The sequence below is a fragment of the Roseovarius sp. CH_XMU1461 genome (assembly GCF_037027165.1).
Lineage (GTDB): Bacteria > Pseudomonadota > Alphaproteobacteria > Rhodobacterales > Rhodobacteraceae > Roseovarius > Roseovarius nubinhibens.
On the sequence record NZ_JAYMDV010000003.1, the window covers coordinates 568,104 to 624,294 of the forward strand.

Below are 56,191 nucleotides of genomic sequence, written 5' to 3' on the forward strand. Positions count from 1 at the left end.
CCATTGAACTGGGTCGCATCATTGCGCTCTTCGCGGACATTGGTTCGGGTCATGCTCCCGGTCCAGGACCAGGTATCCCCGACATTCGCAAAGAGCCCATAATTGGCCGACCCACCGTTCAAGGTGGTCTGGGTGCCGCGAATCGTCTGCGCATAGCTGTAATAGATGGGCATGGTGGCCTGCCTCCGACTGATCGGGGACAGGTCACCATGTTTAGCTTAAAATTCGATTAGCTGAAGCGCAGAACCCGCGCCTCATGCGGTCGCGGCGCCATCCGGGCCAAGGGCCCATAGCGTTCACCACAGAGCGGATCATTGGGGTCGAGATCCTGAAACAAGCGGCGCAGCTCGGCGACGCTCTCCTTGGCCATGCCGGCCATCGCCTGCGGTCCGGGATGCAGGCTCTCCGACGGGGCGCCTTCGGCAAAGACGATCTGATGCGCCTCGAACAGCATGTGACAATAGAGAACCTCGGGCATCGGCTGCCGTGTGATCCCGTTGCGCCCGACGAGCGAGGTCGCGGGCAGGATCACCTCCCTTTCGCCAAAGGCCAGCTCGACCTGCCAATCGGACAAGAGCATGCGGTGCTGCGGCGAGACCCAGAGATCGCGACTGTTGCCCAAAGTGCCTTCGCGGATGCGCACCGGCGCAAAGGCACCGCGCCCCGGCACCCGACGCATCGCCATCATCATCAGCGGCTGATAGCCATTGTCATAGGTCTGGACGAGATCACCGGGCCGCAGCGTTTCAATCGGGCGCGGCCCCTTGGCCGTGTGGATCAAGGTGCCGCTGAGGAAACAGACAACCTTCCCGCCCATATTGCTATGCGCCCGGGTGCTGGTGTTGTCCGTGATCGACTGCGTCACGTTCAGATTGGTATTGGGCGGCGGCGGGGTGCCGATGAAAATGAGGTAATAGCCATCCTCGCCCGCGCTGTCAGATCGGCTATCCCCATCGAGGTCGATGTCGATGACCGCCACCTCATAGCTGGTCGTGCCATCGCTGACGGTGAAGCTGAAATCATAGATAGCGGCGCGGTCGACACCGTTGATGTTCATCGTCTGCTGGCTGTTGCCGCCGATATTATGCTGGGCGCTAAAGCCTTCGTTATCGTTGTCGGCATCGCCGTTGAACTGGGTCGCGTCATTGCGCTCCTCGCGGACATTGGTCTGAAACATGCTGCCGCTATAGGACCATGTCCCGCCGCTTGGCGGAGCGTTGCTATAGTTAAACGACGACCCGTTTACGGTCGATTGGGTTCCCCGGATCACCTGGGAATAGGAAAAAAAGATTGCCATCGTCACTCACACGTTACCTAGCGCCGGAAACAGCAGCGCCTACCAGAGCTGACTAGCCCAAAAAAATGTCGGAAATAAGGTGAAAATGGCGCACTCAGGCACCGCAGATCGCCCGCTCGTTTCCCCACGAACGGTCTGCTCGTTCTTCTACAAACGGCCACAATAGCCGCGTCTTGGCCGTTTGCGCCGCCGCTCAGGCCGCCTGTTGGCCCATCATCTCGGCCAGCGCCCCACGGATCACCGGCCGCGCAGTCTCGCGCTCGCCCTGCCCCATGAGCTCTGGATCAAGCTCGGGAAACAGCGCCAAGAGCTCGGCCCGGCTCTCGTCCGAGAGGCCAAGGATCGCCTGACGCCCCGGGTGCAGGCTCTCCGAGGCACAGCCTTCGGCCATGACGATCTGATGCTTGTCGAAAAGCATGTGACAATAGGTGACCCGTGCCACCGGCTGGCGCAGGATCGTGCGGTCATTGACCAATCGCTTGGCCGCCACCAGAACCTCCGGCTCGCCGGACCAGAGCTCGGCCCGCCAGTCGGCAATGAGCATCCGGTGCTGCGGCGAAACCCAGAGATCGCGGCTGTTGCCCAGCGCCCCTTCGCGGATCAGCACCGGCGCAAAATTGCCGTGGCCGACCACCGTGCGCTGCCCGAGCCAGCGCAGCGGCTGATAGCCCTCGTCGCGGGTAAAGATCAAATCGCCCGGTTGCAGCGTCTCGATGGCCCGTGGCCCGTCGATGGTCTGGATCAGCGTGCCCGCCGCGAAACAGACCGCTTGCCCGCCCATGCTGGCATGGGTGCGGTTGTCGCTGTTGTCGACAATGCCCTGCGAGGTCAGCGGCGTGTTGGCCGGCGGCGGCGTGCCGAGGAACAAGAGGTAATACCCGTCCTCGCCCGTATCGTTCAGATCGCCATCATTGTTGAGGTCGACATCGATCACCGCGACGTCATAGGTGTTGCCGGACGCATCGCGCACCCGGAAGGTATAATCATAGATGACCGCCCGCGCCGTGCCATCGATCTCGACCGATTGCTCGCCGGATTGCCCCACGCGCATCGTGGGCTGGGTCTCTTCGTTGGTGGGGTCGCCGTTGTAATAGCTGGCGTTGGGGTCTTGTTCGTAGACCGTATGGGTAAAGCTCGAGCCCGACCATTGCCATGTCGACCCGTTGGCAGGCGCCACGTTATAGGCAAAGGAATTGCCGTTCACGGTGCTCTGCGTGCCCCGGATCGTGTTGTCGTAGCTAAAATATGCCGGCATCTCTGCCTCTTACCCTTGCAGCACGTCCCCCGCACATCTTCTGCGCACCGGGGCCGGGCATGTTCTTTTGTTTTTGATTTTAACGGGCGGATTTTTCCGCTGCTCGACACTCATAAAATACACAGCCGCGCCTCACCTCGGCTTTGGGGATGTTAGCACTTCTTTAAAGAAATTCAACGGCCCGCCCCGAAAAGGGCGGGCCTGCGTGTCAAAACGGCGTCACTCGACGTGACAGCTCGGCTTGGCCGGTCGGCTTGGCTTACATCCGCGATGCGAAGTCATCGACCTCGCGCTCGGCCTCTTCCTTGGCCATGCCGTATTTCTCCTGCAGCTTGCCGATGAGTTGCTCGCGCTCGCCGGCGGCCTCTTGCAGGTCGTCATCGGTCAGCTTGCCCCATTGCTCACGGGCCTGACCGGTCATCTGCTTCCAGTTGCCTTTGACTTGATCCCAATTCATGGTGCTCTCCTTCACACGTTTCCAAAATCATACTTTGTCGCGAGAGCCGTCATGCTCTCGGGGGATCAACCCGGAGCACCCCGCCAAGTTCCGGGCTTAGCAGGGGATCGGCGAAAAGCTGCACCAGACGGCGGGCCCGCCGCCATGGCCCAGCGGCGCAGTTTCTGGCTGAATTTTCCGCCGATTTGCGCACTGTCGCGTTACCGTCGAAATACCGACGTGGTACCGACAGGCCGTTTTGGGCTGTTTTCGAGGGGGGTCCGCCTCAGACGAACTGCTCGCGCAGCAGCCGCTCTTCGAGCCCATGACCGGGATCAAAGAGAATGCGATGGGCGATTTTCGGCTCTGACGCCACCTCGACCCAGAGCACGTTTTCCACATGCCGGCTGTCGGCATCGGCCATCACCGGGCGCTTGTCGGGCTCCATCACATCGAACCGCACCTTGGCCGCTTTCGGCAGCAAAGCCCCCCGCCACCGCCGCGGCCGAAACGCCGCCACCGCGGTCAGCGCCAGCACATCCGACCCGATAGGCAAAATCGGCCCGTGGGCACTGTAATTATAGGCGGTTGAGCCTGCCGGCGTGGCCAAAAGCGCCCCGTCACAGACCAGCTCATCGAGCCGCGTGTGCCCATCCACGGTGATCCTGAGCTTGGCCGCCTGCGGCCCGCCCCGCAACAGCGACACCTCGTTGATCGCCAAGGCCTCATAGTCGCGCCCATCGGTCGTCCGCGCCCGCATCCGCAACGGGTTGATGACCTCTTCCCCCGCCACCGCGAGCCGCGCCGGAAGGTCCTCGGCGCCATATTCATTCATCAAGAAACCAACGGTGCCCCGGTTCATCCCATAGACCGGCACATCGAGGCTCTGGGTCCGATGCAGCGTCGCCAGCATGAACCCATCGCCCCCCAGCGCCACGATCACATCCGCCTCTGCCTCGGGCACATCGCCATAGCGCTTGGCCAGCACCGTGCGGGCGCGCTTGGCGCTCGTGACATCGCTGGCGACAAAGGCGATCCGATCGGTCATTGGGCCATGGCTCCTGTTTCCCATAGGCACAATCCGGGGCGGATTAGCGCCACTTCCCCTCGACCTGCACCATCAGTGTCGTTGTCGCAAGCACAATTGTCGAAATAAAGGCTTACAGGCCGGGTGGTTTCCGATAGGAAATCGCCTGACTGCACTTGTTAGACGGAGCAATAACAGATGTCCGATTCCGGTTTCTTCACCGAATCCCTGAGCCAGCGCGACCCCGAGCTGCATGACGCCATCACCCAGGAACTGGGCCGTCAGCGCGACGAGATCGAGCTGATCGCGAGCGAGAACATCGTCTCGGCCGCCGTGATGGAGGCCCAGGGCTCTGTCATGACCAACAAATACGCCGAAGGCTATCCGGGCCGCCGCTACTATGGTGGTTGCCAATATGTCGACGTGGCCGAAAACCTCGCCATCAACCGCGCCAAACAGCTCTTCGGCTGTGAATTTGCCAACGTGCAGCCCAACTCGGGCAGCCAGGCCAACCAGGGCGTGTTCCAGGCGCTGCTGCAGCCCGGTGACACGATCCTCGGCATGAACCTCGCCTCGGGCGGTCACCTGACCCATGGCGCGGCCCCCAACCAGTCGGGCAAATGGTTCAACGCCGTGCAATATGGCGTGCGCAAACAGGACAACCTGATCGACTATGATGAGGTCGAAGCGCTGGCCAAAGAACACCAGCCCAAGCTGATCATCGCCGGCGGCTCTGCCATCCCGCGCGTCATCGATTTTGCCAAGATGCGCGAGATTGCCGACAGCGTCGGCGCTCTGCTGCATGTGGACATGGCGCATTTCGCCGGTCTCGTGGCGGCAGGCGAACATCCCTCGCCCTTCCCGCATGCCCATGTGGCCACCACCACCACGCACAAGACGCTGCGCGGCCCCCGTGGCGGCATGATCCTCACCAATGACGAGGCAATCGCCAAAAAGGTCAACTCGGCCATTTTCCCGGGCATTCAGGGCGGCCCCCTGATGCATGTGATCGCGGCCAAGGCCGTGGCCTTTGGCGAGGCGCTGCGCCCCGAGTTCAAGCAATATATGAAACAGGTCCGCGCCAATGCCGACGCGCTCGCCGATCAGCTGATCAAGGGCGGTCTCGACATCGTCACCGGCGGCACCGACACCCATGTCATGCTCGTTGACCTGCGCCCCAAGAAGGTGACCGGCAACATCACCGACGCGGCCCTCGGTCGCGCCCATATCACCACCAACAAGAACGGCATCCCGTTCGACCCGGAAAAGCCCACGGTGACCTCGGGCATCCGTCTCGGCACCCCTGCCGGCACCACCCGCGGCTTCAAAGAGGCCGAGTTCCGCCAGATCGCCGATTGGATCGTCGAAGTGGTGGACGGGCTTGCCGCCAACGGTCCCGATGGCAATGACGAGGTCGAAGCCAAGGTGCGTGCGGAAGTGGCCGAGATGTGCGCCCGCTTCCCGCTCTACCCGAACCACTAAGCCACAGTTAGGCCACGGATCGACCTGATCTTGAGGGCGGCGCTGGACAGACCGGCGCCGCCCTTGTCATATCCGGAACATGAGTACGACACGCCGTATAGAACGCCAGCTCGGCGACTGGATGCGCGCCCGGCTTCCCGGCTGGGCCGCAGAACTTGTGATGTTTGCGCTCAAGATGGGCTGGTCCGCGATCTTCGGGATATGCCTGCTGCTCGCCATCATCGGCACCCGCGCGATCTGGTCCGATGCGATGCCGGTCTATCGCTACGACCTGCTCGTCGTGGTGGCGGTCGGGTTGCAGGCGGCCTTTCTCTGGCTCGGGCTCGAAACCTGGGAAGAGGCACGGGTGATCTTGCTCTTTCACCTCACCGGCACCGCGATGGAAATCTTCAAGGTCCATGCCGGATCCTGGTCCTATCCCGAACCGGGGCTTTTGAAGCTCTATGGCGTGCCGCTCTTCTCGGGCTTCATGTACGCCAGCGTCGGCAGCTTCATGGCCCGGACGATCCGCGTCTTCGACATGCGCTTCGCCCCCTTCCCGCCGTTCTGGACAACGCTCGTCCTCGCGGTGGCGATCTATGTGAATTTCTTCTCGCACCATTTCCTGCCCGACATCCGGATGGGGCTGTTTGCCGCCACTGTGCTGCTCTTTCTGCGAACGCGGATCTGGTACAGGATCGGCGACAATCTCTACTGGATGCCGCTGCCGCTCGCCGCGTTTCTCGCGGCCATCTTTCTCTGGATCGCCGAGAATATCGGCACGATGACCGGCACTTGGGTCTATTCCGGTCAGGCGCGGCTCGAACTGGTGAGCTTGGGCAAGCTCGGCTCGTGGTATCTGCTGCTCTATGTGGCCTTCGTCACGGTGACCTTCGTCGTCCGCCGCCCGCTGAGCCGCCAGCCGCTGCTCAGATCAGATCTTGCCACTTCAGAACAAAGATCAAGAAGCCGAGCACCAGCAACAGGTTGAATACGATCGTCCCGGTGAGCGCGAGGGCCAGCCCCTTGCGCCGCTCGACCGGGTTCACCGTCTCGAGATGGCGGTCGAACGTGTCAAAGGCGCGGTCCGTCTCGTCGCCATCCACCTGCAGCCAGAGCTTGGGGATGCCGCGCCGCGCCTGCGCCTCGGTGAGCATCCGCCCCGCCCTTTGCACCCGTTTCGGCAGCCGCCGACCCGCCCGCCGCAGCTTGGCCCGCAGATCACGCCCGCCCACGCCGCATTTCTTATGCAGCGCGTCTTCGAGGCGCGACACCCTGGCATCAAACACGGCCTGATCGATCATCTTGCATCCCTTCCACGCATATTCCGCGATTTACGCGATTTGCGACACACGGTAAAGCTGGGCCCATGTTGAACCAGATCACACATGGCGCCCCGACCGCCGCCCGCCCCCTCCTAATCGTTCACGGGCTCTACGGTTCCGCCCGCAATTGGGGCGTGATCGCCAAACGGCTGTCGGATGCCCGACAGGTGGTGGCGGTGGATCAGCGCAACCACGGTGCCAGCCCCCGCACTGAGAGCCACAGCTATCCGGACATGGCGGCCGATCTCGCCGAGGTGATCGAGGCCCATGGCGCGCCGATGCATGTGATGGGCCATTCTATGGGCGGCAAGGCGGCGATGGTGCTGGCCCTGACCCGGCCCGAGCTGATCGCGAGCCTCACGGTCGCCGATATCGCGCCGGTGGCCTACGGCCATTCGCAGCTCAAATATGCCGAGGCGATGCGCGGGATTGACCTGTCGGGGATCGAACGCCGCTCGGATGCGCAGGCGCTTCTGGAGCCGGTGATCGACGATCCGGCGCTGGTGCCGTTCTTTCTGCAATCGGTGGATGTGAAAACGAAATCCTGGGTGCTCAACCTCGACACGCTGGCCCGTGAAATGCCCAAGATCATGGAGTTTCCCGAGGTGAGCGGCAGCTTCGCCGGCCCGACGCTTTTCCTCACCGGGGCCGCCTCCGACTATGTCAGCCGCGAAGATCGGCCGCGCATCACCGCGCTCTTTCCGCAGGCGCGTTTCGTGAAAATCCCCGAGGCCGGCCATTGGCTCCACGCCGACAAACCGCGCGAGTTCGAGGCCGCGATGCGCGCCTGGCTCGACCGTCAGGATAAAGCCAGCTAGCTCACACGTCTGGCACCGGCCTAGCTGACCCGCGCCACCACGTAATCCGACAAATCGCCGAGCATATCGCGCACCGGATGCGCCGGCAGCTTGGCCAGCGCCGCCTGCGCCCGCGCCGCCCAGCCCTGCGCATCGGCGAGCGTCTCTTCGAGCGCGCGATGCTTGTGCAACAGCGCAATCGCGTGGTCGAGATCACCCTCGCCCTGCGCGCCCTTCTCGATCGTCCGCCGCCAAAAGGCGCGCTCGGTCTCATCCGCCTTGGCAATCGCCTTGATCAGCGGCAGAGTCAGCTTGCGCTCCCGGAAATCATCGCCGACATTCTTGCCGGTCTTGGCGCTATCGCCCTGGAAATCCAACAGATCATCGGCAATCTGGAACGCAATGCCGAGCGCATCCCCATAATCATAAAGCGCCCCGGTCACCTCGTCCGAGGCCCCGGCAATCACCCCGCCCACTTCGGTCGCCGCCGAAAACAACGCCGCCGTCTTGCCGCGCACCACCTGGAGATAGGTGGCCTCCGTCGTCGCAATATCGCGCGACGCGGTCAGCTGCAGCACCTCGCCCTCCGCGATGGTCGCCGAGGCATTGGCGAGAATATCGAGCACCCGCAGCGAGCCGGTCTCGACCATGAGCTGAAAGGACCGCGAAAAGAGGTAATCGCCGACCAGAACGCTCGATTTATTGTCCCACAGCAGGTTCGCCGTCGGCCGCCCCCGGCGCTGGCCGCTCTCATCCACCACATCATCATGCAAAAGCGTGGCAGTGTGGATGAATTCGACCGTGGCCGCGAGCCGCTCGTCGTGATCGCCCTCATAGCCACAGATCGCCGCCGCCGCGAGGGTGAGCATCGGGCGCAGGCGCTTGCCGCCCGCCTCAACCAGATGCGCCGTGACTTCGGGGATGCGCGGCGCGTGTTCCGATGCCATGCGCGCCCGGATCAGCGCGTTGACCGCCTCCATTTTCGGGGCAAATTGACGTGCCAAACGGTCATGCGGTTTCGTCGCTGCGTCATCGAGGCTCATGCGTAAATCCGTCTCGCCACTCGACATTCGCCGATGGCTCCCTTTATGTCATCCCATGAAACTTCTGCTCCGTAGCACCGATCCCGCGACCATTGCCTTTGCCCAAGCATTGCTTCAGGGCGAGGGTATAGACTGCTTTGAAATGGACGTAAATATGAGCGTCCTCGAGGGCGGAATAGGCATATTCCCGCGCCGGTTGATGGTGCGCGAACGAGATCACGCAAGGGCCGAGCGCGCGCTGCTGGACAACGGGATTGCCACCGATGGCTGAGACCACCCAGAACGCGTTTCTGGGCGGCCGACTGACCATCACACAGCCCGTTCAGGGCTATCGCGCCGGGGTCGATCCGGTGCTGCTCGCGGCCTCTGTTCCGGCTCGGCAAGGTGAAACGGCGCTTGATCTGGGCTGTGGTGTCGGGGTCGCGGGGCTTTGTCTCGCCGCGCGCGTGCCGGGTGTCGCCGTGACCGGGCTCGAGCTACAGCCCGATTATGCCGCGCTGGCCCGCGCCAATGCCACGGCCAACGGGCTGCCCTTCGAGGTGATCGAAGGCGATCTCGCCGCCATGCCCGAGGCGATCAAATCGCGCCGTTTCGATCACGTTTTGGTCAACCCGCCCTATTTCGACCGCAAGGCCAGCCGCCCGGCCCAGCACAAGGGCCGCGAGACCGCCATGGGCGAGGCCACGCCGCTCGCGCTCTGGGTCGAGATGGCCGCGCGCCGCGCCGCGCCGGGGGGCAGCGTGACCTTCATCCACCGTGCCGAACGCCTGCCCGATCTGCTCGGTCACATGGCCGCGCATCTCGGCAGTCTCGAACTTCTCCCCCTCGCGCCACGGCGCGGTCGCGAGGCCCGGCTCTGCCTGTTGCGGGGCCGCAAGGAGGGACGTGCAAATTTTCGCTTGCATGCGCCCTGGATTTTGCACGCTGGGGATGAACATCCCGGCGACCGGGAAAATTACACGGATGCAACGGCTTGCGTGCTGCGCTCTGGCGCATCCCTCGGGTTTGACGGGCAGGCTCGCTAAAATCCTTACCGTTTCATGCGGCAAGATGCTGCTCGCGCAGCGTGACAAATATATGAAACTGTGCTGCACTCATCCCGTTCACGTTGTTCAGATGAGAGGAGACCATGAATGAGCCTGAGTTCGCATGTCGAGGAATTGAAGAAAAAACACCAAAACCTCTCGGTGAAAGTTGAAGAAGCGCAGCGAGCGCCTGGATCGAACGATCTGGAAATCGCCTCTCTCAAAAAACAAAAGCTGAAGCTCAAGGAAGAGATCGAACGTCTGTCCATCTCCGCCTGACGGCCTAGCCTGCCCCGTTAGGACCGGGGCGGTTCGACGATGTCGAAATCGCGATCATGCGCCGAAATCATTGCGGTCTCGGCCATGATCCACTCGCGAAACGCAGCAATCTGGGGCCGGCTCTCGGCCCCTTTTGCGCAGATGAACCGATAATGCGCCCCGGTGGCCAGCGCCATGCGAAACGGCGCAACAAGCCGCCCTTCGCGCAGCATCCGATTGGTCAGGCTGCCCCGGCCAAGCACCGCCCCCGCCCCCGACAGCGCCGCATCAAGCGCATGATCCGCCTGCGAAAACCGCTGCCCGGTCCAGTTCCGCTCGGGCAGGCCGGCCTGTGCGAACCACGCAGGCCAATCGACCGCGGGGCTCAGGAACCGGATATCGTCCTGATGGATGAGCGGCACCTCCGCCATCCCCTCACCTGTGCCAAACTCCGCCGCCAGCGCAGGCGACATCATCGGCGTCGCCCATTCCTGCAGGAACGGCTCTGAAAAGAGCTCCGGCCCATCCGGCCCATAGCCAAAGCGGATCGCCACATCCACATCGCTATGGGTCAGCTCGACCAGCGACAGCCCGGCGCTCAGCCGCAGCTCGATCTCGGGATGCGCCTGCGCAAAGCTATAGAGCCGCGGCGCCAGCAGGATCGCGGTAAAGGCCGGCCCCGCCGTCACTGTCAGCGACATATGATCGGTGATCCGCCGCGCCGCCCGCCACGCCACCTCCAGCATCTCGAACCCGTCCCGCGCCCCGGGGGCCAGCGCCCGCCCCGCCTCGGTCAGCTCTACCGCCCGATTGAGCCGATGAAACAGCGGCGCGCCAAGATGCTCTTCGAGCGATTTGATCTGAAAGGAAAGCGCCGCCGGGGTCACGTGCAACTCCCCTGCCGCGCGCTGAAAGGACATATGCCGGGCGGCGGCCTCAAAGGCACGCAGGGCGGTCAGGGGAGGAAGACGATCAGCCATGTCAGTTAAATACAGCTTAACTGAACAAATAGAAACTCTCGTTTGTCGCTAAGCTTCACAAGGCGCATATTGGCTACAGTTCAAGTTTACCAATCTGAGGAGAATTCAGATGTTTGAAATTGCATCCGATCCCCAAACCCGCTGTGCCTATACCCGCGCCCATGATGCCCGCGGCGATCTCATCCGGGACCTCTGGCAGCGCCTCTTCGGGCGCCGCTGAACACCCGACCCCCTCCGCGACCGTTACAAGCCGCCACAAGGGAAGAGGGCCGGTCGCCTCCACGACCGGCCCTTGCCATTCCTGCCGCTGCGCAGGCTCAGACGAAGAACTGCGCCCCGTTGGCCGAAATCGTCGACCCGTTGATGAATTGCGAATCGTCCGAGGCGAGGAAGGCCACACAGCGTGCAATCTCTTCCGGCTCGCCGAGACGGCCTGCCGGGATCTGTGCGATGATCGACTCGCGCACCTTCTCCGGCACCGCCATGACCATTTCGGTGGCGATATAGCCGGGGCAGATGGCGTTGGCGGTGATCCCCGCGCGCGCCCCTTCCTGCGCCAGCGATTTCACGATGCCCAGATCGCCCGCCTTGGTCGCGGCATAGTTCACCTGCGCGAACTGCCCCTTCTGCCCGTTGATCGAGCTGATGACGATGACTCGCCCGAACTTGCGCTCGCGCATGCCGGGCCAGACCGGGTGCACGGTGTTGAAGACGCCGGTCAGGTTGGTGTCGATCACCTCTTTCCACTGATCGGGGGTCATCTTGTGGAACGGCGCATCGCGGGTGATGCCAGCGTTTGCCACGACGATGTCGATAGGGCCGAGATCGGCTTCGACCTTGGCGATGCCCGCGGCGCTTTCCTCGTAATCCGCGACATTCCATTTGTAGGTCTGGATGCCGGTTTCCTTGGTAAAGGCAGCGGCGGCCTCGTCATTGCCTGCATAGGTGGCGGCCACTGTGTGGCCTTCGGCCCTCAGAGCCTTGGAAATGGCGGCACCAATACCGCGGCTGCCACCGGTGACGAGGGCTGTTCTGGTCATGTTACTCTCCTGTAGACTCAGTTACCATTGTAACTTGGTTATCCTTACCGCTCCGAATGCGCAATATTATTACCGAAATAAAATTGCCGCAGCGCAGCTATTTTTGGCATCTTTTTGTGACAGAATGATAAATGCCTATAAAAAAGGCGCCCTTGCGAGGCGCCTTTCTGTCGTTCAGACCGCGCGGGCTTAGCCCCGCTCGACGCAGAGGGCGACGCCCATGCCGCCACCGATGCAGAGCGTGGCGAGGCCCTTCTTGGCGTCGCGGCGCTGCATTTCAAACAGCAGCGTGTTGAGCACGCGACAGCCCGAGGCCCCGATCGGGTGACCGATGGCGATGGCACCGCCATTGACGTTCACCACCTCAGGGTCCCAGCCCATCTCTTTGTTGACCGCGCAGGCCTGTGCGGCAAAGGCTTCGTTCGCCTCCACCAGATCGAGGTCGCTGGCCTTCCAGCCGGCTTTCTCGAGCGCCTTGCGCGAGGCGTTGACCGGGCCCACGCCCATGATCGCCGGGTCGAGACCGGCGGTCGCATAGGACACGATCCGTGCCAGCGGGGTGATGCCGCGTTTCTCCGCCTCTTCCGCGCTCATCAGCAGGGTCGCCGCCGCCCCATCGTTGAGGCCGCTGGCATTGGCCGCGGTGACCGAGCCGTCCTTGGTAAAGGCGGGGCGCATCTTCTGCATCGCCTCAAGCGTCGCGCCATGGCGGATATATTCATCCTTATCCACCACGATGTCGCCTTTGCGGGTCGACACGGTAAAGGGCACGATCTCATCGTCGAACTTGCCGGCCTTCTGCGCCGCTTCCGCCTTGTTCTGGCTGGCGAGCGCGAATTCATCCTGCTGCTCGCGGCTGATCTGCCATTTCTCGGCGACGTTTTCGGCGGTTTGACCCATGTGATAGCCGTTGAACGCATCCCAGAGACCGTCGCGGATCATCGAGTCGATATATTTCACATCGCCCATCTTATGGCCCGCGCGCAGATGCGCGACATGGGGGCTGAGCGTCATGTTTTCCTGACCACCGGCCGCCACGATCTTGGCATCGCCGAGCATGATATGCTGTGCGCCCAGCGCCACGGCCCGCAGCCCCGAGCCACAGACCTGGTTGATCCCCCAGGCGGCGCTCTCGATGGGCAGGCCCGCGTTCACATGCGCCTGACGCGCCGGGTTCTGGCCTTGGCCTGCGGTCAGCACCTGACCGAGGATCGTTTCCGACACGTCGCCCTTGTCGACGCCCGCACGTTCGCACACGGCACTCAGCACGGCTGCGCCGAGATCATGCGCAGGAGTATTGGCAAAAGATCCGCCGAACGAACCCACGGCCGTCCGCGCAGCCGAAGCGATCACAACATTAGTCATAGAGTATGTCCCCACCTAAAAAGTTCTGGCCGGACAGGATCCGGGCGCAGAGACGCGCCCAGGCATGATTCCCCCCGGTTCTCGGGAAATGTAGCCCAGCCATTGCAACGCAGCAACGTCACGCTGGCGCGGCTCAGGCGCGCACCCGCCTGTCATCCCCGACAAGCCAGGCCGGGCGCACCGACGGCGCCCCATAGAAATACCCCTGAAGACAGTCGATCCCGATGGCCTGAAGATAGGCCGCATCCTCTGCCCGCTCGACGCTTTCGGCGACGGTGAACATGTCGAACTGCTTGGCAATCGTGGCGAGCGCCGAGGTGAGCACCTGATTGTCCGGGTCGCGGGCGATGCCCCGAATGAACTGCCCGTCGATCTTGAGAATGTCGAAATAGAACTGCTTGAGATAGCGAAAGGAGGTATAGCCTGCGCCAAAATCATCAAGCGCAAAGCTCACCCCCTTATGCTGCAGCTTCTCCATGAATCCGGTCACCAGCTCGGGCACCACCATGGCCGAGCTTTCGGTGATCTCGAGGATAAGACGCTCCGCCACCGTCGGATCGCGGCGCATCCCGCGTTCGAGCGCCTGCATCCAGCGGGGATAGCCGATGGACCGCGCCGACATATTGATCGACAGCCGCAGATCCGGGTGTTCGGCCAGAGTCAGCATGCCTTTTTCCAGCGCCAGACAATCGACGATCCGCCCGGTTTCCGTGGTCTCGATCGCATCAATGAACTCGCGCGCGGGGATAATCCGGCCGGTCTCATCCAATATCCGCACCAGCCCTTCGTAAAAGGCCACGTGATCCACATTCTGCGCCGGCACCACCGGCTGATAGGCCAGCATGACCTGCTTGTGGCGCACCGCCGCATCGACCATTTCGATCACCGACCGGTCCCGCGCCGACACCGCATATGACAGAGGCTCTTGATGATCCCGCGGTATATCCGCCCATTTCGCCCTACCCTTCGCAACCATGTCAGTCTCCGCGTTACCCGGCGATCAGGATGACGCGGCCCGCCTAAAGAAGGTTTAAGAATTTCGCTCCAATCCCCGGCGACCGGGGGCTTTCTGAGACTGTGGTTAACGCCCGCTTACCCCGCGACGCCCCGCGCCGATGGCCCAGACCACCCGGCAAATCTCTGCCGACACTTTTTCGCCACATTGGCAGGTGTGGTGAGGGCCCAACGCCAGACCCCCTACATGTAGAAGGAAATGCTCGAAACTCACCATAAAACCGTTGAAAATGAATACTTTAAATGAAGAGCCACCTGTGCTAACGTCATTTCAATAAAACAAGTCAGCCGAAAAATCGGCGGCACGAGGCAGTAGAAGAGCAGAGTCATGAAAACGCGGAAACGGCAGCCGCTCCGCTGGGTATTGCTGGCATTGGCCACGCTATGGATGGTCGTGATCGTCCCCCTGAGCGCCGCAGCGGCCCCCTATGCAGCCATGGTCATCGACGCAAGGTCTGGCGAGGTGCTGCATTCACGAAACGCTGACAGCCGGCTTCACCCGGCCTCCCTGACCAAGATGATGACACTCTATGTCGTCTTCGAGGCGGTGGAAAACGGCGAGATCAGCCTCGACGACACGATCACCATCTCGCGCCACGCGGCGAGCGAACCGCCTTCGAAACTGGGGCTCCGGGCCGGCCAGAAGATCAAGCTGCGCTACCTGATCCGCGCCGCTGCGGTCAAATCCGCCAATGACGCGGCCACCGCGCTGGGCGAGGCGATCGAGGGCTCCGAGGCCCGGTTTGCCCGCCGCATGACCCGCACCGCCAAGGCGCTGGGCATGACGCGCACCACCTTCAAGAACGCCCATGGCCTGACCGAAGACGGCCATCTGTCGACCGCGCGGGACATGACGACGCTCGGACGGCACCTGTTCTATGATTTCCCCGAATATTACAATCTCTTCTCGCGGGTCGAAACCGACGCGGGCGTGCGCAGCGTGTCGAACACCAACCGCCGCCTGCTGAGCGCCTACAAGGGCGCCGATGGCATCAAGACGGGCTACACCCGCGCCGCCGGGTTCAACCTCGTCGCCAGCGCCGAGCGTGGCAATGAACGGATCATCGCCACCGTCTTTGGCGGCCGGTCCTCGCACAGCCGCAACGCCGAAGTGGCCGAGCTTCTCGATCTGGGCTTCTCGCGCGCGCCGCGCCGTGTGGCGGTCAACAAACCCGCACGCCCGCCCTATTATGGCAAGATCGGCGGCTCGGATGATGCGCCGGACGGCACCCCGGGCGGCACTTCGAAAACCGTGCGCCTCGCCGCTGCCGCCGCTGTGAAGAAGAGCCTGCGGCCAAGCGCCCGCCCGATCCCGGAAACCCCCGACACTGCCACCCTTGTGGCCGAGGCCGATGTCGCCGCGACACCGACCCTGCCCACAGTGGTTCAGGACGACATTCAGCAGGCGCTGGCCCAGGCGATCGAGCTCAAGCCCGAAACGCCCGAGGTCGCCCCGCAAGAGGACACCGTCGTCGCCGCCGCCACCCCGGTCACCGATATCGAACTGCCCGACCCCGTGTTGGTGAGCGTGAAACCCGCCGCCCGGCCCAAGGATCTGGTGCTCGCGGCACTGCCCGAAACCGCGCCGGAACCGCAGGTGGTGACCCGCGTCTCGACCTCCGGCGGGCGCAACTGGGGCATCAACGTCGGCCGCTACCCGAGCGAATACAAGGCGCGCAAGGTGCTGTTGAAAACCGCGCTGAGCGAGGTTGGCACGCTGGATGACGCGCTGCGCAAGGTGGTGGAACGGCGCGGCGGCTATGACGCGAATTTCATGGGGCTGACCCGGGAAACCGCCGATCTCGCCTGCCGCCGTCTGCAGGCCAAGCAGGTCACCTGCTTCATGGTCGACCCCGGCAGCTGACCCGGCAGCTAAGGGGCCTCAGGCGGCGGTGCCGCCGGCCTCTTGCCGCATCAGCAACCAACGAATGAAGGTCTTGGTCACCGGGCGCTGCACGCCGGGCCGGGTCACGATGTAATACCCATTGTCGCTCTGATGCTCATAGAGCAGCCGCAGCCGCCCCGCCTCGAGATCCTTCTCGACAAAGGCCCGCGTCACCACGGCCACCCCCTGCCCGTCCCGCGCCGCATCCAAAAGCAGGTTCCCCGGAAGCTGCACCCGCCGCGCCGGTGGCCCCTCCGAGGGGCCAATCACCCCCATCTCTTCCAAGAGCAGATTGGCCTCTGACCGGCCCATATCCTGCAGCACCGGATAGCGCGCCAGTACCGACAGGTTACAGATCGGGTCCTCGCCCACCAGGCTGGGCGCCCCCACCAGCAACATGGGCGAGCGCAGCAAAAGCTGCGTCTCCACCCCCGGCCAATCCCCCGCCCCATAGCGCAGCGCCACGTCAATGCCGCCGGGGTCGAGCGTTTGCAGCTCGGCAGAGGCGCTGAGGATCAGATGGGTGCCGGGATGGGCCTCGTGAAACTGCGGCATCTGCGGCATGAGCCAACCCGCCGCGAACATCGGTGTGGTGGCGATATGCAAGGGCCGCGCCGCATCCGCCCCGGTGAGCGCCTCGACCGAAGCGGCAATCGCGCCAAACCCGGTGCGCAGCGCCGAGGCCAACTGCCGCCCCTCGACGGTGAGCGCCATCGCCCGCCCGCTCCGGTCCACCAGCGCCACGCCCATATGGGTCTCGAGCGCCCGCAATTGCTGGCTGATCGCCGCGTGACTGACGTTGAGCGCGGTGCCCGCAGAGATCACCGACCCGGTCTCCGCAAAGGCCGCAAAGGCACGTAGCGCGGTCAGCGGCGGCAGGGTCAGCCAATCTATCATGTAACTAAACCTTACATATCTGATTTATTGCTGATTAGCAGAATAGCCATGATGGGCGCATATTCCAACCATGGAAACCACAGACAAAGGATCGAAACCATGTTGGGAATTCTTGCACAGAGCTTCAACACCGCCACCCGCACCGGGCCGCAAGGCCACAATCACTGGGGGCGGCGCATCCGCTTTGACGACCGCCGCGACGCCGAACTTATCGCTCATACCGAAGGCCGCCGTCGCGACTGATCAGCCGTCACGCTCCATCGCCGCCTGCAACAGGCTCTTGGCATAGTCGGTCTGGGGACGCTCGAACAGCTCCTCAGCCGACCCCGCCTCAATCACATCGCCCTGCTTCATCACCATGATCTTGTGGCTCATGGCACGCACCACATTAAGGTCGTGACTGATGAACAGATAGGCCAGCCCGTATTTCTGCTGCAACCGGCGCAGCAGATCGACAATCTGCACCTGCACCGTCATATCGAGCGCCGAGGTCGGCTCGTCCAGCACCACCAGCTTGGGCCGCAGGATCATCGCCCGCGCAATCGCAATCCGCTGCCGCTGCCCGCCGGAAAACTCATGCGGAAACCGGTCCATACTGTCCTCGGGCAGTTCGACCTCGCGCAGCACCTCGGCCACCAGCTCGCGCTCGGGGCGGCCATCCGGATTGCCATGCACGCCGAGCCCCTCGGCGATGATCTGGGCACAGGTCATCCGCGGGCTGAGGCTGCCGAACGGGTCCTGAAACACGATCTGCATATCCTTGCGATGCCGCCGCAGCGCCCGCGTCGACCATTTTCGCATATCCTCCCCGAGAAAGCGCAGCCCGCCCTCCGAGCTGATCAACCGCATGATCGCCATGGCGAGCGTGGTCTTGCCCGACCCGCTTTCGCCCACAACGCCCAGTGTCTCGCCCGCCCGCACCGAAAGAGACGCGTCATTGACCGCCTTCACATGGCCCACCGTGCGTTTGAGCAGCCCCTTCTGAATCGGGAACCAGACCCGCAGATTGTCGGCCCGCACGATCTCGGGCGCGTTCTCGGCCACCGGCTCGGGCCGCCCCGCCGCCCGCGCCGCCAAGAGCTTTTGCGTATAGGGATGCTGTGGCGCGTCAAAGACCTCGCGCGTCGGCCCATGCTCGACAATGCGGCCATCCTTCATCACGCAAACCCGGTCGGCGATGCGGCTGACGATGCCCAGATCATGGGTGATGAACAAGAGCCCCATGTTCTCTTCGCGCTTGAGCTCGGCCAGCAGCTCGAGAATCTGCGCCTGAATGGTCACATCGAGCGCCGTGGTCGGCTCGTCCGCGATGAGGATGTCGGGCTTGTTGGCGAGCGCCATGGCGATCATCACCCGCTGCCGCTGCCCGCCCGAGAGTTGATGCGGATAGGCCGAGAGCCGCGTTTCCGGGTCGCGAATGCCGACCCGGGTGAGCAGCTCGACAATCCGCGCCCGCGCCGCCGCGCCCTTGATCCCCTGATGCAGCTCAAGGCTCTCTGCCAATTGCTTTTCCAGCGTGTGCAGCGGGTTGAGCGAGGTCATCGGCTCCTGGAAGATAAAGCTGATGTCGTTGCCGCGCACCTGCCGCAAAAGCTTCTCGCTCGCGCCGATCATCTCCTGCCCATCATAGGTGACCGAGCCGTCGACATGGGCCGACCCGCCGAGCAGCGACACGGTGCTCAGCGCCGTCACCGACTTGCCCGAGCCGCTTTCGCCAACCAGCGCCACGGTCTCGCCCCGGTCAACATCGAAGGACACGCCATGCACACAGGCCTTGCGCTGCCCATCCTGAGAAAAGCTGATGCAGAGATCGCGGACCTTCAGAAGGCTCATTCGAATGTCTTCCTCGGGTCAAACGCATCCCGCACGCCTTCAAAGATGAAGACCAGAAGCGACAGCATGATGGCAAAGGTGAAAAAGGCGGTAAAGGCGAGCCAGGGCGCCTGCAGGTTAAACTGCGCCTGGCGGGTCAGCTCGCCGAGGCTCGGGGCCGAGCTCGGCAGACCGAAGCCAAGGAAATCGAGCATCGCCAAAAGCGCAATCGTGCCGGTGATGATAAAGGGCAGCATGGTGAGCGTCGCCACCATCGCATTGGGCAGCATATGGCGCATCATGATGCGCAGGTTCCCAACACCGAGCGCCTTGGCCGCGCGCACATATTCGAGGTTGCGGGCGCGCAGGAACTCGGCCCGCACCACCCCCACCAGCGCCATCCAGCCAAAGAGCACGGTAATCCCCACCAAGAGCCAGAAACTTCGCGGCAGGATCGAGAACAGGATGATGATCACATAGAGCTGCGGGGTCGAGCTCCAGATCTCGATCGCCCGCTGAAAGACCAGATCGACCCACCCGCCGAAATAGCCCTGCACCGCCCCGGCCAGCACGCCAATCACCGTCGACAGCGCGGTGACGATCAGCGCGAACAGCACCGACAGGCGAAAGCCATAGATCACCCGCGCCATGACATCGCGCTTGGTGTCATCGGTGCCGAGCCAATTTTCGCTATTGCGCGGCAAAGGCGCCGCGCCGGGCCGGTCCACCGCCGTATCGTAGGAATAGGGAATGATCGGCCAGAGCGTCCAGCCCTTCTCGATCGCCTCGCCCGCGACCTCGCCATCCTGCGCGTCCTCGATCACCCCTTCCGGGTCGTCGAAACAGGCATCAAGCCCGCCCGAGACGATGAGACATTCGACCTCGGGATCACGATAGATCGCCTCGGTCTGGAAATCCCCACCAAAGGCGGTCTCGGGGTAGAATTTGAAAATCGGCATCCGGTACTCGCCGCGATAGTTCACGAGGATCGGTTTGTCATTGGCGACGAACTCGGCCATCAGCGTGATCGAGAAAATCACGCTGAACAGGATGAGCGACCAATAGGCGCGCCGGTTGCGGCGGAAATTGCGCCAGCGCCTGCGGGTCAGGGGGGACGGGTTGAACATGCTCATCCCTCCCGCCGGTCGAAATCGATGCGCGGATCGACCAGCACATACATCAGGTCGCTGAGAATGCCGACCACGAGGCTGATCAGGCCAAAGATGAACAGCGTGCCGAACATCACCGGATAGTCACGCCCCACCGCCGCGTCATAGCCAAGCCTCCCCAGCCCATCGAGCGAGAAGATCGTCTCGATCAAAAGGCTGCCGCCAAAGAACACGCCGATGAACACCGCCGGGAACCCCGCGATCACGATGAGCATCGCATTGCGGAAGACATGGCCATACATGATCCGCCCTTCGCTAAGCCCCTTGGCCCGCGCCGTCATCACATAGTGTTTCTCGATCTCGTCGAGAAAGCTGTTCTTGGTGAGCAGGGTCAGCGTCGCGAAACTGCCGATCAGCATGGCGGTCACCGGCAGCACGATATGCCACAGGTAGTCCCCCACCTTGCCCAAGAGGGTCAGCTCTTCGAAATTGTCCGAAGTCAGCCCACGCAGCGGGAATATCTGCCAATGACTGCCCCCGGCAAAGAGCACCAGCAACAGCACCGCGAACAGAAAAGACGGGATGGCATAGGCCGCGATGATCACGCCGCTCGTCCAGGTGTCAAAGCGCGATCCATCATGCACCGCCTTGCGAATGCCGAGAGGGATCGAGATGAGATAGGCCAAAAGCGTCGACCACAGGCCGAGCGTGATCGACACCGGCAGCTTTTCCAGCACCAGATCGGTCACCGACACTTTGCGGAAATAGCTCTCGCCGAAATCGAACCGCATATAGTTCCACATCATGTTCAGGAACCGCTCGAGCGGCGGCTTGTCGAGACCGAACTGCGCCTCGAGCTCCTTGATGAACTCGGGCGGCAGGCCCCGCGCGCCGAGATAACCTTCGTTCTCGAACTCGCCCGCCGTGGTGGTGGTGTCCCCCGCCCCGCCGGAGATGCTCGAAAACGCGTCACCCTCGCCCTGCATATTGGCGATGATCTGCTCCACCGGCCCGCCGGGGACGAATTGCACCAGGGCAAAGTTGATGACCATGATCCCGAGAAGCGTCGGAATGATCAGCAACAGCCTGCGAAGAATATAGGCCCCCATTGGCGGCTTACCTCACTGCGCCAGCGGACTTGAGCGCCGCGGCCTTCTCCGCATCATACCACCAGAAATCGAGCGCCCCCAGCGCATAGGGCGGCTGCGGCTCGGGATGGCCATACATATCCCAATAGGCGACCCAGTAATCGGGCGCATAGCCGGTGGGCAGGACAAAAAACTCATGCCGCAGCACCCGGTCGAGGGCGCGCACGGTCATGTCTTCTTCTTCCTGACTTTCAGTGAGCAGCGATTTCTCGATGATCTCATCCACCACCGGGCTGGCAAGCCCCGCCGGGTTAAAGAGGGAATATTCCGCCGCCTCCGAGCCAAAGCGCTGGGCCAGCCCGGTGCCGGTGCCGGTGAGCGCCGGATAGCCGTCAAAGACCAGATCATAATCCCGGTCCCGCTCGCGTTTGGTGTATTGCGCCGCATCGACGATCTCGAGCCGCGCATCGATCCCCATCTTCTCGAGGTTCGAGATATAGTTTTCCGCCAGCGCCCGGTCGCTCGCATCGGCATTGGCCGAGGCTAGGAAATCAATGCGCAGCGGCTCGCCCTTGGCGTTCTGACGCTTGCCATCCGCCCCTACGGGCCAGCCCGCCTCATCCAAGAGCTTCATCGCCTGCCGCAGGGTCTTGCGGGTGACGAGCCGATCCGGGTCCGACACATGCGGCTCCCAGGGCGCCTCGGTCAGCACCGTCTCGGGCAGCTCGGCCGCCAGCCCTTCGAGAAACGCCTTTTCCTCGCCCTCGGGCACGCCCTGCGCCTCGAGATGGGTGCCGGTCGCAAAGGACCGCTGCTGTTCATACAGACCGAAGTTGAGCGATTTGTTGGTCCATTCGAAATTGAACCCCAGCGCCACCGCCTCGCGCACCCGACGGTCCTTGAACACGTCGGACCCGAGGTTGAACACGATGCCCGTCATCGCGGGCGGCTGCCCATTGGCCAGCTCCTCGCGCTTGACCCAGCCCTTCTCGATCGCCGGGAAATCGTAAAAGCTCGCCCATTGCTTGGCGTCGCTCTCGGTGCGGAAGGTCACTTCGCCCGCCCGGAACGCGGCAAAGGCACTGTCGGAATTGCCGAAGTAATCGAGCCGGATACGGTCGAAATTATGCCGGCCCTTGTTGATCGGCAGGTCCCAGCCCCAATAATCCGGGTTGCGCTTGTAGGTGATGCGCCGCGGCGGGTCGGCCTCTTCGAGCATATAGGGCCCCGAGCCCGGCGAAATCTCCATCCGCGATTCGTCGAGCCGCGCACCGGTCTCCTCGTACCAGGCCTTGGACCAGACCGGCACCGTGCCGACCTGATCGATCAGGCTGCGCCGCGAGATGCCTTCGGCAAAGTAGAACTTGATCGTGTGATCGTCGAGAACCTCGACCTTGGGGATGCGTTTGCGCACCGCCTCCGCATAGGATTTGAGCCCCTGATCGAGCAGCAGGTTGTGGCTGAAGGCGACATCATGGGCAGTGACCGGCGTGCCGTCGGAAAACCGCGCCTCGGGGCGCATGTGAAAGATCACCCAATCCTTGGTCACCGGATATTCGAGGCTCTCGGCCAAGAGCCCGTACATCTCGTCTTCCTGATCGGCGGGCAAGGCACCGCTGCCGGCCAGCACCTGCCCCAGCAGGCTCTCATACATCACCGTCGACAGCGCCCCGGCCCGGCCCAGCCGCGTGTAGGGGTTCATCGAATCAAACGTGCCGCTCAGGGCGAGGGAAATCTCGCCGCCCTTGGGCGCGTCGGGATTGACGTAGTTGAAATGCGGATAATCCGCCGGATAGCTCAGATTGCCGAAATAGGAATAACCATGGGTCTTGATGATCTCGACCTCAGAGGCCTCTGATGTCTCGGCGGCGGCATCCGCGCTCTGCGCCTGCGCCATGCTCCCCGCATGACCCCCGGCAAGGAAGACCCCAATCCCCAGCATCGCGGCGCCAAGCCCCCTCGCCACCCAAGTCCGCCCCATACTCCGGGCCCCTGTGAGCGCGTTTGTCGATGCCGTCATGAACTTTCCTCCCTTTGGGGATTGATTTGGCCTCAGTCACTGTCTTTGCAAGCTAAATCCGTGACCTAGGGACAATCAAGCGACATTCCCCCTGTCACCGCCCCGATCGGCAAGTATCACCCTATTCGTCCAAGAAAAAACCGCCCGGCGTGCAGGCCGGGCGGTTCTCAAACACTCAGATCTCCGAGGCGACCGATCAGCCACCGACGCTTTCGAGATAGGCGATCAGGTTGGCGCGATCCTCGGCCTTTTTCAGACCGGAAAAGCTCATCGTCGTGCCCGGGGCAAAGCCTTTGGGGCTCTCGAGGAAATGGTTCAGGTTCTCAGGCGTCCAGGTGTCGGCCACCGGCTTGAGCGACCCGGAATAGCCAAAGCCATCGGCCGAGGCCACGGCACGGCCCACAACACCGTAGAGATAGGGACCGGTCGCATTCGCACCATCTTCGAGCTTGTGACAGGCTTTGCACTTGCCAAAGACTTTCGCGCCCTTGCTGGCATCGGCCGAGGCCATCAGCTCTTCGAAAGAGGGGCCATCTTCGCCGCCACCTGCGTCTTCGGCGCTCGCCACTTCGATGGCATAGCCTTGGGCGTGCTCGCCCTCACCATGGCCACCGCCGGTGTGATAGATCGTCTCGGCCGCCCATTTCCCCAGCAGGAAAATCAGGAAAGCTCCGCAAAACCCGCCGAGGATCTTGGTGAATGTCATAGTATCGAACATTGGCCCGCTTCCATTGCATATCTGTTGCGGGGTATCTATCCGCTTCCCCTAGCCGGGTGCAAGGTATAGTTTGCGCGACGAATTGCCCGACCCCGGGCTGCAACAATCAAGAGACCGCCATGACCGGAACCATAGCCTTTCAGGGCGAACTGGGTGCCTATTCGCACCAGGCCTGCCGCGACACCTACCCCGATATGACGCCGCTGCCCTGCCGCACCTTTGAGGATGCGATCGAGGCCGTGCGCTCGGGCGAGGCCGAGCTGGCGATGCTGCCGGTGGAAAACTCGACCTTCGGTCGGGTCGCCGATATTCACCATCTGTTGCCCGAATCCGGTCTCCATATCATCAACGAGGCCTTCGTGCGGGTGCGCATCGCGCTGATGGCGCTGCCCGGCGTGCCGCTCTCAGAGGTGCGCGAGGCGATGAGCCACACGATGCTCTTGGGCCAATGCCGCAACTTCCTCGCCCAACACAACATCCGCCGCGTCACCGGCGCCGACACCGCCGGCTCGGCGCGTCAGGTGGCCGAGGATGCGCTGCCTCACCGCGCCGCATTGGCGAGCGAGCTTGCCGGCGAGATCTACGGTCTCGAGGTGCTCGCCCGCGACATCGAGGACGAGGGCAACAACACCACCCGTTTCGTCGTCATGTCCCGCGATCCCGATCACAGCGAACGCGGCGATCACGGCATGATCACCAGCTTTGTGTTCCAGGTCCGCAACATCCCCGCCGCGCTCTACAAGGCGATGGGCGGCTTTGCGACCAATGGCATCAACATGACCAAGCTGGAAAGCTACATGGTGGGTGACACGTTCACCGCGACCCAGTTCTATGCCGATATCGAAGGCCACCCCGAAGACGCCGCCGTGGCCCGCGCGCTGGACGAGCTGGATTATTTCACCACCGAAGTGAAAATCCTCGGCGTCTACCCCGCCGACCCCAGACGCGGCTGACCCGACGCGGCTGAGCCATCGTCAGCCCCTCCCTTGGGCTGGCGATTTGGCTGATGCAAGCGCCCGGTTTGTTCTGTTGGATGTGTTTGGCCGGCCTAAAGCACGTCGTCACGAGCTCACATGGGCAGCCCCACAAAGACCGCCCCGCCGCCCGCTCAGGCAGAGCGCGCGTGGCGCTGTTCGATGTCGCGGGCAAAGCCCACCATGCGCTTGTCGAACTTGCGCTTGATCGACCCGCGCGCCAGTTTCAGCGATTGCACCAAGAGCCGCGCCGACAGGTTCTGCGGCTTCAGGTCGATGGTCATCTGCAACCGGGTCCGTTTGCGCGACAGCGCCACCAGCTCGACCGCCACATCCGCCGTCAGCGCCTGCGAGGTCGACAGGAAATTCATCGCGTTGGGCGCGTCATATTCCACCAGCTCGAGCCGCGTCTGCCGCCGCTTGCCGCGAAATTCGAACGCCGCGTCCCAGGCCATCCCGGCCCCCGCCGACGTCAAATCATCGACCCGCTGCACCTCGGCGCCGCGCCGCAGGGCCGACCGTTCAAGAGAGGCGAAATCCGACACTTGCGCGAAGACGAAATCAATCGGCGCCTCGACATCTTCCTTTGACGAAAATTTCATGGATCGGTCATGCCCCAAATACTGTTATGTCGGTATTTTCGCTTCATTCCAGCCGGTCCGCAAGCCAGTTGCGCAGCAGAAAATGCGCAATTGCGCCTTTTCTCGCGGCGGCAATCCGGGGGTGATCCCCCGCCATCGCCTGCATGATCTCTTCGCGCGGCACCCAGAGCGCATCCTCGATCTCTTTCGGATCGATGGTGATCTCTTCGCTGAGCGCCTCACCGCGACAGCCGATCATCAGCGAGGTCGGAAAGGGCCAGGGCTGGCTCGCCAGATAGCCGACCGCGCCGACCTCGATCTGCGTCTCTTCATAGACCTCGCGGCGCACCGCCGCCTCGATCGTCTCGCCCGGCTCGACAAACCCCGCGAGCAGCGAATACATCCGCTCGGGCCAGCCCGGCGACCGCCCCATGAGCACCGAATTGCCCCGGGTGATCAGCATGATCACCACCGGATCGGTGCGCGGGAAATGCGGTTTCTTGCAGGCCGGGCAATCGCGCTGCCAGCCGCCCTTGCTCATCACGCTGCGCGCGCCGCAGGCGGCACAGAACCCATGGCTCTCGTGCCAGCCATGCAGCGCCTTGGCCATCGCCACCAGCTCGGCATCGACCCGGCTCAGCCGCGCCATCAGCCGCCGCAGCTCGGCAAAACCGCTAGCGCGCGGCAGTTCGGGATGATGCTGCAAGGTCTCGTCGAGAAACACATCCGGCAGGATCGCGTCCTGCCCGGCCGGCTCCCAGTCCGAGATATCCTGCGCCAGAATCACCGGCCCCTCCGCCGTCTCGGCCCCGAGCAGATAGCGCGCCGCGCCCACCGCCCCGGCCGCCGTCACCACCGGATGATCGATTGGCAAACGGCACAGCCGCGACAGGCTGTCATCCTCCACCAGAGGCTTGCCCCGCCACAGAAGGATGACCTCCGCGCCGCGCTGCGCAATCGCCTCAGCGAGGGCCTCGGCATCCTCACGCAACAGCGCCAACCGGTCGAGACCGGCGCCGCCAAATGTCACCTCTTCCGCATGTTTCATCCTGCCCCCGCACCGGTTTTCGGTGTCTTCGTTCTACGATCTAAACATTTATGGAATAAAATTTATACCGGAATAAACGCCTACAACTTTCGATTGATTGATACTAAATAGATGATAGCTTCAGGATAGCTTACGTTCCGATTTTGTCACAATTTGTTTGACTGCGAGCCACTGCCTTGATGATTGCACCGAGTGAGACGCTGACCACAGACACCGAGGTCCAGGATCGCGCCCTGTTTCGTCTGATGGCCACATCCGATGTGCACGCCAATCTGCTCCCCTATGACTATTTCACCGATCAGGCGGATCAGCCCTATGGGCTGTCGCGGCTCGCGACGCTGATCAAACGGCTCCGGACCGAGACCGCGAACACGCTGCTCGTCGACAATGGCGACATGCTGCAGGGCACGCCGCTGTCGGATTTCTCGCGGAGCCCGGCCCCCGACACCGCCCCCGACACCGCCTCCGAGGACACGCTCAACCCGATCATCGACGCGATGAATGCGCTGGGCTATGATGCGGCGGGTCTCGGCAATCATGAATTCAACTTCGGCCTCGCCTGGCTGCAACGCGCCACGGGTCAGGCCCGCTTTCCCTATGTGGCGAGCAACCTGACCCCGGCGCGCGAAGAGGACCGGTTCTGGGCCTCGCAGCTCTTGCTGCACCGCGATGTCACCTGCGCCTCGGGCGCGACCTATCCGCTGACCATCGGACTGCTGAGCCTGGTGCCGCCGCAGATCCTGACCTGGGACAGGCATCATCTCGACGGCCATATCACCTGCACCGATATGACCGACATCGCCGAACGGCTGGTCCCGGCGCTGCGCGCCGAGGGGGCCGATCTGGTGATCGTGCTGGCCCATACCGGCTTTGGCCCCGAGGCCTCGCTCCCCGGGTTGGAAAACGCCGCCCTGCCGCTGTCGCGCATCCCCGGGATCGACGGGCTGGTGACCGGTCACATCCATGACGTCTTTCCCGGCGGCAAGGCTCTGGCCGCCCCCGGCACAGAGATCGACGAGAGCCGGGGCCGGATCAACGGCACCGCCACGGTGATGCCCGGGTTTCGCGGCTCGCATCTCGGGGTGATCGAGTTTGACCTGCTGCGCCGTGAAGATCGCTGGCGGCTCCGCGCGGCCACCGCCCGCGCCCTGCCCGTCGCGCCGCATCATGCCGAGACGCTGCCCCCCGATCCGGCGCTCGACGCGCGGCTCGCCCCGGCCCATCACGCAACGCTCGCCCAGACCCGGCGCAGCATCGGCACCACCTCGGCGCCGCTCCATAGCTACCTGTCGCTCCTGGGGCACAACCCCGCCGAACGGCTGGTCGCCGGGGCCCAGCGCCGCGCCCTGGCCCGCGCGGTCGAAGGCGGCCCGCTCGCCGATCTGCCGATCCTCTCCTCCGTCGCCCCGTTCAAGACCGGCGGCCGCGGCGGCCCGGAGTATTTCACCGACATCCCCGCAGGCCCGCTGGCGCTGCGCCACGGCGCCGATCTCTACGCCTTTCCCAACACGCTCATCGGCGCGGTGGTCACCGGGCGCGAGCTGCGGCACTGGCTCGATTGCGCGGCGCTGGTCTATCTGCAGGTGGCCCCCGGCGCGCGCGACGCCAAGCTCTGCAATCTCGAGGCCCCGGGCCATATCTTTGAGGTGATCGACGGGCTCACCTATGAGATCGACCTCGCCCAACCGCCGCGTTTCAGCCTCACCGGCGAAGAAATCGCGCCCGGCACGAGCCGCATCCACGCGCTCTGTTATCAGGGCGAACCGGTTCAGGAGGACGACCGCTTCCTGCTTGCCACCAACCATTACCGCGCCGCCGGCAGCGGGCCGTTCCCCGCGATCTCGCCCGACCGCTGGATCATGCCGAGCCGCGCGCTCTTGCGCGACCTGGTCATCGCGGACCTGACAGAGACCGGCCAGATCACCCCGCCCGAAGACCCGGTCTGGCGCTTTCGCCCGATGCCTGGCACCACCGTGGTCTGCCGCAGCGGGCCGGGGCTGCGCCATGTGCCGCTGCCGCCACGGTTCGCAGGCATCGAATTCCTCGACCTCGACGACGACGGGTTCCAGAAATTCCGCCTCGCGCTCTGACCCCCGTCCCCCCACTCCCGTCTTGCACTCGGGACCCGTTGCCACTACATAGCCCGGTGAGAGGTTGGCGCGGGCAGGCACCTCGCCAACCCGGTCAGGTCCGGAAGGAAGCAGCCGTAACGAGCCCCGCTTGGGTCGTTGTCCAGCCTCTCACCTACACCCCCTCATCCCAAAACCCGCCACAGTGCCGCACAGGCGCCTCGCCCCTACCCGTGGCGCGAAAACTGGTGCATAACGCGGGAAATTCAGTGAATCATCCGCCGCAAGGACCAAAGACATGCATGATATCCGTGCCATCCGCGACAACCCCGCCGCATTCGACGCCGCCCTGGCGCTGAGGGGGCTTGATGGCGCATCGTCGCAAATCCTCGCGCTGGACGAAAAACGCCGCGCGCTGATCCATGCCGCCGAAACCGCCCAGGCCGAACAGAATCGCGCCTCCAAAGAGGTCGGTGCCGCCAAGGCCAAGGGCGATGAGGCCGAGTTCGAACGCCTCCGCGCGCTGGTCGGCGAAAAGAAATCCGAAGTCGCCGCCATGCAGGCCGAGGCCAAGGAGCTCGATCAACAGCTCACCGATCTGCTGATGGGCCTGCCCAACCTGCCTTTCGACGACGTGCCGCAAGGCGCGGATGAGGCTGACAATGTGGAAATCCACCGCTGGGGCACGCCGCGCGTCTTCGACTTCACCCCGAAAGAGCATTACGAGCTCGACGGCGTGCTGCCGGGGATGGATTTCGAGACCGCCGCGAAACTCTCGGGCAGCCGCTTTGTCGTGCTCTCGGGCGCGGTGGCGCGCATCCACCGGGCGCTGGCCCAATTCATGATCAACACCCATATCGACGAAAACGGGCTGACCGAGACCTGGACACCGGTTCTGGTGCGCCCGGAAATGATGTATGGCACCGGGCAATTGCCGAAGTTTGGCGAAGACAGCTACGAGACGACCAATGGCTGGTGGCTGGTGCCGACCGCCGAGGTGACGCTCACCAATATCGTCAACGGGCTCACCGTCGAGGCCGATTACCTGCCGCGCCGCTATGTCGCCCATACCCAATGTTTCCGCTCGGAAGCCGGCAGCGCCGGGCGCGACACCGCCGGGATGCTGCGCCAGCACCAGTTCGAAAAGGTCGAAATGGTCTCGGTCACCCACCCGGATGAGAGCCGCGCCGAACTCGACCGCATGACCGCCTGCGCCCAGGGCATTCTCGAACGGCTCGGCCTGCCCTATCGCACCGTGGTGCTCTGCACCGGCGACATGGGCTTTGGCGCGCGCCGCACCCATGACATCGAGGTCTGGCTGCCCGGTCAGGACAGCTATCGCGAGATTTCCTCGGTCTCCGTCTGCGGCGACTTTCAGGCGCGCCGCATGAACGCCCGGTTCAAACCCGCCGATGGCGGCAAGCCGCAGTTCCTGCACACGCTGAACGGTTCGGGCCTCGCCGTGGGCCGCTGCCTTATCGCGGTGCTGGAAAACGGCCAGCAGGCCGATGGCTCGGTCGCCCTGCCCGAGGCGCTGCACCCCTATCTCGGCGGCAAGACGATCCTCGCCGCCGACGGCACGCTGGTCTGATCCAGCCCTCTGTCACAGGCGCAGCGACCCGGGCCGATACTTGGCCCGGGTCTGCACCCGGATCGACACCGAGGGATGGATATCCTCCATCCGCTCCGGCCCCTCGCGCCAGCGCCGCAAGAGCCCCTCGTCGCGCGGCAAGAGCGTCGTTTCCGCCAGCGGATCGCCCGGCACCCCGGGCAGCCGCGCCCCGGGCCGCAACCTGATCCCCGGCGCCCCCTCCACCACCCATTGCAGCGGCAGCGCGCTCAGCCCGCGATTGCCCGCACTGCCGCCCAGAATGCCATGGGTGCCGATGAACCAGAGCTGCTGATAGGGCCTTGCCGCGCCCCGCACCCCGCCGTTGAGCCCAAGCCTGCTGCCCTGCCGCTCGAGATTGTCCCAAAGCGCCGGGCGGTAGAACAGCCGCTGCTCGTCGAGCGCCACGGCATGGCGCGCCCGTTCGACCAGCCGCGACAGCTGCATGTCATGAAACCTGTACTGCCGGTTCCACAGGCTCGCCACCGGCCCAAAGAGCGAGAGGGGAATGCCCCGCGCGCCCACCGTGTCCCAGACACCGACAAACCCGACCCGGACCAGCGCGGACCCATCGCCGCGCCAGTCGAGATCCTCCTGCGACGTCGCAAAGCCCGGCGACATCCGCCGCCGCGCTTCGCGGATATGCGGCGCATCCGGCGCATTGCGCGCCCCCCGCTTGCGATAGAGCGCAAAGGCCCGGTTCACCGCCGCCGGGCTGGTGTCCTCGATCAGCCCGCATTTGCGGATCATCCCGACCACCGACCGCGCCGTATAGGCACCGCGCGAAAAGCCGAAAACCTGTATTTCATCGCCCCGCCGATAGGCTTTGGCGATGAATTGATAGGCCTGTTTCACCTTGTCATCGAGGCCCCAGCCAAAGGCCCCGCCGCCCCATTTGTTCAAAAACCGCCCCACCGCCCCGTCAAACCGCCGGTCCGTTCCGACGCCCGCGAAATAGGCCACCACCTGCCCCTGCCGCGGGTCATTCACCAGATGGCGGCTCAGCTCCACGAGATGGGTGGGCATCACGATATCGGGCGAATTCCACGTGCCGTCGCACAGGATGATGATGCGGGTCATACCCAACCTCCCAAAAACACCGCGCCTTGACTGACGCCAAACAGAGCTACCTTGAGGCTACGCCAAAGATCCCACGCCTCAAATACCGGTATACCATGCCCTATCTCGTCCTCCTCGCCGCGCTGCTCTTTGCCGCAGCCCCGCTCGCCACCCCGGGATTTGGCGGCTACGCGCCCGATCAATTCCCGGTGCCGCAGGTCGATCCGCCGGTACAGCCCGCAGGCTATGCCTTCGCCATCTGGGGGCTGCTCTACCTCTGGCTCATCGCCCATGGCGCCTATGGCGTCTGGGCACGGCGCGACGCGCCCGATTGGGCGCCGATGCGCGCGCCGCTCTTCTTCTCGCTGGCGCTTGGCGTGGGCTGGCTCTGGGTCGCCCAGCAGAGCCCGGTGGTCGCCACGCTGATGATCTGGCTGATGTGGTTCGGCGCGGTCGTGGCCTGGCTGCGCGCGCCTGCCCGCGACGCCTGGTGGGCGCTGGTGCCCGTCGGGCTCTATGCCGGCTGGCTCACCGCCGCGTCTTCCGTCTCGATCGGGCTGTTGCTCGGCGGCTTTGGCGTCGGCACCGGCATTCTCGCGGCGGTGATCGCGCTCATCCTGGCCTTGATGCTCTCCATCGGTTTGATGCTGAGCCGCCCGGGCGCTCTGGGCCTGCCAGTGGCGGTGATCTGGGCGCTGGTGGCGATTGCCGTGTCCAACCTCCCCGACGGCCCCGCCGTGGTGCTGGCGCTGGCAGCCGGCGGCGTGCTCATCCTCGCGGTGCTGGCGATCAAACAGCTCGCCGACGGCCCACGCCGCATCGGTTAACGGCGGCCGCGAGCGGCAAAAACCGCCACTGTCGTTTTACCGACGCCATACCGACAGGATACCGACGGGCCATTTTCGGCCCGTCGCGCCCCGTTTACTTTTTGTCGGCGGGCCCTTTGCCCAGGTGTTTGCGCAGCCGCGACGGCGTCGATTTCTTCTTCGACTTATAGGGGTTCTTGTCCGACTGGCTGCGCATATGCAGCCGGATCGGCGTCCCCGGCATGTCGAAATCCTGGCGCAAGCCATTGACCAGATAGCGGGTATAGCTTTCCGGCATTTTCTCGGTGTTGCTGCACATCACGACGAACCCCGGCGGACGCGTTTTCGCCTGTGTCATATAGCGCAGCTTGATCCGGCGACCGCTCGGCGCGGGGGGCGGATGCTGCTCGAGCATCCCCGTGAGCCAGCGGTTGAGCTGCGCCGTGCTGACCCGCCGGTTCCACACATCATGCGCCTTGACGATGGCCGCATGCAGCCGGTCGAGCCCCCGCCCGGTCTTGGCCGAAACCGTGACCAGAGGCGCGCCGCGCAGCTGCGGCAAGAGCCGCTCAAACGCCTCCTTGAGGGCGCGGAGCTTCTCTTGCTTCTCGTCCTCGATATCCCATTTGTTGACCGCCACCACGACCGCCCGCCCCTCGCGCTCGGCGAGGTCGGCAATGCGCAGATCCTGCTGTTCAAACGGGATCGCCGCGTCGAGAAGAACGACGACGACCTCGGCGAATTTCACCGCTCTGAGACCGTCGCTCACCGACAGTTTTTCGAGCTTTTCCTGCACCTTGGCCTTTTTGCGCATGCCCGCCGTGTCAAAGACACGCATCGGCACCCCGTCCCAATTCATCTTGAGAGAGATCGCATCACGGGTGATCCCCGCCTCCGGCCCGGTGAGCAGACGCTCCTCGCCGAGGATCTTGTTGATCAGGGTCGATTTCCCGGCATTGGGACGGCCCACGACGGCCACCTGCAGCGGCCGCGACTCGGTGGGCTTGTGCGGATCGTCGGGCGCACCGGCCTCGGCCTCTTCCTCGGTCAGGGTGACATCGGTTTCCGGCGCATCCTGACGGGCACGCTCGGCATAGCCATCGGCCAGCGGCATCAGCTGCGAATAAAGATCGTTGAGCCCTTCGCCATGTTCCGCCGACAGGCGGATCGGCTCGCCAAGGCCAAGGCCATAGGCTTCGATCACACCGGCATCCGCCGTCGCGCCCTCGGCCTTGTTGGCGGCCAGGATCACATGTTCGGACCGTTTGCGCAGGATCTCGGCAAACACCTCGTCAATCGGGGTGACCCCGGTGCGGGCGTCGATCACGAAGAGGCAGATATCGGCCATATCGACCGCCCGCTCGGTCAGCCGCCGCATCCGGCCCTGAAGCGAATCGTCGGTGGCATCTTCAAGACCGGCGGTGTCGATCACGGTAAAGCGCAGATCGCCCAGCCTTGCTTCGCCCTCGCGCAGGTCGCGGGTCACGCCCGGCTGGTCGTCGACCAAGGCCAGACGCTTGCCAACCAGACGGTTGAACAGGGTGGACTTGCCCACATTCGGGCGTCCAACGATGGCCAGTGTAAAACTCATTCTCTCGGCTCCGGGCAGAGGTGGGGCAGCAATCAAGCTGCCCCCTTACCCTATCGCGGGCCTAACGGAAAGCGTGCAATTGCCCGTTGGTCGACACGACATAGAGCGTGCGGCCCGCCACCACCGGGTTGCTGGTCGCACCGCCGGGGATTTCGACCGTGCGGCGCAGCGCGCCGGACACCGGATCGTAAAAGCGCAGATTGCCATCGCTCGAGGCCACGACAAGCTGACCACCGGCGAGAACCGGGCCGTAATGGGCATAGATGCGCGCCTTCTTGCGCGGCTTTTCCTTCACGAAGAAGGGCAGTTTCTGCGACCAGACGCGGGTGCCATCCTCGGCGTTGAGCCGGATGAGCTCATTGCGGTCCGAAATCAGGAAGAGCGCATCGCCAGCCGGCCAGACCGGGCTCAGCGGGCCTTCGGTCGCGGTCCAGATCCGTTCGCCATTGCCCAGCTTGAGCGCCACCAGACGGCCGGAATGGGTGCCGACATAGACCCGGTCGCCAATGATCAGGGGATCGCCCGTGACATCGGCCACCAGCGATTGCGACAGACCGCTGCGCCGACCGGCCACCTGCGCATCCCAGAGCCGCAGACCGCCCTTGCGGAACGCGCCCTGCAATTCGCCCGCGCCAAAGGCAAAGACGGCATATTTCTCGGAGACGGCCGGGGCCGGACCGCCGAGGATATTGTTGGCATCGGGGGCGGCGCTGAGCTGCCATTTGATGCGGCCATTGTCGGTGTCGAGCGCCCAGGCCTCGTCATCGGCCGAGACCAGATAGACCAGCCCGTCATAGACCGTCGGGCTGCCCGACCCGGTGCCGCGCAGCTTTTGCTCCCAGATCACCCGCCCGGTGGCCGGGTCGAGCGCGCTGATCATGCCAAAGCCCGAGGTGACGAAGAGCTTGCCATCGCCAAAGGCCAGCCCGCCGCCGCTCGCGTCATTGCCGGAATCATTGGGCGGCACGAGGTTCTGCGTCCAGAGGACCTGCCCGCCGGTCGAGGTCGCGGCCACGGTGGCCGCGCTGTCGAGGGTGAAGACACGGCCGCCTGCGACCACCGGATCGGCGGTGATCCGCGCCTTGCGCCCGTCGCCCGACCCGATCGAGGCCGACCAGATCCGCTGCGGTGCCGCCGACAGCGCCGGATGCGCCACCCGGGTCATCGGCGAGCCGCTGCGCTGCACCCAATTGGCATTGGCCGTCACCGGGGCAAGCCGGATCGGCAGCGCCTGATTGGTCCGCTGTGCGTTGGTGACGATGCCGAATTCCTCGCCAGCGTCCTCGCGAATCTCTTCGCGCACGCCCGGCAGGATCGGCTCACGCTTGGCACATGCGGCCAGCGCACCAAGGGCAATCAACCCCGCGATCGCAATCTGTCTGGTCACCACTCTGCGCCCCCTAATTGGCTGTCGTTTGCGACGTTAACCGCCGTCCGCCTGCCGTGCAACATCGCTGGCGGCCTCGCCGCTCAGCTCTCCGCCAAGCGCCAGAACGATCTGACCGACCCGCTGCCGCAGGCCTTCGCTCGCTTCGGCATCCACATAGAGCGCCTCAAGCCGGGTCAAGGCCGCCTCCTGGTTGCCGGTCTCGATGTCGAGATAGGCAAGCTGTTCCTCGGCCAGCACCCGGATCGTGCCAGTGCCCAGCGCCAGCCCATCGAGCAGCTCGCGCCGCGTCTCGGCCGCCAGCCCCTCTGCGCCGATCGCCGCCGCCTTGAGCGTGGCAATCTGGCGGTACACCATCGGCACATCGCCGCGCTCGGCCAGCGCCACCAGCGCCTCTGCCGTGGCCTTGGGATCGGAACCGAGCGATTCCCCCGCCGCGAGCAGCGTCACAACCGCATCCGCCGACGGGTCCGGCGCGTCAATCGCTTGCAGCGCCGTCACGCGGGCCTCGGCCTCATCCTGTTCCAAGGCTGCGAGAATACCGTCGCCCAGCGCCTCTGCCGCCGCGCGCTCATTCGCCTTGCGCCACTCATTATAGGCCGCGCCGCCCACCAGCAGCAGAACCGCCAGCACGGCAATCCAGCCATAGCGCCGCATCAATCCGAAGAGCCGATCCCGGCGAACCTCTTCGCTCACCTCGTTAATAAAGCTGTCTGTATCGCTCACGTTGGCCTGGCCCCTTGGTCGATTTGCCCCGTCTTAACCTGTCGCCTTGCCGCTGCCAAGGGCCGCAACTGTTGCGCCAATCCGTCATATTGCAAGCCAAAGCGCAAAGACGTACCCTAAACTGGCCCGTTTAGATCAAATCAGCTATTTTCGTTACAACCCGCTTTTCAGAGCCTCGCCCCAGCCCCGCCGCCCGGCCGATGATGAAAAGCCAAACCATTGGGTGCTTGATGCGTCTGTTTCCGATCCTGGCCGCCATCGTCGTCATGGTGCTGATCTATCTCTTCGTCTTTGAACGCGACCGGTTCGGCGCGCCCGACACCGCCGCCGCCGCGACGCCCGACAGCAATGCCGAGACGGATGCCGAGACGGGCGCCGCCCTGCCCGGGGTGATCGTCACCCGCTCTGTCGCGCGCCAGATCGACAGCGCCGTGGTGCTGCGGGGCCGGACCGAGGCCGACGCTCAGGTCGAGGTGCGCGCTGAAACCTCCGGTCTCGTGACCTCCGAGCCGCGCCGCAAGGGCAGCTTTGTCGAGGCGGGCGAGCCGCTCTGCGCGCTCGATCCCGGCACCCGCGAGGCGACGCTGGCCGAGGCCGAGGCGCGGCTTGCCGAGGCCCGCGCCCGCCTGCCCGAGGCCCGCGCCAAAGTGCCCGAGGCCGAAGCCCGCGTCGCCGAGAGCCGCGCCCGCGTCGAAGAGGCCAAGGCCCGGCTGAGCGAGGCACAGATCAACGACAACGCCGCCAAACGGCTGAGCCAGGGCGGCTATGCCTCCGACACCCGCGTCGCCGCGACCGAGGCCACCGTGCGCGGTGCCGAGGCCACGCTGAGCAGCGCCGAGGCCGGGCTCAAATCCGCGCAATCCGGGCTGGAAAGCGCCGCCGCCGGGATCGAAGCCGCCCGCGCCGGGATCGAAAGCGCCCAGGCCGGGATCGCCGCCGCGCAAAAGGAAATCGACCGGCTCACCATCACCGCGCCCTTCGCCGGGCTGTTGGAAACCGACACCGCCGAACGCGGCAGCCTGCTGCAACCCGGCGCACTCTGCGCCACCGTGCTGCAACTCGATCCGATCATCCTCGTGGGCTTCGTGCCCGAAACCGAGGTCGATCGCGTGACGCTCGACGCGCCCGCCACCGCGACGCTCGCCTCCGGCAAACAGGTCGCGGGCAAGGTGAGCTTTCTGTCGCGCTCCGCCGACGAGGTCACCCGCACCTTCCGGGTCGAAGTCACCGTGGAGAATGACGATCTGGCGATCCGCGATGGCCAGACCGCCGAAATCCTGATTGCCGCCGATGGCGCCTCGGCGCATCTCTTGCCGCAATCGGTGCTCACCCTGAACGATCAGGGCGACATGGGCGTGCGCCTCGTGACGGAAGAGGACACCGCCGCCTTCCGCCCGGTGCAGCTCTTGCGCGACACGCCCGAGGGCGTCTGGCTCACCGGTCTGCCCGAGAACGCCGATGTCATCGTCATCGGTCAGGAATATGTCACCGACGGCGTCCGCGTCCGGCCAAGCTATCAGGCAGATGCGCAATGACCGGGCTGGTCGACTGGGCCTCTGAACGCGCCCGCATGGTGCTGGCCTTTATCGTGTTGTCGGTGCTCGCCGGCACGATGGCCTATCTGAGCCTGCCCAAAGAGGGCGAGCCCGACATCGAGATCCCGGCGCTCTTCGTCTCTGTCCCCTTCCCCGGCATCTCGGCCGAGGATAGCGAAACCCTTCTGGTCAAGGTGATGGAAACCGAGCTTTCGGATCTCGACGGGCTCGACAAGATGACCGGCACCGCGGCGGAAAACTATGCCGGCGTGGCGCTCGAGTTCGAATTTGGCTGGGACAAGACCAAGATCATGGCCGATGTCCGCGACGCGATGAGTGCGGCCGAGGCCAAATTCCCCGAAGGCTACGAGAAATACACGATCAACGAGATCAACTTCTCTGAATTTCCGATCCTTGTCGTGACCCTCTCGGGCGATGTGCCGGAACGCACCATGGCGCAGATCGCCAAGACGCTGCAGGATCAGATCGAAGCGCTCGATCCGGTGCTCGAGGCCGGGATCGCGGGTAATCGCGACGAAATGGTCGAGGTGGTGATCGATCCGCTCCGGCTCGAGGCCTATAACGTCACCGCGGGCGAATTGATCAACGTGGTGCGCAACAACAATCAGCTCATCGCGGCGGGCGAGATCCGCAGCGAGACGGGCAGTTTCGCAGTGAAAATCCCCGCCTCCTTCAACGAGCCGCGCGACATTTACGAACTGCCGATCAAGACCAATGGCGACCGGGTGATCACGCTCGGCGATCTAGCGCAGATCAACCTCACCTTCGAGGACCGGCTCGGCACCGCGCGCTTTAACGGCGAGACCACCGTCGCGCTGCAGGTGGTCAAACGCAAAGGCTTCAACATCATCGACACCGCCGCGCTGGTCCGCGAAACCGTCGACGCCGCCCGCGCCTCTTGGCCGGACGAGCTGCGCGCCACGGTCTCTGTCGGCACCTCCGGCGATCAGTCGCGCACCGTGGCCTCCATGGTGAAACAGCTCGAAGGCTCGGTGCTCACCGCCATCGCGCTGGTGATGATCGTCATGCTTGCCGCCCTCGGCATCCGCCCGGCGCTTCTCGTGGGGTTTGCGATCCCGACCTCCTTCCTTTTGTGTTTCGCGCTGCTCGCCGTGATGGGCGTGACCGTCTCCAACATGGTGATGTTCGGGCTGATCCTCGCGGTGGGGATGCTCGTCGATGGGGCCATCGTGGTGGTCGAATATGCGGACAAGCGCATCTCGGAAGGCTCCGGCCCGATGCACGCCTATGTCGAGGCGGCCAAGCGGATGTTCTGGCCGGTGGTGAGCTCGACCGCGACGACGCTCTGTGCCTTTTTGCCGATGCTCTTCTGGCCCGGCATTCCGGGGCAGTTCATGGGCATGCTGCCGGTTACGCTGATCTTTGTGCTCTCGGCCTCGCTGCTGGTGGCGCTGGTTTACCTGCCGGTGGTCGGCGGGGTGACGGGCCGGATCGAGCGCTGGCTGTCGATGCGCATCGACACGCTGAGCCAGGGTCGGCTGCTCTGGCATCTGCTGCTCTTCCCGGTGGCGATTGCGGCGCTGATGCTTGCGGCGGCGCTGATCCCGGCGCTGATGGCGCTGGTGGGTCTGCTCTTTGGCGCGATGAATATGGGGGCGATTGTGGTCTCGGTCATCCCGACGCTCATTGGCGCCTTTGTCCTCATGCTGGGGGTGGTGGCGCTGGTGGCTCTGGGGCTGGCCTCGGTGGTGGCGCTCTTTGTCGGGCTCGGCGCGGGCTTTGCCCGGATCCGCCGATTGGCTGCCGGAGTGGTCCGAAATCGCCACAGTCGCGATGCCGACGAAATACCGACGCAACACCGACGTAGCGTTTTTGGCCGTTTCATCCACCTCATCGCCGCCAATCCGGTCGCGCCGCTCTTGGCTTTTGCGGCGATTTTCGTCCTCGTCGGCTCGGTGCTGATCTTCTACATGGGCAACAATCGCGGCGTTGAATTCTTTGTGGAATCCGAGCCGGAAAACGCCATCGTCTATGTGCGCGCGCGCGGAAATCTCTCGCTGGAACAACAAGATAGCCTCGTGCGTCAGGCTGAGGAGATCGTGCTCGAACACCCCAATGTCAAAAGCGCCTTTGCTTTCGCCGGCGACGGCGGGCTCAACAACAACACCGGCGGCGCGCAACCGCCCCGCGACACCATCGGCCAGGTCCAGATCGAACTCATCGCCTGGGAGGATCGCCCGACCCGCCGCGAGACCTGGTTCAGCCTCTTTGGCCTTGATTTCACACGACAAATCTCTGACCCCGACGCCGATGGCGACCGCACGATCGACGAGCTCACAGCCCGGCTTTCGCAGATCCCCGGCATCAAGATCGAGATCCTCGCCCTCGAACGCGGCCCCGCCTCCGCCAAGCCCGTTCACCTGCGGATCAAGGGCGACAATTGGCAGCTCCTGCGCGATTTCACCGAGACCGCACGCGAGAAATTCGAAGAAACTCGGGGGCTTACGCTCATCGAGGACACGCTGCCCCTGCCCTCTATCGACTGGCAGATTGATGTGGACGTGGAAAAGGCCGGCCGGTTTGGCGCCGATGTCGCCACCGTCGGCGCCATGGTCCAACTCGTCACCCGCGGTATCCTCCTGGACACCATGCCGGTCGAGACCAGCGACGAAGAAATCGACATCCGCGTCCGCCTCCCCGAAAAAGACCGCGTCCTCTCCACCCTCGACACGCTCAAGGTCCGCACCAACGAAGGCCTCGTGCCGCTGTCGAATTTCATCACCCGCAAACCCGTGCAGGGCCTCGCCCAGATCGACCGGATCGACCAGACCCGGTTTTTCGACATCAAGGCGGCAGTCGAGACCGGGCTCACCCGCATAGATCGCGATGAAAAGGGCAATGAAACAACGGTTCCGATCAATGCCAACGAGAGGATCGCCCATCTGACCGAGTGGCTCGACAGCGGCGTGCTGCCCGCCGGGATCGCCTATGAATGGACCGGCGATCAGGAAGATCAGGCCGAGAGCGGCGCCTTCCTGCAAAAGGCCTTTCTGGGGGCGCTGGGCCTCATGTTCATCATCCTGCTGGCGCAGTTCAACAGCGTTTATAACGCGGTTCTGGTGCTCTTGGCGGTGGTGCTCTCGACCACTGGTGTGCTGATCGGGATGATGGTGATGAACCAGCCATTTTCGATCATCATGACCGGCACCGGCATCGTCGCGCTGGCGGGGATCGTGGTGAACAACAACATTGTTCTGATCGACACCTATCAGGAATATTCGCGCTATATGCCCCGGATCGAGGCGATCACCCGGACCGCCGAGGCGCGCATCCGGCCTGTGTTGCTAACGACAATCACCACCATGGCCGGGCTGACGCCGATGATGTTCGGGCTCAGCCTCGATTTCGTCAATGGCGGCTATTCTTTCGACAGCCCGACCGCGCTCTGGTGGAAACAGCTGGCGACGGCGGTGGTCTTTGGCCTTGGGATCGCGACCGTTCTGACGTTGATTTTCACGCCGTCGATGCTGGCGCTGCGGGTCTGGGCGACGACCTATCTGATCTGGCTGTCGCGGCTTCTGGCGGCACTGTCACTGGGCCGGGCGAGCCGGGCGGCGCGGGACCTGGCGCTCGACCGGGCGGCGCGGCGGACACCGCCGCCGGAAATCCTGTGGTCGGAGCATGTGACGGTTGGCACGCCTCCGACCCCTCTGGTCAGCGCCGCCAAGACACCGCTCAACGCCGCAGAATAAGGCCCGTGATTCGACGCGTCTCTGAGGCAGGATGGCTCTGAAGGGGTCTGCGGCCAGAATTGACCATGAAGCGAGAACAGTCTTTGAATTAAGGGGAATCTGTTTCCCGGTTTTGGTGAAATCTGGCGAAACTGTGGTTAAACTTTGCTTTTCTTCGAAGGGATTAGCTAAGCTCTCTGCAGGTCATTTCTTGGGGAGATATCATGCTGCGTATTACTCAAACGGCATTTCTTTCGACGCTCGCCGTGCTGACCACGGCCGGGGCGGCTTCGGCACAATCCCGGGGCTGGTGGTTCTGGGACTGGTATTATGAACGCTGGGGTCACGGGTCGACCGGCGGGTCGGGCAATGTGAGCTCGGTGCCGGAAATCGATGCGAGCTCTGGCCTGCTGGCGCTGGCGGCTGTGATGGCGATGCTGGCCCTCGCCTGGGAGCTCAAGCGCCGCCGCGGCTAAGCCCGGATCGGTCAAGGAAACAAGGACCGGCGCGCCCTTTTGGGTCCGCCGGTCTTTTCATATGCGCCGCCTAGATCAGGGCCCAGTCGCCGGTCGAGGCGGCGGCGAGGGCGATGATCAGATTGGCCACCATATGGGCCGCGACGGCGTCCGCGAGACGCCCGTGACGGTGATAGAGCGCGGCAAAGATGACGCCGGCCACGGCGGCCATGAGCCAGCGGTCATGCAGCAGGGCAAAGCAGCCGACAGAGACGGCAATCGCCAATAAAACAGCCAATGGGCGGCCCAGCGGGCCGGTCAGACCTTGGGTCAGGCGGGCCTGAAGATAGCTGCGAAAGAAGAGCTCTTCGATCACCGGGACGAGCAGCGTGGTGCCGAGACAGCGCGCCGCGATCCAGAGGAGGAGACCGGCCTGAGACAGGCTCTGTAACGCGTCGGTATTGGGGCTGTAAGACGACGGTGCGGATTTGACCCATAGAAGCCCCACCAACACCCCGGCCCCCAAGGCCAGCGCCGAGGGGCGGCAGAGGTAGGCGCGCAAGGGCACGCGAAAGCACCAGAGCGACAGCGCCATGATCAGCGCCTGCCACGGGTAGGCGAGGATCGGATCGGCCCAGAAGCTCTGGGCCAGCACCCCCGCCGCCATGAAGAGGACAAAGGGCAGAATGCGCGCGGCCAACGCATCCTCGGCCAGCGGGATCGCCGGGGCGTCGCGGCCGGGCACCCGCCGCAGCCATGCGATGCGGTCGACCACCAAGAGCACCGCCATGGCGAGCAGCATGAAGAAGAGCCAGCCCGCGAAGCTGTGAAACCCGTTCACCGCGAGGTCGGGCGAGGCATAGGCCCCGATCATGATCAGCACGGTGATGCGGATGACGTTGAAGAGCCAGCTCAGCAAAAGCGCCACGGGCCAGACACAGAGCCAGAACCGCGTGAGCCTCAGCCGGTCGCGAAAGAGCACGGCGTAGAGCGCGAGAAAGGCGCTCACCAGAACAAAGCCTTCGACGCCGGAACAGCTATCGGCGACAGCGACCAGAAAACCATTGGTGCCGATGATCTGCGCCGCGGGATCGACCACCGGCACATCGGCCACCAGCGCGAGCATCAGGGCGACGCCAGCAAAGGTGATCTGGGTCAGGGTTTCCCAATACCAGATCGGGCCGATGGCCTCGGCCAGATTAGGCAGGAGGGCGGCGAGGAGGACAAGCGCCAGAACCGGCACCAGCCGGGGCCGCAGCCATTGCTGCCAGTCACGGGGCCCTGCCAGCCAGAAGAGACCGCCCAAAGCCGCCATGCCGCCGCCCAGCACCATCAGCGGCAGGATGCGGTGAAAGAGCGGGTTGAGCGCGTGATCGGGCACAAGCGCCATGGGCAGGATGATGAGCATGAGCCCCGCGACATGCAGCGCCACCCAGCGCGTGCCGCCACTGCGCGCGGCGGCCAGCCGGAGGAACTCCTGCCAGGCCGTCCGCACCGCCCAGAAATAGACCGCCAGCAGCACCAGGAGCGACACGCCGCGCAGCCCGACGCCACGCAGCGCGCGACAGGCGCCCTCGACCGAGGTGGCGCGGCATTCCAAGGAGGCAAAGAGCTGAAACGCGAGCATGACGAGCACCAGCTCTGCCGCGAACAGCAGGGTCAGACGCAGGGCGCGCGGCAGGGCAGAATGCAACGTGTCGATCATGCGCGCGGTATGCGGGGCAAAGATGGACAGAAAATGACCGCCGATGGGCGAGTTTCGGAAACCCGGCCCATCGGGGTGATGTTAAACGCGTTCCGCCTGTTGCGTGCGCCAGAGCGCGGCATAGCGCCCGTCCTGCGCCAAGAGCGCATCATGCGAGCCGCTTTCGACGATCTCGCCCGCCTCGAGCACGATGATGAGATCGGCATCGGCGATGGTCGAGAGGCGGTGCGCGATGGTGATCGCCGTGCGCCCCTGAGTGGCACGGGCGAGCGCCGCCTGAATGCCGCGCTCTGTCTCGCTGTCGAGCGCGCTCGTCGCCTCGTCCAGAAGCAGCACCGGCGGGTTCTTGAGCAGGGTGCGGGCGATGCCGACGCGCTGTTTCTCGCCACCCGAGAGCTTGAGCCCGCGTTCGCCGACGGCGGTGTCATAGCCATCGGGCAGGGTCAGGATGAAATCATGGATCTGGGCGGCGCGGGCGGCCTCGATGATCTCGTCCTCGGTGGCCCCGGCGCGGCCATAGGCGATGTTATAGCGGATCGTGTCGTTGAAGAGCACGGTATCCTGCGGCACGACGCCGATGGCCTCGTGCAGGCTCTGCTGGGTCACGTCGCGCAGATCCTGCCCGTCGATGCGGATCGCCCCGCCCTGCACGTCGTAGAAGCGAAAGAGCAGCCGCCCGATGGTCGATTTCCCCGAGCCCGAAGAGCCGACCACCGCCACGGTTTGCCCGGCCGGCACGTCAAAGCTGATGCCCTTGAGAATGGGTCTCTCGGCCTCGTAGCCAAAGCGCACATTTTCAAACCGCAGCGCGCCTTTGGTCACCGCCAGCGGCTTGGCCCCGGGGCGGTCGGTCACATCGGGGGCCTGATCGAGCAGGCCGAACATTTCGCCCATATCGACCAGCGCCTGCCGGATTTCGCGGTAGACCGTGCCGAGGAAATTGAGCGGCATGGTGATTTGGATCATATAGGCGTTGACCATGACGAAATCGCCCACGGTCAGATCGCCCGACTGCACGCCCATTGCCGCCATGACCATCACGATGACCAGCCCACCGGTGATCAGGAAACTCTGACCAAAGTTGAGAATGGCCAAGGAATAGGCGGTTTTGAGGGCTGCGGCCTCATAGCCTTCCATGGATTTGTCATAGCGCGCGGCCTCGCGGCCTTCGGCGCCGAAATATTTTACCGTCTCGAAATTGAGCAGGCTGTCGATGGCCTTTTGATTGGCATCGGTGTCTTGGTCATTCATCTGGCGGCGCAGTTTCACGCGCCATTCGGTGACCTTGAAGGTGAAGGTGACATAGGCGGCGATGACGCCGACCACCACCACCAGATACCAGACGTCGAACACCGCCCAGAGCACCAGCGCCACCAGCGTCAGCTCGAGGATCAGCGGCCCGATCGAGAAGATCAGGAACCGCAGCAGGAAATCGACGCCCTTGACCCCGCGTTCGATGATCCGGCTCAGCCCGCCGGTCTTGCGGGTGATGTGATAGCGCATCGACATGCGGTGGATATGGGTGAAGGTTTCGAGCGCCAGCTTGCGCAGGGCGCGCTGGGCCACGCGGGCGAAAACCGCGTCGCGCAATTGCTGAAAGCCTACGGTCATCAGCCGCGCCATACCATAGGCGATGGTGAGCCCGATGGCGCCTATTGCGAGCAGCCAGGTCTCGTTCGGCGCGTCGCCCGCGAGGCTGTCGACGGCGGCCTTGTAGAGCGGCGGCGTGGCGACGGCGATGAGCTTGGCCACCAGCAGGAGCAGTAGGGCGACGATCACCCGGCGTTTCACCCAGGCCTCGCCCTCGGGCCAGAGATAGGGCGCGACGCGGCGGATCACCCCCCAGCCATCGGCGGGCATCGGCGTGGTGGGTTGCGTGGGATCAGAGGGCGGCATGGGCGGGACCTTTCATTGCCCCACACCTAACCCGGCCCCTGCCGGTTTTCCAGAAGTCCGGGCGAGAAAGCCGGTCTGCGCCCCGCACATGGGCTGTGCTCGGCGCGAGGCGTGGCGGCAAAGGGTTATTCTGGCAGGGAAAAGACCTGACCGGGGTAGATCAGATCAGGGTTGCGGATGCGGTCGCGATTGGCCTCGAAGACGCGGACATAAAGGATGCCCTCGCCATAGGTTTCGCGCGAGATGGCCCAGAGGCTCGCCCCCGGTTGCACGGTGACGATGCGGGCGCGGGCGGTGGGATCGGCGGCCAGCGCCTCGCGGGCGGCGAGCACCTCGTCATCTTCGCGGCGGAACGGGGTTTCGACCCGCGAGGTGACGGTGCCATCGGCGTTCACCTCGTCGACCCGCAGCGTATACAGCCCGGTGTCGACCTGCGGCAGCGCGCTGCGCCAGCGGCCGGCCTCGGTGATCCGCGAGGTGGTGATGGGCTGATTGTCGAGATAGACCCGCACGAAGCCATCGCCCGCGGCGCGGCCCGAAAGCGCCACATCGCCGGTGTCGTCATAGGTGATCGCGTCGAGCGCGACGCGGCTTTGCACCTCGGGGGCGGGATCGCCGCCTTGCAGGACGCTGACCCCCTCGGCATCGGCCATGAGCACGGTCTGGGGCGCGGGTTGTGCTTGTGGTTGTGCCGCTTCCGGCTGGGCCGTCTCAGGCTCGGCCGGGGCCTCTGTCTGGGGGCTGCCATTATCGGTGTCGGGCAGCGTTTCGGGGAGCGTGCCCTCGGGCAGATCGAGCGCGGCGATCGACGGGGTTTCCGGCGTCTCGAGCGGGGCGGAGGTCACGGTCATGCTTGGCGCGATGATCACCTCTTGCGGGGCGCGGATCACCGGGCCGTCGCTGCCTTGGGTCATCTTGAGCGACAGGATGCGCGGCTGATCATGGGCAGAAATCGTCACGAATTCAGCGAATTGGCCTTTGCCGTCGAGGGTCGCCTGATGCAGGTCTTCGCCCTCCAGCGTGATGATCACCTGCCAGCCCAGCGTGCCCTTGCCCGCGACCACGGCGCTGCCGTCGGGGTCGAGGCGGAAGAGGCTGATTTCCGGGGCGGGCGGCAATTGCGGCGCCTGTTCGGCGGGCGGGGTTTCGACCGGCTGGGCGGCGGTCTGCGTGGGTGTCGGCGGGGCGTCCGTCACTGCCCAGCGATCGGGGATCACCCCGGCCAGAAAGAGCAGCACGGCCACCAAGCCTGCCGCCACCAGACCGCCCAGAGCCATCATGGCCGGGCTGTCTCCCATCCCCAGTGTCTTTTTCATCTCGACCCTTCCGTCGTCCCGCGCTTGTCCTGCGCAGTTGCCGGAGCATAGCAACGGCGCTATCACGGGTCAAAACAACAGTTTATCCAAGCGAGGCCCCCGGTATGACCCCTTTGTCCGTCTGTGTCTTTTGCGGCTCGAAAACCGGGGGAAACCCGGCCTATGCGGAGGCGGCGGAAACGCTGGGCCGGACGCTTGCGGCTGAGGGCTGGCGGCTGGTCTACGGGGCGGGAGATATCGGGCTCATGGGGCTTGTCGCGCGGGCCAATCAGCAGGCGGGCGGCAATAATTTTGGCGTTATTCCCCAACACCTTATGGATCTCGAGGCGGGCAAGCGCGACCTCAATGCGCTGGTCATCACCGAGACGATGCATGAGCGCAAGAAGGTGATGTTTTCCAACTCGCATGCGATCGTCTTGCTGCCCGGTGGGGCGGGGTCGCTCGACGAGTTTTTCGAGGTGCTAACCTGGGCGCAGATCGGGCTGCATGGGCGGCCGATTTTCGTGGTGAATACCGACGGCTACTGGACGCCGCTGCTCGGGTTGATCGATCATGTGGTGGCCGAGGGCTTTGCCCATGAGAGCGTCCGCGATCTGTTCCAGACGGTGCCGGACATCGCCGCACTGACCGAGGCGTTGCGGCCGCTGGCGGCGGAGCTCAAGAGTTGAAACCTCCCGAAAATGCCACGTCGGTATTGCGTCGGTAAAACGACAGCAAAGCGACAGTGGGGGATTTGAGGGGGTGTAGCCGCCCCAATACCTCCCCTATGAAAAAACCGCCCGAGGCCGAGGGGGCATCGGGCGGCTGATCTGGTGGAACATTCAGTCGATTGCAACCGGGGTGACGCGCTTAGAAGCCTTGAGCTTTTTTGAACTCATCGACAGGCTGCCAAGGCCGCACCTTGTGAATGGCCCGATGGCAGTTGGGGCACAACATTCGCAATTCCTCGAGCCTGGTCTCTCCCGTATGCGCAAGAGACCCCAATGGGACATCATGATGCGCTTCAATGATGCTGTTTTCCCAGTTCCCATTCTTGAAGAATGCACTGGGGTCAAAGTCGCAGATTTCACAGTGCAGCGAACCGTTCAACTTCTGAAACCGTTCCTTCGCGCGCTTGACCAAATTCGTGTTCCGTTCCCTTGAGCGATGGAACCGCTCTACGAGCGCCCCCTCTGGAAAAGTCTCTTCAGTGTTCGACACCTCGACCCCACCCAATCGAGCAAGGCTTCTGAGGTTGTTATATATCTCTTCATCAATCTTCAGGAGCTGGTAGCGTTTGCTCTTCACATCCCAAGTGGCCTTTGGGATCAATTGCTCTTCGGGCAATATGACGAGTTGATCGGGCTCGACGGCGACGCTGTAATTGCGTAGTTCGATTTCCATTATCTTGGCGGTCAACTCATCAACGCCCAACCCGGCGAATTCGCCACCGAGTTCACCTTGGTCATCCAGCGCCTTGAGCTCTTTCGCGCGACGTTCCCAGATGCGATCCGAGAGATTAGACACCCCGTAACGCACGTTTTCAGCAAAACCGATTAGGGCGTGCCCAATGTCCGTTCTAACGCCAAGAGCGATGTTGAAGGTTTGCTCCCGGTCTTTTTGCGCAGGACCTTGACGGAGGTACAGGTGAAGCTTGCCATCCTCCCAGATGTCACGGGCGAAGTTCCAATCTTCATGTCCATATCCGTTTTCGCCTACATAATCGGCACTTTTTCCCAATCGACCACCGTGCGGCCTAGTCCATCGGTCCTGGTTTTCGGCCATGCGATGGTAACGAAACTGAGGCATGAAACCCTCCTGAAATAGATGCTTAAATCTCAGGAAGCTTAGTCACCACGCGTTGATCATTCAAAATAAAACGCCCGCCATAATGGCGGGCGCTCAGATCTCTCGACTTTTCCGGTCGCTTACATGCGGCTGGCGACGTTTTCCCAGTTCACCAGCTTCTCGAGGAAGTTCTCGAGATAGGCGGGGCGTTTGTTGCGGAAGTCGATGTAGTAGCTGTGCTCCCACACGTCGCAGCCGAGGAGCGCGGTCTGGTTGAAGCAGAGCGGGTTGACGCCGTTTTCGGTCTTGGTGACCTTGAGGCTGCCATCGCTGTCCTTGACGAGCCAGGCCCAGCCCGAGCCGAACTGACCGGCACCGGCGGCGGAGAATTGCTTCTTGAACTCGTCGACCGAGCCAAAGCTGTCGGTCAGGGCTTTTTCAAGCTCGCCGGGCATTTTGCTCTCGCCGGGGCCCATCATCTCCCAGAACTGGTTGTGGTTCCAGAGCTGGCTGATGTTGTTGAAGATGCCATTCTGGGCGACGGCCTTGGGGTCGTAGGTGCCTTTGATGATCTCTTCGAGGCTCTTGCCCTCCCACTCGGTGCCCTTGATGGCGGCGTTGCCATTGGTCACATAGGCGTTGTGGTGCAGGTCGTGGTGATATTCCAGCGTCTCTGCGGACATGCCCTTGGAGGCGAGGGCGTCATGTGCGTAGGGAAGATCGGGAAGTTCGAATGCCATGTCTTGGGCTCCCTTCATCGGTTATGAAAATCGGTCTTCATGCACCTGATTGAGGCCGAACGGCCCAGAGGTCAAGGGGCGCGGCGGGGATTTGCCGGATATGCCGGGGAAAAGCTCGGGCCCGGGGTGTGGTCGGGACGGCGGCTGCCCGTGGGGTGGCGCTGATCGCTTGTGGGCCTGACGGTTTATCGGGCCACGTCACCGTGCAGTGCCATATCGCGCGCCCCTGTCCAAAGCGCCAGCCCGATGGGACGGGCAGGCGCTGGCCCGGCGGCCTATGGCCTTGTTCCGGGCTGGGCGGTCCTCTCACTGACCTGTTTATTGGCGGGAATTCGATCAAGAGACGCGGGGGCTGGGGCCTGCCCGCGGGGTGGCGCGCCATAGGCTGGTGAAAGGCGCTTAATCGCGCCTCCTGCCTCTGCCCTGCCCATCGCACGGGGAGCCCGCAAAAGCGCCAGCCCGATGGGACGGGCAGGCGCTGGCCCGGCGGCCTTCGGCCTTGTTCCGGGCCTTCTTCCGGGCCTTGGGGCTGGATCAGCCGTAGAGGCGCGGTTCGCTGCCGGGGGCGGCGGCGGCGCTCAGCAGATCGAAGGCATATTGCGCCACCGAGCGGAAGCAGATCACCTGCAGCGATTGCCCATCGGGCATCCACATGGCGGCGGCGATCTGGGCCATGCGCGAGCGGCGGAAATCGCCGGGGCAGAAGGCGGCCTCGCTGAAATCCACCGGGCTGAGCTTGGCCATGGCATCGCGGCAGAGCGCGCCTTCGAGGCGGAACATGGCGCGGGCGTCCGAGACGTTGACGGCGAGGAAATGCTCGCCCGCCAGCGCGGTCTCGATCCCGGCGATGATCTCGGCCACCTCGGCATAGGGCACCAGCAGTAACAGCTCGTCCGGCGACATCCATGCGGCGGCGCGGTCGCCTTCGGTGACGATCTGGCGCTGGCCGGGCACGGTGGTGCCGGTGGCGGTTTGCACCGCCGCCGCCAGCTTGGCCGAGGCGAGATCGCCGCGCAGGGTGATCATGCCTTGCAGGCCCATTTCACGAAGCTTGACGAAGCCCTCGTAGCGGGCGCCGGGGAGGGCGCTTTTGGCATCAGACATTCTGCTTTTCTCCGTCCTTGTCGTAGAAGACCGGGTCGACGACCCGGGCCTGAACCACCGTGCCATCGACCTTGGGGAAGTCGATCACTTCGCCCATGCGGTCGGGGCCGTGGCGCAGGAGGCCCATGGCGATGCCGCGGTCGAGCGTCGGCGAATAATAGGTCGAGGTGACGCGGCCCTGCACCTTGCGCTGGCCGTTCTCGTTGACGCCCTCCTCGGTGGCATAGGCGCCATCGGGCAGCACCGAGCCGTCGAGCGTTTCCAGACCCACCAGTTTCCAGCGGGTCGGATCGGCCATATGGCTCCGCTCCTGGGCGCGTTTGCCGAGATAGTCCTCTTTCTTCTTCGAGATCGCCCATTGCATGTTGAGATCCTGCGGGATCACCGTGCCGTCGGTCTCGTCGCCGATCATGATAAAGCCCTTTTCGGCCCGCATCACATGCAGCCCTTCGGTGCCGTAGGGCATGACGTCATGCTTGGCGCCGACCTCCATCAGACGATCCCAGAGCGCCCGGCCATGGCCTGCGGCGACCGCGATCTCATAGCTCAGCTCGCCCGAGAAGGAGATCCGATAGGCGCGCGCCGGGATGCCGTCGAGCGTGATGTCGGACCAGCCCATGAAGGGCAGGGTTTCGGCGCTGATGTCATCCTCGGTCAGCTCGGCCAGCACATTGCGGGCCTCGGGGCCGACGACGGCGATCTGGGCATATTGCTCGGTCACGTTGGCGGTATAGACTTTCCAGTCCCACCATTCGCACTGCAGCCAGTCTTCCATATGGCCGTGGATCGATTCTGCGCCGCCGGTGGTGGTGTGGCACAGGAACGTGTCCTCGTCGATGCGGGCGACAACGCCGTCATCCATGAGAAAGCCGTTCTCGTTGCACATCAGACCATAGCGGCATTTGCCCGGTTTCAGCGTCGACATCATGTTGGTGTAGAGCATGTCGAGGAATTTCCCGGCATCGGGGCCCTTGACGATGATCTTGCCCAGTGTCGAGGCGTCGAGCAGGCCGAGCCGCGCGCGGGTCTGGCGGATCTCGCGGCTGACGGCGGCGTGATTGTCTTCGCCCGACCGGGTGAAGCAATAGGGCCGACGCCATTGACCAACCGGTTCATAGACCGCGCCATTGTCATCATGCCAGCCCTGAATGGGCGTGCGGCGGATCGGCTGGAACAGCTCGTCGCGTGCCTCGCCCGCGATGGCCGAGAGCGAGATCGGCGTATAGGGCGGGCGGAAGGTGGTGGTGCCGGTCTGCGGGATCGGCTGATTGAGCGCGTCCGACAGGATGGCGAGCCCGTTGATATTGCTGAGCTTGCCCTGATCGGTGGCCATGCCGAGCGTGGTGTAACGCTTGGCGTGTTCGACGGATTCAAAGCCTTCGCGGGCGGCGAGCTGCACGTCCGAGACCTTTACGTCGTTCTGGTAATCGAGCCAGGATTTCATCCGCAGCTTGATCGGCGCGCCTTGCGGCATCATCCAGACCGGTTCGATCGCGGCCTCAGCGGGGCTGTCGCCTTTGGGGGCGTCGGAGGCAGAGGCTTTGAGGCCCAGACGGCGGGCCGCTTCGCGCCCGGCCTCATGACCATCGGCGAGCGCCCCGGCGAGGGACAATTCGCCATTGGCGGTGCCTGCGGCGATGACGAATGCCTCGCCCTTGGCACCGGTGGGGGCGTTATCCACATCAGGGCGGAAATGCGCCTGTGCGGTATCCCACACCAGCTTGCCGCCGCAATGGGACCAGAGGTGCACCACCGGCGACCAGCCGCCGGACATGGCGACCGCGTCGCAGGCGATCTCTTCGATCTCGGCGCCTTCGCCGGCCTGGTTGCAGAGGCTGACGCCGGTGACGCGTTTGCCGCCCTTGACCTTGGCCACGCCCTTGCCGGTCTCGACCCGGATGCCGAGGCCGCGCGCCTCATCAGCGAGCGCACCGCCGCCCGCGCTGCGGGCGTCGATGATGGCGGGCACGTCGAGGCCCAGTTTCTTAAGGGTGATGGCGGTCAGGTAAGCGTCGTCATTATTGGTCACGACAACGGTGCGGTCGCCGGCGGAAACCCCGTAATTCACAGCATAATCGCGCACGGCAGAGGCCAGCATGACGCCGGGAATGTCGTTTCCGGCAAAGCTCAGCGGGCGTTCGATGGCGCCGGTGGCGGTGATGATCTGACCGGCGCGGATGCGCCAGAGACGGTGGCGCGGACCGGGGGCCGAGGGCTGATGATCGGTGACGCGTTCATAGCCCAGAACATAGCCGTGATCGTAAACGCCGGCGCCCATCATGCGGTTGCGCAGCGTGACATTCGGCATGTCGCGCAGGGCCGCCAGAGTTTCGTCCACGAAGTTATCCACAGGCTGGCCGTTGACGGTGCCGCCATCGACCGGCGCGCGGCCGCCCCAATGGGCGGTCTGTTCCATCACCAGCACCTTGGCGCCCGCCTCGGCGGCGCTGCGCGCGGCCTGCAGACCGGCGACGCCGCCGCCGATCACCACAACGTCAAAGAAGGCGTAGAGATGTTCGTAACGGTCTTCGTCGCGCTCAGTGGGTGCCTTGCCGAGACCCGCCGAGCGGCGGATGAAGGGCTCGTACACATGTTTCCAGAGCGGCCGGGGATGGATGAACATCTTGTAATAGAAGCCCGCCGGCAGGAAGCGGCCCAGTTTCGAGTTCACCGCGCCGATGTCAAACTCGAGGCTCGGCCAGTGGTTCTGGCTGGTGCAGCTCAGCCCGTTGAAGAGCTCGGTGGTGGTGGCGCGCTGGTTCGGCTCGAACTTGTTGCCGGTGCCGAGGCCGACGAGGGCGTTGGGCTCTTCGCCGCCGCTGGCGACGATGCCGCGCGGCCGGTGATATTTGAACGAGCGGCCGATCAGCATCTGATCATTGGCCAGCAGTGCCGAGGCCAGCGTATCGCCTTCAAAGCCGCGCAGACGCTTGCCGTTGAAGGTGAATTCCATCGCGCGGCCCTTGTTCAGGAGGCGGCCGCCCTGTGCCAGACGTGTGCTCATGAGAACTCTCTCCAGCTCCAACCCGGCCGTTTTGCCGAGATCTTGTCTTTGATGTCTTGCGGGGGTTCGGTGGTCTGGGCGCTATAGGTGCCATAGACCTCGAGTGTCATCGTATCGCGGGCGGCGAGAAACCATTTGCCGCAGCCATTGGCATGGCGCCAGCGTTCGAGATGCACGCCCTTGGGGTTTTCCTTGGTGAAGAGGTAATCGTGGAATTCGGCATCCGACGAGCCGGGGCCGAAACGCTTGAGATGCGCCTCGCCGCCGGCGTGAAATTCGGTTTCCTCGCCCGACACGCCGCAGCACGGACAGTCCAGGATCAGCATGTGACACTCTCCTTCAGGGGGGCACCGCACGCGAAAAGGGCGGACGCCGGAAGGCGCCGCCCTGATCGCAAAAACGGTACTGTAGATAGGTTGTTATTCGCTGGGCGTGACAGCTTCGCCCGCGGATTCGGCAGCTTCGCCGGTGGATTCGGCAGCGTCGCTTGCCGCGTCGCCGACGGATTGCGCGGCTTCGCCAGCGCCTTCGACCGAGATGTTGACGTCTTGCGCCCCATCGAGGTCAGAGCCACCGTAGAAAAGCCAGACAACGACGAGCACTGCGACGACAAGGCCGCCGACGACGAAGGCAATGAAGCCATTGTTGCTGGTCGTGGTGTGGTTGTGTTCCGTGTGGTCGGTATGGTCAGACATGATGCGCCTCCAGAAGTGGGTGTATTCAGCGCCTCAACGCCATCCCCCCGCTTCTGGTTCCATGGGCCTGACAGCCCGGCGGCAGCCTGCCGCCTATGCCGGATCAGGGCCTGCATCAGTGCGCCACCCCGGCGGCCACGCTTTCGTCGATAAAGCGGCCCTGGTGGAAGCGGTCGAGACCGAATTCCGCGGTGAGCGGCGAATGGCCCTTGGCCATCAGTTCGGCAAAGCCCCAGCCCGAGCCGGGGATCGCCTTGAAGCCGCCGGTGCCCCAGCCGCAGTTGATGAAGATGCCCTCGACCGGGGCCTTGCCGATGATCGGCGAGCGGTCGCCGGTGACATCGACGATGCCGCCCCATTGCCGCAGCATCTTGAGCCGGGCGATCATCGGGAAGGTTTCGATCAGCGCACGCACGGTTTCCTCGGCGTGGTGGAAGCTGCCGCGTTGGGTGTAGTTGTTGAAGCCGTCTGTGCCGCCGCCGATGACCATCTCGCCCTTGTCGGATTGCGACATGTAGCCATGCACGGTGTTGGCCATGACGACGCAATCCATGCAGGGCTTGATCGGCTCGGACACCAGCGCCTGCAGCGCCACGGATTCGACCGGCAGACGGAAGCCCGCCATGCCCGCCACATGGCCCGCGTTGCCCGCGACCACCATGCCCAGCTTGTCACAGTCGATGGGGCCGCGCGAGGTGTCGACGCCGACCACCTTGCCGCCCTCTTGGCGGACGCCGGTGACTTCGCATTTCTGGATGATATGCATGCCCATGTCGGAACAGGCGCGGGCATAGCCCCAGGCCACCGCATCGTGACGCGCGGTGCCGCCGCGGGCCTGCCACAGCCCGCCGAGCACCGGGTAGCGCGGCCCGCTGAGATTGATGATCGGCACGATTTCCTTGACGCGGGCGGGGCTGATGAACTCGGTCTTGACGCCTTGCAGCGCGTTGGCATGGGCGGTGCGCTGATAGCCGCGCACCTCGTGTTCGGTCTGGGCCAGCATGATCACGCCGCGCGGGGAGAACATCACGTTGTAGTTCAGGTCCTGGCTCATCGTCTCGTAGAGCGAGCGGGCCTTTTCATAGATCGCCGCCGAGGCATCCTGCAGGTAGTTGGAGCGGATGATCGTCGTGTTGCGGCCGGTGTTGCCGCCGCCGAGCCAGCCCTTTTCGATCACCGCCACATTGGTGATGCCGAAATTCTTGCCAAGGTAATAGGCGGTGGCGAGGCCATGCCCGCCCGCGCCGATGATGATCACGTCGTATTTCTTCTTGGGCTCGGGCGAGGCCCAGGCGCGTTCCCAGCCCATGTGATAGTTCAGCGCTTCACGGGCGACGGCAAAGGCGGAATAACGTTTCATGATCACTTCCGGGGTTGTGGCAGAATCGGGCCGCAAGGCGGCATGGGCCCTTGTGCGGCATTCTGCCCGAGGACCACATCGGCAGTGCGACATGCAATGCCCAATTTCCGACGTGGGTGCATTTTCCGGGCGCTTGCCCGCCCCTGCCCTCGCGCCGCGAAGATGCGGCTGTCCCGCTGCGGCCAAGCGGCGCGGCGCGGTCAAACCCCTTTCGCCGCGCCGTGACAGAGGTTAGATGCACAGAGAGCTAAGGAGAGTGGCAGGTTTATGGGCTTTTGGGCGTTCTGGATCATCTCGGTCGGGCTGGCGGCGCTGGCGGCACTTGTGCTGATGCGGGCGCTCCTGCGCGGGCGGATCGGTGACGAGGCCCCGGCGGCCTATGATCTGCGGGTCTATCGCGATCAGTTGCGGGGCGTCGACCGCGATCTCGAACGCGGGGTGCTGACCGAGACCGAGGCGGCCCGGCTGCGCACCGAAGTGTCGCGCCGCATTCTGACCGCCGATGCGCAATTGAAGGCGCAAGGCCCGGCGGGCGATCAGCCCAAGGGGCCGAGCCGGGTGCTGGCCGGGGTCTTGGTGCTCGGGCTGGTGGGGGGTGCTGCGGCGCTCTACATGCTGCTTGGCGCGCCGGGCTATGGCGATCTGCCGCTGTCGGACCGGCTGGCCGCGTCCGAGCGGATGCGGGCCAACCTGCCGACGCAGGCCGAGCTTGAGGCGGCGCAGGCCGAGACGCCACAGACCGATCCGCAGGTGGCGGGCGATTTTCTGGCGTTGATGGAGAAGCTGCGCGAAGCGGTGGCCAGCAATCCCGATGATCTGCAGGGGCTTGGCCTCTTGGCGCGCAACGAGGCGCGGCTTGGCAATTTTGCGGCGGCGCGGGCGGCGCAGGCGCGGATTGTCGAGATCAAGGGCGAGGCGGCGACGGGGCGCGATCATGCGCTTCTGGCCGATCTGATGATTTCGGCGGCGGGCGGCACGGTGTCGGGCGAGGCCGAGGCGGCGCTGCGGGCGGCGCTGCGGCGGGAGCCGGGCGAAGAGACCGCGCTCTATTACCTTGGGCTTTATTATCTGCAGGTGGACCGGGCCGATGCGACGTTGCGGATCTGGGACGGGCTGCTGCGGACGAGCGCGCCGGATGCGCCCTGGCTGCCCCCGATCCGGGCGATGATCCCCGAGGTCGCGGCGCGGGCCGGCGTGCG

General features: G+C 64.2%; 50 protein-coding genes and 1 other RNA gene (2 of these 51 only partly in view). 18 read left to right on the forward strand and 33 right to left on the reverse strand.

The window, feature by feature from the left end:
- The 5 genes from WA237_RS11895 to WA237_RS11915 all read right to left on the reverse strand — a co-directional run.
- A protein-coding gene (locus WA237_RS11895; RefSeq protein WP_336097895.1) for a Hint domain-containing protein crosses the window boundary here: on the reverse strand, positions 1–173 show its start. The gene continues 925 nt to the left of window position 1, outside the view; 173 of the gene's 1,098 nt are visible here — the first part of the coding sequence; it begins with the start codon at positions 171–173; the stop codon falls past the left edge of the window.
- 56 nt (positions 174–229) lie between these two features.
- Entirely contained in the window at positions 230–1,177 is a 948-nt protein-coding gene (locus tag WA237_RS11900; protein WP_336097897.1) for a Hint domain-containing protein, read from the reverse strand.
- Positions 1,178–1,490: 313 nt separating this feature from the next.
- The gene (locus tag WA237_RS11905) at positions 1,491–2,552 is read right to left on the reverse strand and encodes a Hint domain-containing protein (protein WP_336097899.1); all 1,062 of its coding nucleotides are present in this window, start codon (positions 2,550–2,552) and stop codon (positions 1,491–1,493) included.
- Positions 2,553–2,811: 259 nt separating this feature from the next.
- Entirely contained in the window at positions 2,812–3,009 is a 198-nt protein-coding gene (locus tag WA237_RS11910; RefSeq protein ID WP_009813921.1) for a CsbD family protein, read from the reverse strand.
- A 265-nt stretch (positions 3,010–3,274) separates the two neighbouring features.
- Positions 3,275–4,036: an NAD kinase gene (locus WA237_RS11915; RefSeq protein WP_336097900.1), complete on the reverse strand. Its 762-nt coding sequence runs from the start codon at positions 4,034–4,036 to the stop codon at positions 3,275–3,277.
- A 177-nt stretch (positions 4,037–4,213) separates the two neighbouring features.
- On the opposite strand from WA237_RS11915, the gene glyA reads away from it, so the two are divergent.
- Positions 4,214–5,497, forward strand: coding sequence for a serine hydroxymethyltransferase (glyA, locus tag WA237_RS11920; RefSeq protein WP_336097902.1), 1,284 nt, complete (start codon positions 4,214–4,216; stop codon positions 5,495–5,497).
- A gap of 79 nt (positions 5,498–5,576) precedes the next feature.
- A complete protein-coding gene (locus tag WA237_RS11925; RefSeq protein WP_336097903.1) occupies positions 5,577–6,467 on the forward strand; it encodes a DUF817 domain-containing protein in 891 nt (296 codons plus the stop codon).
- Here the strand turns inward: WA237_RS11925 and WA237_RS11930 are convergent.
- The gene (locus WA237_RS11930) at positions 6,406–6,780 is read right to left on the reverse strand and encodes a hypothetical protein (protein ID WP_336097904.1); all 375 of its coding nucleotides are present in this window, start codon (positions 6,778–6,780) and stop codon (positions 6,406–6,408) included. The two genes, WA237_RS11925 and WA237_RS11930, sit on opposite strands and share 62 nt — an antisense overlap.
- Positions 6,781–6,845: 65 nt before the next feature.
- Between WA237_RS11930 and WA237_RS11935 the strand changes: the two genes are divergently transcribed.
- Positions 6,846–7,619: an alpha/beta fold hydrolase gene (locus WA237_RS11935; protein WP_336097905.1), complete on the forward strand. Its 774-nt coding sequence runs from the start codon at positions 6,846–6,848 to the stop codon at positions 7,617–7,619.
- A gap of 20 nt (positions 7,620–7,639) precedes the next feature.
- On the opposite strand, the gene WA237_RS11940 is transcribed toward WA237_RS11935, so the two are convergent.
- Complete coding sequence (locus WA237_RS11940; protein ID WP_009813915.1) at positions 7,640–8,641, reverse strand: polyprenyl synthetase family protein; 1,002 nt, start codon at positions 8,639–8,641, stop codon at positions 7,640–7,642.
- 55 nt (positions 8,642–8,696) lie between these two features.
- Between WA237_RS11940 and WA237_RS11945 the strand changes: the two genes are divergently transcribed.
- The 3 genes from WA237_RS11945 to WA237_RS11955 all read left to right on the forward strand — a co-directional run bounded on the left by WA237_RS11945 (position 8,697) and on the right by WA237_RS11955 (position 9,945).
- Positions 8,697–8,912, forward strand: a complete 216-nt coding sequence (locus tag WA237_RS11945; protein ID WP_336097907.1) for a putative signal transducing protein — start codon at positions 8,697–8,699, stop codon at positions 8,910–8,912.
- Complete coding sequence (locus WA237_RS11950) at positions 8,905–9,666, forward strand: tRNA1(Val) (adenine(37)-N6)-methyltransferase (RefSeq protein WP_336097909.1); 762 nt, start codon at positions 8,905–8,907, stop codon at positions 9,664–9,666. Before WA237_RS11945 ends, WA237_RS11950 begins: the two co-directional genes overlap by 8 nt.
- Positions 9,667–9,774: 108 nt before the next feature.
- On the forward strand, positions 9,775–9,945 hold the full coding sequence (locus tag WA237_RS11955; RefSeq protein WP_009813912.1) for a YdcH family protein: 171 nt from the start codon (positions 9,775–9,777) through the stop codon (positions 9,943–9,945).
- A gap of 17 nt (positions 9,946–9,962) precedes the next feature.
- Here the strand turns inward: WA237_RS11955 and gcvA are convergent, their stop codons facing one another.
- From gcvA to WA237_RS11975, 4 genes are all read right to left on the reverse strand, one after another.
- Positions 9,963–10,904: a transcriptional regulator GcvA gene (gene gcvA / locus WA237_RS11960; RefSeq protein WP_009813911.1), complete on the reverse strand. Its 942-nt coding sequence runs from the start codon at positions 10,902–10,904 to the stop codon at positions 9,963–9,965.
- A gap of 317 nt (positions 10,905–11,221) precedes the next feature.
- The gene (phbB, locus tag WA237_RS11965) at positions 11,222–11,944 is read right to left on the reverse strand and encodes an acetoacetyl-CoA reductase (RefSeq protein WP_336097912.1); all 723 of its coding nucleotides are present in this window, start codon (positions 11,942–11,944) and stop codon (positions 11,222–11,224) included.
- A 189-nt stretch (positions 11,945–12,133) separates the two neighbouring features.
- Positions 12,134–13,309 (reverse strand): acetyl-CoA C-acetyltransferase, encoded by a 1,176-nt coding sequence (locus WA237_RS11970; protein ID WP_040617990.1) that lies wholly within the window; start codon positions 13,307–13,309, stop codon positions 12,134–12,136.
- A gap of 133 nt (positions 13,310–13,442) precedes the next feature.
- Positions 13,443–14,285, reverse strand: coding sequence for an EAL domain-containing protein (locus WA237_RS11975; RefSeq protein ID WP_442970261.1), 843 nt, complete (start codon positions 14,283–14,285; stop codon positions 13,443–13,445).
- 366 nt (positions 14,286–14,651) lie between these two features.
- Between WA237_RS11975 and WA237_RS11980 the strand changes: the two genes are divergently transcribed.
- Entirely contained in the window at positions 14,652–16,187 is a 1,536-nt protein-coding gene (locus WA237_RS11980; protein ID WP_336097915.1) for a serine hydrolase, read from the forward strand.
- Positions 16,188–16,205: 18 nt separating this feature from the next.
- On the opposite strand, the gene WA237_RS11985 is transcribed toward WA237_RS11980, so the two are convergent.
- On the reverse strand, positions 16,206–17,105 hold the full coding sequence (locus tag WA237_RS11985) for a LysR family transcriptional regulator (RefSeq protein WP_336097917.1): 900 nt from the start codon (positions 17,103–17,105) through the stop codon (positions 16,206–16,208).
- A gap of 99 nt (positions 17,106–17,204) precedes the next feature.
- On the opposite strand from WA237_RS11985, the gene WA237_RS11990 reads away from it, so the two are divergent.
- Positions 17,205–17,348 carry a hypothetical protein gene (locus tag WA237_RS11990; protein ID WP_336097919.1) on the forward strand — a complete coding sequence of 48 codons (144 nt, stop codon included), beginning with the start codon at positions 17,205–17,207 and terminating at the stop codon, positions 17,346–17,348.
- Here the strand turns inward: WA237_RS11990 and WA237_RS11995 are convergent, their stop codons facing one another.
- The 5 genes from WA237_RS11995 to WA237_RS12015 all read right to left on the reverse strand — a co-directional run bounded on the left by WA237_RS11995 (position 17,349) and on the right by WA237_RS12015 (position 23,852).
- The gene (locus tag WA237_RS11995; protein WP_336097921.1) at positions 17,349–18,938 is read right to left on the reverse strand and encodes an ABC transporter ATP-binding protein; all 1,590 of its coding nucleotides are present in this window, start codon (positions 18,936–18,938) and stop codon (positions 17,349–17,351) included.
- Positions 18,935–20,044 carry an ABC transporter permease gene (locus tag WA237_RS12000; RefSeq protein WP_336097923.1) on the reverse strand — a complete coding sequence of 370 codons (1,110 nt, stop codon included), beginning with the start codon at positions 20,042–20,044 and terminating at the stop codon, positions 18,935–18,937. The genes WA237_RS11995 and WA237_RS12000 overlap by 4 nt, the downstream gene beginning before the upstream one ends.
- 2 nt (positions 20,045–20,046) lie before the next feature.
- Positions 20,047–21,135: a microcin C ABC transporter permease YejB gene (locus WA237_RS12005; RefSeq protein ID WP_336097924.1), complete on the reverse strand. Its 1,089-nt coding sequence runs from the start codon at positions 21,133–21,135 to the stop codon at positions 20,047–20,049.
- A gap of 7 nt (positions 21,136–21,142) precedes the next feature.
- A complete protein-coding gene (locus WA237_RS12010) occupies positions 21,143–23,134 on the reverse strand; it encodes an extracellular solute-binding protein (protein ID WP_040617987.1) in 1,992 nt (663 codons plus the stop codon).
- Between the two features lie 196 nt (positions 23,135–23,330).
- Complete coding sequence (locus WA237_RS12015) at positions 23,331–23,852, reverse strand: c-type cytochrome (RefSeq protein WP_009813899.1); 522 nt, start codon at positions 23,850–23,852, stop codon at positions 23,331–23,333.
- 119 nt (positions 23,853–23,971) lie between these two features.
- On the opposite strand from WA237_RS12015, the gene WA237_RS12020 reads away from it, so the two are divergent.
- Positions 23,972–24,805 carry a prephenate dehydratase gene (locus WA237_RS12020; RefSeq protein ID WP_336097926.1) on the forward strand — a complete coding sequence of 278 codons (834 nt, stop codon included), beginning with the start codon at positions 23,972–23,974 and terminating at the stop codon, positions 24,803–24,805.
- A 155-nt stretch (positions 24,806–24,960) separates the two neighbouring features.
- Here WA237_RS12020 and WA237_RS12025 read toward each other — a convergent pair whose 3' ends face one another.
- Together WA237_RS12025 and nudC are read right to left on the reverse strand one after the other, a co-directional pair.
- Positions 24,961–25,428 (reverse strand): SRPBCC family protein, encoded by a 468-nt coding sequence (locus WA237_RS12025; protein ID WP_009813897.1) that lies wholly within the window; start codon positions 25,426–25,428, stop codon positions 24,961–24,963.
- Between the two features lie 43 nt (positions 25,429–25,471).
- Positions 25,472–26,455, reverse strand: coding sequence for an NAD(+) diphosphatase (nudC, locus tag WA237_RS12030; protein WP_336097927.1), 984 nt, complete (start codon positions 26,453–26,455; stop codon positions 25,472–25,474).
- A gap of 179 nt (positions 26,456–26,634) precedes the next feature.
- Between nudC and WA237_RS12035 the strand changes: the two genes are divergently transcribed.
- From WA237_RS12035 to serS, 3 genes are all read left to right on the forward strand, one after another.
- Positions 26,635–28,545, forward strand: a complete 1,911-nt coding sequence (locus tag WA237_RS12035) for a bifunctional 2',3'-cyclic-nucleotide 2'-phosphodiesterase/3'-nucleotidase (RefSeq protein WP_336097928.1) — start codon at positions 26,635–26,637, stop codon at positions 28,543–28,545.
- Positions 28,546–28,602: 57 nt separating this feature from the next.
- Positions 28,603–28,701, forward strand: an RNA gene (ffs, locus tag WA237_RS12040) — signal recognition particle sRNA small type.
- A gap of 121 nt (positions 28,702–28,822) precedes the next feature.
- The gene (gene serS, locus WA237_RS12045; protein ID WP_009813894.1) at positions 28,823–30,115 is read left to right on the forward strand and encodes a serine--tRNA ligase; all 1,293 of its coding nucleotides are present in this window, start codon (positions 28,823–28,825) and stop codon (positions 30,113–30,115) included.
- Between the two features lie 12 nt (positions 30,116–30,127).
- Here the strand turns inward: serS and WA237_RS12050 are convergent, their stop codons facing one another.
- Positions 30,128–31,213, reverse strand: a complete 1,086-nt coding sequence (locus WA237_RS12050; protein ID WP_336097930.1) for a DUF2235 domain-containing protein — start codon at positions 31,211–31,213, stop codon at positions 30,128–30,130.
- 95 nt (positions 31,214–31,308) lie between these two features.
- On the opposite strand from WA237_RS12050, the gene WA237_RS12055 reads away from it, so the two are divergent.
- Positions 31,309–32,019 (forward strand): hypothetical protein, encoded by a 711-nt coding sequence (locus tag WA237_RS12055; RefSeq protein WP_336097931.1) that lies wholly within the window; start codon positions 31,309–31,311, stop codon positions 32,017–32,019.
- 94 nt (positions 32,020–32,113) lie between these two features.
- Here the strand turns inward: WA237_RS12055 and der are convergent, their stop codons facing one another.
- From der to WA237_RS12070, 3 genes are all read right to left on the reverse strand, one after another.
- The gene (gene der, locus WA237_RS12060) at positions 32,114–33,589 is read right to left on the reverse strand and encodes a ribosome biogenesis GTPase Der (RefSeq protein WP_336097934.1); all 1,476 of its coding nucleotides are present in this window, start codon (positions 33,587–33,589) and stop codon (positions 32,114–32,116) included.
- 61 nt (positions 33,590–33,650) lie between these two features.
- A complete protein-coding gene (locus tag WA237_RS12065) occupies positions 33,651–34,976 on the reverse strand; it encodes a PQQ-binding-like beta-propeller repeat protein (protein WP_009813890.1) in 1,326 nt (441 codons plus the stop codon).
- Between the two features lie 36 nt (positions 34,977–35,012).
- Positions 35,013–35,702, reverse strand: a complete 690-nt coding sequence (locus WA237_RS12070; protein WP_050754130.1) for a hypothetical protein — start codon at positions 35,700–35,702, stop codon at positions 35,013–35,015.
- A gap of 230 nt (positions 35,703–35,932) precedes the next feature.
- Here WA237_RS12070 and WA237_RS12075 point away from each other — a divergent pair, with 230 nt between their 5' ends.
- From WA237_RS12075 to WA237_RS12085, 3 genes are all read left to right on the forward strand, one after another.
- A complete protein-coding gene (locus WA237_RS12075; protein WP_336097936.1) occupies positions 35,933–37,237 on the forward strand; it encodes an efflux RND transporter periplasmic adaptor subunit in 1,305 nt (434 codons plus the stop codon).
- Positions 37,234–40,971 carry an efflux RND transporter permease subunit gene (locus WA237_RS12080; RefSeq protein ID WP_336097937.1) on the forward strand — a complete coding sequence of 1,246 codons (3,738 nt, stop codon included), beginning with the start codon at positions 37,234–37,236 and terminating at the stop codon, positions 40,969–40,971. Before WA237_RS12075 ends, WA237_RS12080 begins: the two co-directional genes overlap by 4 nt.
- A gap of 203 nt (positions 40,972–41,174) precedes the next feature.
- Positions 41,175–41,426 (forward strand): VPEID-CTERM sorting domain-containing protein, encoded by a 252-nt coding sequence (locus WA237_RS12085; protein WP_009813886.1) that lies wholly within the window; start codon positions 41,175–41,177, stop codon positions 41,424–41,426.
- A gap of 70 nt (positions 41,427–41,496) precedes the next feature.
- Here WA237_RS12085 and xrtE read toward each other — a convergent pair whose 3' ends face one another.
- From xrtE to WA237_RS12100, 3 genes are all read right to left on the reverse strand, one after another.
- Complete coding sequence (gene xrtE, locus WA237_RS12090) at positions 41,497–43,110, reverse strand: exosortase E/protease, VPEID-CTERM system (protein WP_336097938.1); 1,614 nt, start codon at positions 43,108–43,110, stop codon at positions 41,497–41,499.
- 81 nt (positions 43,111–43,191) lie between these two features.
- Entirely contained in the window at positions 43,192–45,006 is a 1,815-nt protein-coding gene (locus tag WA237_RS12095; RefSeq protein WP_286908275.1) for an ABCB family ABC transporter ATP-binding protein/permease, read from the reverse strand.
- A 125-nt stretch (positions 45,007–45,131) separates the two neighbouring features.
- A complete protein-coding gene (locus WA237_RS12100) occupies positions 45,132–46,322 on the reverse strand; it encodes a LysM peptidoglycan-binding domain-containing protein (protein ID WP_336097939.1) in 1,191 nt (396 codons plus the stop codon).
- Positions 46,323–46,426: 104 nt separating this feature from the next.
- On the opposite strand from WA237_RS12100, the gene WA237_RS12105 reads away from it, so the two are divergent.
- On the forward strand, positions 46,427–46,990 hold the full coding sequence (locus WA237_RS12105) for a TIGR00730 family Rossman fold protein (protein ID WP_336097940.1): 564 nt from the start codon (positions 46,427–46,429) through the stop codon (positions 46,988–46,990).
- A gap of 181 nt (positions 46,991–47,171) precedes the next feature.
- Here WA237_RS12105 and WA237_RS12110 read toward each other — a convergent pair whose 3' ends face one another.
- The 7 genes from WA237_RS12110 to WA237_RS12140 all read right to left on the reverse strand — a co-directional run bounded on the left by WA237_RS12110 (position 47,172) and on the right by WA237_RS12140 (position 54,992).
- Positions 47,172–48,110, reverse strand: coding sequence for an HNH endonuclease (locus WA237_RS12110; protein ID WP_336097942.1), 939 nt, complete (start codon positions 48,108–48,110; stop codon positions 47,172–47,174).
- Positions 48,111–48,229: 119 nt separating this feature from the next.
- Complete coding sequence (locus WA237_RS12115) at positions 48,230–48,829, reverse strand: superoxide dismutase (RefSeq protein WP_286908283.1); 600 nt, start codon at positions 48,827–48,829, stop codon at positions 48,230–48,232.
- Between the two features lie 534 nt (positions 48,830–49,363).
- Positions 49,364–49,933, reverse strand: a complete 570-nt coding sequence (locus WA237_RS12120; RefSeq protein ID WP_336097944.1) for a sarcosine oxidase subunit gamma — start codon at positions 49,931–49,933, stop codon at positions 49,364–49,366.
- A complete protein-coding gene (locus WA237_RS12125) occupies positions 49,926–52,937 on the reverse strand; it encodes a sarcosine oxidase subunit alpha family protein (RefSeq protein WP_336097945.1) in 3,012 nt (1,003 codons plus the stop codon). The genes WA237_RS12120 and WA237_RS12125 overlap by 8 nt, the downstream gene beginning before the upstream one ends.
- A complete protein-coding gene (locus WA237_RS12130; protein WP_009813878.1) occupies positions 52,934–53,263 on the reverse strand; it encodes a sarcosine oxidase subunit delta in 330 nt (109 codons plus the stop codon). The genes WA237_RS12125 and WA237_RS12130 overlap by 4 nt, the downstream gene beginning before the upstream one ends.
- A 93-nt stretch (positions 53,264–53,356) precedes the next feature.
- Entirely contained in the window at positions 53,357–53,632 is a 276-nt protein-coding gene (locus WA237_RS12135) for a hypothetical protein (RefSeq protein WP_009813877.1), read from the reverse strand.
- Positions 53,633–53,747: 115 nt separating this feature from the next.
- Entirely contained in the window at positions 53,748–54,992 is a 1,245-nt protein-coding gene (locus WA237_RS12140) for a sarcosine oxidase subunit beta family protein (protein ID WP_216016221.1), read from the reverse strand.
- 267 nt (positions 54,993–55,259) lie between these two features.
- On the opposite strand from WA237_RS12140, the gene ccmI reads away from it, so the two are divergent.
- A protein-coding gene (gene ccmI / locus WA237_RS12145; RefSeq protein WP_336097948.1) for a c-type cytochrome biogenesis protein CcmI crosses the window boundary here: on the forward strand, positions 55,260–56,191 show its 5' portion. It continues 307 nt past the right edge of the window; only the first 932 of its 1,239 coding nucleotides appear in the window; it begins with the start codon at positions 55,260–55,262; its stop codon lies beyond the right edge, outside the window.

What these genes read in the sequence shown, in the direction of transcription:
- WA237_RS11900 (WP_336097897.1), bottom strand. Translation starts at nt 1,177, where the DNA reads ATGTTTCAGACCAATGTCCGCGAGGAGCGCAATGACGCGACCCAGTTC.
- WA237_RS11905 (WP_336097899.1), bottom strand. Translation starts at nt 2,552, where the DNA reads ATGCCGGCATATTTTAGCTACGACAACACGATCCGGGGCACGCAGAGC.
- WA237_RS11910 (WP_009813921.1), bottom strand. Translation starts at nt 3,009, where the DNA reads ATGAATTGGGATCAAGTCAAAGGCAACTGGAAGCAGATGACCGGTCAG.
- WA237_RS11915 (WP_336097900.1), bottom strand. Translation starts at nt 4,036, where the DNA reads ATGACCGATCGGATCGCCTTTGTCGCCAGCGATGTCACGAGCGCCAAG.
- glyA (WP_336097902.1), top strand. Translation starts at nt 4,214, where the DNA reads ATGTCCGATTCCGGTTTCTTCACCGAATCCCTGAGCCAGCGCGACCCC.
- WA237_RS11925 (WP_336097903.1), top strand. Translation starts at nt 5,577, where the DNA reads ATGAGTACGACACGCCGTATAGAACGCCAGCTCGGCGACTGGATGCGC.
- WA237_RS11930 (WP_336097904.1), bottom strand. Translation starts at nt 6,780, where the DNA reads ATGATCGATCAGGCCGTGTTTGATGCCAGGGTGTCGCGCCTCGAAGAC.
- WA237_RS11935 (WP_336097905.1), top strand. Translation starts at nt 6,846, where the DNA reads ATGTTGAACCAGATCACACATGGCGCCCCGACCGCCGCCCGCCCCCTC.
- WA237_RS11940 (WP_009813915.1), bottom strand. Translation starts at nt 8,641, where the DNA reads ATGAGCCTCGATGACGCAGCGACGAAACCGCATGACCGTTTGGCACGT.
- WA237_RS11945 (WP_336097907.1), top strand. Translation starts at nt 8,697, where the DNA reads ATGAAACTTCTGCTCCGTAGCACCGATCCCGCGACCATTGCCTTTGCC.
- WA237_RS11950 (WP_336097909.1), top strand. Translation starts at nt 8,905, where the DNA reads ATGGCTGAGACCACCCAGAACGCGTTTCTGGGCGGCCGACTGACCATC.
- WA237_RS11955 (WP_009813912.1), top strand. Translation starts at nt 9,775, where the DNA reads ATGAGCCTGAGTTCGCATGTCGAGGAATTGAAGAAAAAACACCAAAAC.
- gcvA (WP_009813911.1), bottom strand. Translation starts at nt 10,904, where the DNA reads ATGGCTGATCGTCTTCCTCCCCTGACCGCCCTGCGTGCCTTTGAGGCC.
- phbB (WP_336097912.1), bottom strand. Translation starts at nt 11,944, where the DNA reads ATGACCAGAACAGCCCTCGTCACCGGTGGCAGCCGCGGTATTGGTGCC.
- WA237_RS11970 (WP_040617990.1), bottom strand. Translation starts at nt 13,309, where the DNA reads ATGACTAATGTTGTGATCGCTTCGGCTGCGCGGACGGCCGTGGGTTCG.
- WA237_RS11975 (WP_442970261.1), bottom strand. Translation starts at nt 14,285, where the DNA reads ATGGTTGCGAAGGGTAGGGCGAAATGGGCGGATATACCGCGGGATCAT.
- WA237_RS11980 (WP_336097915.1), top strand. Translation starts at nt 14,652, where the DNA reads ATGAAAACGCGGAAACGGCAGCCGCTCCGCTGGGTATTGCTGGCATTG.
- WA237_RS11985 (WP_336097917.1), bottom strand. Translation starts at nt 17,105, where the DNA reads ATGATAGATTGGCTGACCCTGCCGCCGCTGACCGCGCTACGTGCCTTT.
- WA237_RS11990 (WP_336097919.1), top strand. Translation starts at nt 17,205, where the DNA reads ATGTTGGGAATTCTTGCACAGAGCTTCAACACCGCCACCCGCACCGGG.
- WA237_RS11995 (WP_336097921.1), bottom strand. Translation starts at nt 18,938, where the DNA reads ATGAGCCTTCTGAAGGTCCGCGATCTCTGCATCAGCTTTTCTCAGGAT.
- WA237_RS12000 (WP_336097923.1), bottom strand. Translation starts at nt 20,044, where the DNA reads ATGTTCAACCCGTCCCCCCTGACCCGCAGGCGCTGGCGCAATTTCCGC.
- WA237_RS12005 (WP_336097924.1), bottom strand. Translation starts at nt 21,135, where the DNA reads ATGGGGGCCTATATTCTTCGCAGGCTGTTGCTGATCATTCCGACGCTT.
- WA237_RS12010 (WP_040617987.1), bottom strand. Translation starts at nt 23,134, where the DNA reads ATGACGGCATCGACAAACGCGCTCACAGGGGCCCGGAGTATGGGGCGG.
- WA237_RS12015 (WP_009813899.1), bottom strand. Translation starts at nt 23,852, where the DNA reads ATGTTCGATACTATGACATTCACCAAGATCCTCGGCGGGTTTTGCGGA.
- WA237_RS12020 (WP_336097926.1), top strand. Translation starts at nt 23,972, where the DNA reads ATGACCGGAACCATAGCCTTTCAGGGCGAACTGGGTGCCTATTCGCAC.
- WA237_RS12025 (WP_009813897.1), bottom strand. Translation starts at nt 25,428, where the DNA reads ATGAAATTTTCGTCAAAGGAAGATGTCGAGGCGCCGATTGATTTCGTC.
- nudC (WP_336097927.1), bottom strand. Translation starts at nt 26,455, where the DNA reads ATGAAACATGCGGAAGAGGTGACATTTGGCGGCGCCGGTCTCGACCGG.
- WA237_RS12035 (WP_336097928.1), top strand. Translation starts at nt 26,635, where the DNA reads ATGATTGCACCGAGTGAGACGCTGACCACAGACACCGAGGTCCAGGAT.
- serS (WP_009813894.1), top strand. Translation starts at nt 28,823, where the DNA reads ATGCATGATATCCGTGCCATCCGCGACAACCCCGCCGCATTCGACGCC.
- WA237_RS12050 (WP_336097930.1), bottom strand. Translation starts at nt 31,213, where the DNA reads ATGACCCGCATCATCATCCTGTGCGACGGCACGTGGAATTCGCCCGAT.
- WA237_RS12055 (WP_336097931.1), top strand. Translation starts at nt 31,309, where the DNA reads ATGCCCTATCTCGTCCTCCTCGCCGCGCTGCTCTTTGCCGCAGCCCCG.
- der (WP_336097934.1), bottom strand. Translation starts at nt 33,589, where the DNA reads ATGAGTTTTACACTGGCCATCGTTGGACGCCCGAATGTGGGCAAGTCC.
- WA237_RS12075 (WP_336097936.1), top strand. Translation starts at nt 35,933, where the DNA reads ATGCGTCTGTTTCCGATCCTGGCCGCCATCGTCGTCATGGTGCTGATC.
- WA237_RS12080 (WP_336097937.1), top strand. Translation starts at nt 37,234, where the DNA reads ATGACCGGGCTGGTCGACTGGGCCTCTGAACGCGCCCGCATGGTGCTG.
- WA237_RS12085 (WP_009813886.1), top strand. Translation starts at nt 41,175, where the DNA reads ATGCTGCGTATTACTCAAACGGCATTTCTTTCGACGCTCGCCGTGCTG.
- xrtE (WP_336097938.1), bottom strand. Translation starts at nt 43,110, where the DNA reads ATGATCGACACGTTGCATTCTGCCCTGCCGCGCGCCCTGCGTCTGACC.
- WA237_RS12095 (WP_286908275.1), bottom strand. Translation starts at nt 45,006, where the DNA reads ATGCCGCCCTCTGATCCCACGCAACCCACCACGCCGATGCCCGCCGAT.
- WA237_RS12100 (WP_336097939.1), bottom strand. Translation starts at nt 46,322, where the DNA reads ATGAAAAAGACACTGGGGATGGGAGACAGCCCGGCCATGATGGCTCTG.
- WA237_RS12105 (WP_336097940.1), top strand. Translation starts at nt 46,427, where the DNA reads ATGACCCCTTTGTCCGTCTGTGTCTTTTGCGGCTCGAAAACCGGGGGA.
- WA237_RS12110 (WP_336097942.1), bottom strand. Translation starts at nt 48,110, where the DNA reads ATGCCTCAGTTTCGTTACCATCGCATGGCCGAAAACCAGGACCGATGG.
- WA237_RS12115 (WP_286908283.1), bottom strand. Translation starts at nt 48,829, where the DNA reads ATGGCATTCGAACTTCCCGATCTTCCCTACGCACATGACGCCCTCGCC.
- WA237_RS12120 (WP_336097944.1), bottom strand. Translation starts at nt 49,933, where the DNA reads ATGTCTGATGCCAAAAGCGCCCTCCCCGGCGCCCGCTACGAGGGCTTC.
- WA237_RS12125 (WP_336097945.1), bottom strand. Translation starts at nt 52,937, where the DNA reads ATGAGCACACGTCTGGCACAGGGCGGCCGCCTCCTGAACAAGGGCCGC.
- WA237_RS12130 (WP_009813878.1), bottom strand. Translation starts at nt 53,263, where the DNA reads ATGCTGATCCTGGACTGTCCGTGCTGCGGCGTGTCGGGCGAGGAAACC.
- WA237_RS12135 (WP_009813877.1), bottom strand. Translation starts at nt 53,632, where the DNA reads ATGTCTGACCATACCGACCACACGGAACACAACCACACCACGACCAGC.
- WA237_RS12140 (WP_216016221.1), bottom strand. Translation starts at nt 54,992, where the DNA reads ATGAAACGTTATTCCGCCTTTGCCGTCGCCCGTGAAGCGCTGAACTAT.